Origin of the sequence: Cytobacillus sp. SAFR-174, assembly GCF_051964675.1 — a bacterium.
In the GTDB taxonomy this organism is placed as follows: domain Bacteria; phylum Bacillota; class Bacilli; order Bacillales; family Cytobacillaceae; genus Cytobacillus.
Window position 1 is genome coordinate 95401 of sequence record NZ_JBQCMZ010000012.1, and the last position, 45346, is coordinate 140746.

Below are 45346 nucleotides of genomic sequence, written 5' to 3' on the forward strand. Positions count from 1 at the left end.
AAAAAATACGAGGGCTAAAATTATTCTCTGACCATTCAAATTATCAAGACCTCTTTCTTCCTGATTATTTATATAACTTGAAACGGAGCTATGTATACCGCACGCAGGCGATAAAAATTATACCATGAATAATTATATCCTATCATCATAGCGAAAAGCTTTATTGAAGGACTATTGGCTGAAAAAGTGAGGGGCGGAATTTTTTCTGAGGAAATTATCTGAATTGGACAGACAAAAACAACTCCATCCATACATAGGAATTAGTTATAGGCATTTTTGAACGCATTATAAGCGGGGGTGGAACGATGTCCGGTATTTTAACTGCACTCGGGTTTTTGGTTAAGGAGATAGTGTTTCTTGTATCTTATGTAAAAAATAATGCATTTCCTCAACCGCTGTCTCCTGCAGATGAAAAGAAATACCTGCGTTTGATGGCTGCAGGCGATTCGCATGCCCGTAATATGCTTATTGAACATAATCTAAGGCTCGTTGCCCATATTGTAAAGAAATTCGAAAATACAGGGGAGGATTCTGAGGATCTGATTTCAATAGGGACAATTGGACTGATAAAGGCCATCGAGAGCTATTCGGAAGGGAAAGGCACAAAGCTTGCCACCTATGCAGCCCGCTGTATTGAGAATGAGATACTGATGCACTTACGGGCACTGAAGAAGACTAAAAAAGATGTATCCCTTCATGATCCTATTGGGCAGGACAAAGAAGGCAATGAAATATCTCTTATTGATGTTCTTAAGTCGGAATCTGAGGATGTTATTAATACGATTCAGCTAAATATGGAGCTGGAAAAAGTGAAGGAGTATATTGATGTTTTAGATGACAGAGAAAAAGAAGTCATTGTCGGCAGGTTCGGACTTGACCTGCAAAAAGAAAAAACACAAAGAGAAATTGCCAAAGAGCTTGGCATTTCAAGAAGTTATGTCTCCAGAATTGAAAAGAGAGCATTAATGAAAATGTTTCATGAATTTTATCGGGCGGAAAAAGAAAAAAGGAAAAGTAACAGCTAAAGGGACAGTTTGACTGTCCCTTTAGTTATTTAATTCTGCCGTTTTTCAATAGGAGCTTCCAGTTCTCCCCGCTGTCTGCAGATTCATATACATCTTTTAAATAAGTTGAAACAGCAAGCTTTCCGTCAGATTTATGTTCGGCAGCAATGTATGTAATAGGGTTGTCATAGCTGAGAAAAGGGATACTAACCTGTGAGTTTTCCATCGTTTTAAGATCGATTTTGCTCATTTGGACCTTTTCCTGATCTGCATAGGCATAATACAAGCTGTTTTCCGTAAATGCGAGGGCTGTAGCCATAATTGGCTCAGATACTAACTTTACAGTTTCCCCTTTATCCTGTGAGTAAAAGATGCCGCTTCTTGTTGACATGGCCATGATTTCAGGATTAGTTGGATGTGCTGCAATCATACCAAGTGTGTCGGCCTCAAGTCCTTTTAAGCTGACTGGATCCCATGTTTTTCCTGCGTCCTGAGAGCGGTATACACCTGCCTTGAGTTCATCGTTATTTTCCTGATTGATCATATAGATTAGATTGGTATCATAGCCTGCAGCTAGAAAAGGAAAGGAACTTGTTCCGCTAAAAGCCAGTTTCTTGAAAGAGGCTCCTTTATCTGTACTTTTCACAATTCCAAGAGGGTTTTTTATAACGGAATTCTTATCAGGATGGCCGCTGACGATAAATCCATCTTTGACAGCCTGAAATCCCATATAGTCATGGTTAAGAGAAGTCGTCTCATGCCAAATGCCATCTTTGAAAAATTTTAAGCCTTCGCTGGATGAAAGGTAAAGTCCGGCATCATTTCCGGGATATCCAATTCCTTGAATATGCTCGATTTGCTGGGCTGAGGCCTCAATAATAGTATAATCAGTTGCTTCTGAAGTTTTATTTGAAGGTTCATCAGCAGTTTTCTTACTTTGCTCATCCTCCACAGAACAGCCGGCAGTGAGCAATAAAAGGAGAACCGCCAAAATCGTTCTGCCATGTTTCATTTGTTTCACTCCAATCCATAACTTTCAATGGTTATAATTATCGATGTCATTATATAGTATTTCAGCAAAAAATAAAAAACCCTTGCCTGTGGAAGGGTTCAAATTAATGGCTACCTGTTATGAATGAAGAAAAAACTTATTTCTCTCCTGATACATGATATCGGAAAGGTGTTTTGTCATTTTGCCAGACCCCTTACAGGCAGGGCAGGTTTTCTTTATGAATTTACATGCTGTTATGCTGCCTGTGCCTTTGCATTTTTTGCAGATTGAGATAATCTTCATTTAACACTCCTCCCATAAAATTCCTTCTAGTATATTCTATGAATTATTCTAATAGAGGTGCTAAGAAAACATCAGTTTTAAACCGCGATTTAGTACAAAAGCCTAAGCGATTGTCCATTTAATACATATCTTAGTAATAGAAGGCGAAGGGAGGTAATTGGTTATGCCTTATGGTTATGGCGGGTATCCTGTTCCCCCTCCTTATCCATGCGGTTATTATGGCGGAGGCGGGTTCTGGCTGGCCCTCGCAGTTGTCCTGCTGATCCTGCTGCTTGTTTTTGGGGGATTTGTTTATTATGGCGGCTATTTCAGGTAGCGATAACCAGCAATTGGCTCATATCTTAGGATATGGGCTCTTTTATGTGTTATTTTATAGAAATTTCGGAAAAATCAAGGTATAATATTTCTGCAGCCGAAACTTTTTAAGGGGGGATTATATGACTGCAACAGCATATTCGTCCGTGTGGGATTTAGATGTTTTTTTTAAGGGTGGAAGCGACTCAGCTGAATTTAAACAGCATTTACAGGAAACAAGAAAACATATTGATTCATTTTCTAATCTAATACATAATTGGGAGCCTTCTAACTCAGCTGAAGATGCCGATGAAATAAGTAAAATTATTGAGCTGTTTCAGCAGACGGCAAGAAAAGTGCGCCAGGCCGGAGCCTTTGTCAGCTGTCTTCAGGCACAAAATACCGAAGACAAAAAAGCGAAAGACCTTAGAGGCGCAACTACGGAATTGAGTGCAGGTTTTCAAAACGCTTTAACTGTATTTGATCAGAAGCTGGCAAGTTTAGATCACGGTGCATGGGAGCAAATAATAGGTGATCAAAATTTAAATGAACTCTCATTTGTATTAAGCGAGCGCCGCGAAAAAGCCTCAGAAAAGCTTTCGCAGGAGGAAGAGACTGTCATTAATGCTCTTGCTGTTGATGGTTACCATGGATGGGGCCAGATGTATGACGTAATAGTAGGAAACATAAAGATTCCATGCACTGAAAATGGTGAGATAAAACAGCTGTCAGTTGGGCAGGCTTCCAATAAGTTTTCAAGCCCTGACCGAAAGTTGCGCAAAGAAGTTTTTGATAATTGGGAAAAGTCATGGAACAGCCAGTCTGACTATCTATCCAAGACTCTAAATCACTTAGCCGGTTTTAGATTAAATGTATATAAATTAAGAGGCTGGGATGACTTTCTTAAGGAACCGCTGGATTTAAACAGGATGAAAAAAGAAACCTTGGAGACAATGTGGGGGGTAATTTCCCGAAATAAAGCACCTCTTGTTAAATATTTGGAGAGAAAGGCAAAGCTTTTAGGTTTAGAGAAATTAAGCTGGTATGACCTGGATGCGCCGCTCTCCGAGTCAGAAACGAAATTATCCTATCAGGAGGGCGCAGAATTTATCCTTGAGCAGTTTGCCCAATTCGGAGAAGAGATGACCTTATTCTCTAAAAAAGCCTTTGAAGAAAAGTGGATTGAAGCAGAGGATCGTCCAGGAAAGGCGCCAGGCGGTTTTCATACTTACTTTCCTGAAGACAGCCAATCAAGAATTTTTATGACATACTCAGGGACACCATCCAATGTTTCTACCCTTGCACATGAACTCGGGCATGGTTTTCATACATATGCAATGAGAGATCTTCATTTGCTGAATCGAAATTATGCCATGAATGTTGCAGAGACAGCTTCTACTTTTGCAGAAATGATTGTCTCTGATGCCGCAGTGAAAAAAGCAGGGTCAGAAGAAGAGAAGCTGGCACTATTAGAAGATAAAGTACAAAGATCGGTTGCACTGCTAATGAATATCCATGCACGATTCCTGTTTGAAACCAGATTCTATGAAGAAAGAAAACAGGGAAATGTGAGTGCCGAACGCCTGAATGACATCATGGCGGCAGCCCAAAAAGAGGCTTATGGCGACGCGCTTGATGAGTATCATCCGTCCTTCTGGGCTTCAAAACTGCATTTCTTTATTACTGGCGTGCCATTCTATAATTTCCCATATACTTTTGGGTATTTATTCTCGCTCGGAATCTATGCACAGGCACTAAAAGAAGGGAAAGGATATGAAGAAAAATATATAGCATTATTAAAGGATACTGCATCGATGACAGTTGAAGACTTAGCGATGAAGCATTTAAATGCTGATTTAACCAAGCCTGAGTTCTGGGAAAGTGCCGTGCAATTATGCATGGATGATGTGGAAGAGTTCCTTGCATTAACAGGTGATAAATAAAATATAGAAGCCGCGCTCTTATTTTGAGCACGGCTTTTTTACATTTTTTTCAGCCTGAAAGGGCTTATCATTAAAATTGAAAGTATCAGCATTATGAAAAGGAATATAGGTGAAGGCCAATAAGGGACAGCCAGAAAACATAAAGTGGCGAGGCATCCGGAAGCTGTTATTGGCAGGCCGGTAAAATAGCCGTTATTCTCACTAATGTTAAACCGGGCGAGCCGCAAAGCTCCACATCCTATATATAGAGCAGTCAGGAAGGCGCCGGGTGCCCCGAATGCATAAAGTACTCCCATGTAAAGGAGCAGTGCAGGTGCAACTCCAAACGAAATAATGTCACTCATCGAATCCAGCTGCTTTCCTAATTCCGATTCAATATTCATTTTCCTTGCTGCCATCCCATCAAATCGGTCAGCAAGAGCTGCGATAAAGATCAGCAGCACACTCAATTTCAAATTGTCATTAATAGAAAATAGTATAGCAAAGCACCCTAAGAATAAGTTAGACAGTGTTAAGATATTGGCAGTCTGAGCCTTTAGCTTCTTAATGGTTAAATCAAGAACATCCTGAGAAAACATATCGAACACTCCTTGCAGCGGGGAATCACAGCTTGCAGACTTTAGGAAGTTTTCTAACAGCTATGTGTAAATGTCTTTTGGCAAATGGGAACTATCGGGAAGGGCAGAAAAAGAAGTAATCTGCAAATTTACTGAAGCTAATAATAAAAAAAGCGCCAAATCTGAGGAAGTCTATGGCAAACTTAGTTTTATATGTTATATAATAATATTTTATTCTATGCTTTTTATGCCTGTTCGTAAAGAACATATTTAGTTAGGGGGCATTTCCTTTGTTAAAACCTGTATATCGACTGCTGATTGAATTGACAAATGGAAGATGGACATCCGGTATCCTTCAGAAATTTGCACAATCAAGTTTAAGCAGGAGGGTCATTCCTTCATTTTCAAGAATTTATAATATTAATGAGAGTGAAATGGAAAAAAAACTGCATGAATATCCAACACTTCATGAGTTTTTCATTAGAAAGCTGAAGGAAGGGGCACGAGTAACCGATGAGAGCCCTGATTCAGCAGTAAGTCCTGTAGATGCTGTAATCGAAGATATTGGGGATATCCGGGAGGATCGTATAATTACAGTAAAAGGGAAGAACTATTCCATCTCTGAGATGCTTGGTGCAAATAAAGCAGGGAAATATGCAGGCGGCACTTACATGATCTTTTATTTAAGTCCGAGCCACTACCACAGGATACACAGCCCGGTCACTGGAAAAGTAGCAGATCAATGGATTCTGGGGTTAAAATCTTTTCCGGTTAACAAATGGGGTTTAAAATATGGAAGAGAAACGCTTTCTAAGAATTTCCGGAGCATAACGGAAGTAAAGCATGGTGATTCAGCAATCGCAATTGTGAAGGTGGGTGCTATGTTTGTAAATTCCATCGAACTTACCCATGAAGGGGACCAGCTTGAAAAAGGAAAGGAAATGGCCTATTTTACATTTGGCTCTACCGTCATTCTCTTATTTGAGAAGGGGAAATTCCAGCTTGAAAAGTCAATTAAGACTCCTGCCCATATTAAAGTAGGAGAGCGGATTGGAACCCTATTGTGATTGTGCAGGCCAATTGTTGCGGTCTTAAATATGGAGAATAAAAAAAGCCCTATTCAGGGCTTGTCCATTTTTAGGATGTCACTTTTATTCTGTTTGATAGTGAACGACGGTGGATTTCTGTTTCAATTAAACGGATGAAGTCTTTGCTTAGCTGCAGTTCCTTTGCTTTGTAATAGGATTCGATTAATAATTCATCTGACAGTTTACGCATTCCTGTCCCACCTCCAGGTCCTTGATATTTCAGTTCTAAAAGAATTATTTTATACATATAATGTAAGATTTTATGTTGTACCACTACTCTAGCAAATTAAAACGATTAGAACAACTGTTCTCTTATCCACAGGAAACCGTGGATAACCTGTGATTATTTTGTTTATAAAAAGGGGAAAAGTATTAAAATCATATTGGATTATGTGCATAAAGTTATCCACAGGTGTATGGAGCAGTTGATTTTTGTCGAAAAATTTTTATTTTAAGGGTGAATAACAACTATTCCGTGGAAATTTACTGAGTTTTGAGTGTCTTTCCCCATTTTGTGGAACCGTATAAAATAGAACTCCCTGATTGTATCCGTCATTCTTTATTTTGAAAGAGCGGATGAAATTGGGTATGATGAAATCGGTGTTTTATCCAGTGAAAGGCTGCAGACCCTAATTGTCATTAAAGACGGGGAACTAGTTGAGGGCAGTAGAAACATTTTTGCCGGACAATATGAATAAATGATTGAGGTGTAAATATAGTGTTAAAGCAATTTTTGCCTAATCAGCATGTTAAAAGTATTTTTGAAATAACTCCACACAGTTTACAGGAAAAAGGAGTTAAAGGGATAATCACGGACCTGGATAACACTCTAGTCGAATGGGACAGGCCGAATGCAACACCGAAGCTGATTAGCTGGTTTGAAGAAATGAAGCAAAGCAACATCAAGGTTACCATTGTGTCTAATAATAATGAAAATCGTGTAAAGGCTTTTTCCGATCCCCTCGATATTCCGTTTATTTATCAGGCTAGAAAGCCAATGGGCAGGGCCTTCCGGAGAGCTCTATCCGAAATGGGGCTGAGAAAAGAAGAAACAGTAGTGATTGGAGACCAATTGCTGACTGACGTGCTGGGAGGAAACAGAAGCGGTTTCCATACTATTTTGGTCGTACCTGTAGCTCAAACTGACGGATTTGTTACGAAATTTAACCGTCTGGTGGAGAGACGGATTTTAAATTGGTTCAGAAAAAAAGGAATGATTCAGTGGGAGGATTAAAAAGTGAGTGAAGAACAATTTGTTTGCGTAGGCTGTGGAGTAAAAGTTCAGGCAGATAACCCTGATGAGTTGGGTTATGCTCCTCAATCAGCTCTGCAGAAGGAAACAATTATTTGCCAGCGCTGTTTCAGGCTGAAGCATTATAATGAAGTTCAGGATGTAAGCTTGACTGATGATGATTTTCTGAAAATCCTGAATGAAATTGGACAAAGTGATGCACTTATTGTGAAGATTGTGGACATTTTTGATTTTAACGGCAGCTGGCTTCCAGGTCTTCACCGTTTTGTGGGCAGCAATAAAATCCTTCTGGTTGGGAACAAAGTTGACCTGCTTCCAAAGTCCGTGAAGACAAACAAGCTGATTAACTGGATGAAGCAGGAATCAAAACAGCTGGGGCTGAAACCGGAAGAGGTTTATCTGGCTAGTGCTGCAAAAGGGTACTCCATTAACGAAATTGCAGCAGCCATCGATCATTACCGGGAAGGAAAAGACGTTTATGTAGTAGGATGTACTAATGTAGGTAAATCGACTTTCATCAATCGTATATTAAAAGAAGTAACAGGTGAGGGAGATGTCATCACTACTTCCCACTTCCCAGGGACGACTCTTGATATTATCGAGATACCTCTATCTGACGGAAAGGCTTTAGTGGATACACCAGGTATAATTAACCATCATCAGATGGCCCATTATGTAGATAAAAGGGATTTAAAGGTGATAACACCTAAAAAGGAGATTAAGCCTAAGGTTTACCAGCTGAATGAAGAGCAGACCCTGTTTTTTGGCGGACTGGCCAGGTTTGATTACATTGCTGGCGGCCGGCGGTCATTTGTTTGCCATTTCTCCAATGAATTAACTATTCACCGCACCAAAACAGAAAAGGCGGATGAGCTATATGAGAATCATGCGGGAGAAATGCTAACGCCGCCAAGAATAGAGCAGATGGAAACCTTCCCGGAGCTTGTGAAACATGAATTCACAATAAAAGACCCGAAAACGGATATAGTATTTTCAGGACTTGGCTGGATAACGGTAAATGAGGGTGGGGCCAAAGTAGCTGCATATGTTCCCAAAGGTGTCCATGCCATGATAAGGAAGTCTTTAATTTAGGCTGTGTTTTGCATTTGCTTACGCTTTTCAAAAGGGGTGAGGATTTTTGAAAAAGCTGTTTGGAGTGATTGGGGATCCAATTTCCCATTCAATGTCCCCTGCTATGCACAATGAATTATTTAAGATTTACAATATTGATGCACATTATCAGCCATTTCATGTATCCAGGGGAAATCTGAATGACGCTATTAAAGGGTTCAGGGCAATCGGCATTGCGGGATTTAATGTTACAGTACCCCATAAGGAGGCTATCATTCCTCTTTTAGATGAACTGGATCCTCTTGCTGAGGCAATTGGGGCAGTTAATACAGTGGTCAATCAGGAAGGTAAGCTAATAGGCTGCAATACGGATGGAAGCGGATTTGTAAAAGGCCTGCTGAATCAAAACCAATCAATTAATGACAAAAAGGTTCTGATAGTGGGGGCAGGCGGGGCTGCAAGAGCCATTTATTTTACAATTGCTAAAGAAGCCCCGGCGCTTTTGGACATTTGCAATCGGACTCCTGAAAGGGCAGGACAGATTTTGAATGATTGCCCTTTTGAGGTTCCTGCTCGTGTGCTGAACCGGCAGAAAGCAGAGGAAAGTCTGGAAACATACGATTTAATTGTTCAGACTACATCAATTGGAATGCATCCGGAAATTGGCCAAAGCCCGCTTTCGGTACATAATCTTAAGCCTGGAGCCTTTGTCAGTGATATCATCTATAATCCGCTGCAAACCAGGCTTTTAAAGGAAGCTGCCGTAAAGGGCGCCGGAGTTCAGAATGGTATTGATATGTTCGTGTATCAGGGAGCCCTTGCTTTTGAAATGTGGACTGGCATTGGGCCCGACATTGAAAGAATGAGACAAAAGGTTTTAAATCAGCTGGGAGGATTATTATGCTAACAGGAAAGCAAAAGCGTTTATTGCGATCAAAAGCGCACCATTTAAACCCTATTTTCCAAGTGGGAAAGGGCGGGGTTAATGAAAACATGATTAAGCAAGTAGGAGAAGCACTGGAAGCCCGTGAGTTATTAAAGGTTTCAGTCCTTCAAAACTGTGAAGAAGACAGAGATACGGTAGCACATCAGCTGTCAGAAGGCGCGAAGGCTGATGTTGTCCAAATCATCGGAAATATAATTGTTTTATACAAAGAATCAAAAGAAAATAAACAAATCAACTTGCCGTAAGTTTCGGGGAAATTAAACTGAATGTATGGAGGAGTGCAAATGGAAAAGGTAGGCATACTTGGAGGGACCTTTAATCCGCCTCATTTAGGCCATCTTATTATTGCAAATGAGGTAATGTCTTCCCATGGTTTGGATGAAGTATGGTTTATGCCGAACCATGAGCCTCCCCATAAAAAGAGGTCAGATAATGTCAGCAGCAGTGATCGAATAGAAATGCTGAAACTCGCATTGCAGAATCATCCTGGCTTTAAATTGGAGTTGATTGAGCTGGAGCGGGAAGGTCCTTCATTTACCTACGATACGATCAGGATTTTGAAGGAACACTATCCTCAAAAGCAATTTTATTTTATTATTGGAGCTGACATGGTTGAATATTTGTCCAAGTGGCATAACATTGACAAACTTCTTGAATTGATTACCTTTATAGGAGTAAGGCGGCCATCTTACAATTTGCAGACTCCGTATCCGATTCTTTATGCTGACGTTCCTGAAATGGGGATCTCCTCCAGTATGATCAGAAGCCGTGTAAAGGAAGGCGGTACTATACGATATCTGGTACCGGATTCTATAAGGAGTTTTATAAAGGAGAATCATTTATATGAATCGTGAAACAGCTCTGGCTATTGTAAAGGAGCAGCTGACTGAACATCGCTATCTTCATACAGTCGGAGTGATGGAAACAGCCATTAAACTTGCAGAGAAATATGGCGCTGATAGTAAGAAAGCTGAATTGGCAGCCATTTTTCATGATTATGCTAAGTTCCGCCCTAAGGAAGAAATGAGGGAAATTATCAGTAAGGAAGGTATGCCAGCCGAGCTTTTGGATTACAATAGTGAACTTTGGCATGCTCCTGTCGGTGCTTTTTTGGCTGAGAAAGAAGCGGGAATCCATGATAAAGAGGTTCTGGATGCAATAAGATATCATACTTCAGGGAGGCCGGGAATGGCACTTCTTGAAAAGATCATTTATCTTGCAGATTATATTGAACCTGGAAGACATTTTCCGGGTGTTGACGAAGTGCGTGATTTAGCACAGACGAACTTGAACAAGGCTTTAATAAAATCTGTTCAAAATACCATCATGTTTTTAATGAAAAAAGGGCAGCCTGTTTTTCCGGCTTCCTTCGAAACGTATAATGACCTTGTAATGAATAAGGAGGATTGATTAAATGAAAGAAAATACTATGCTGATGACGGCAGTAAAAGCAGCGGATGATAAACGTGCAGAAGATATAACGGTTCTTAATATGAAGGGGATTTCCCTGATTTCGGACTACTTTGTTATTTGTCACGGAAATTCTGATAAACAAGTGCAGGCCATTGCTCGGGAAATGAAAGAAAAATCTGAAGAACACGGGTTTACGGTTAAGCGAATGGAAGGCTTTGATGAAGCAAGGTGGATTCTGGTTGATATGGGCGATATTATTGCACATATTTTCCATAAGGATGAAAGAAGCTACTATAATCTCGAAAGACTTTGGGGAGATGCCCCGGTCGAAAACGTTCAGGGCATTCTTAACCAATGAGCTACGGAAAGTTCGCTTATCTCTATGACAGGCTGATGGAAGATGTTCCTTATGACAGCTGGATTAAATTGGTCAATGAAAAGCATGTGGAATTTAATGTTTCAGGCAAACAATTGCTGGATCTTGCATGCGGCACAGGACAGCTTACAATAAGGTTAAGTGAACATGGCTATGATGTAACCGGTGTGGATTTATCAGAGGATATGCTGGCTGTAGCCCAATCAAAGGCGGAGCAGAAAGGTCTTCAAATCCCCTTTTACCAGCAGAACATGGCAGAGCTTGAAGGGTTTAGTGAATTTGATATTATTGGCATCTTTTGTGATTCGCTGAATTATTTGGAGACAGAATCAGATGTGAAGAACACCTTCCGGCGGGTCCATAGCTATTTAAAAAACGATGGTCTATTTATTTTTGATGTTCATTCCATTTATAAAATTATGCAGATATTTATGAACCAGACCTTTGCTGAAAATGACGAGGAAATTTCATATATCTGGCACAGCTTTCAGGGCGAACACCCCAATTCTGTAGAGCATGATCTTTCATTTTTTGTTCAGGACGAAAAAACAGGTAAGTATGACCGCTATGACGAACTTCATTTTCAGCGCACTTATCCTATTGATCAATATAAAAGCTGGCTTGAGGAATGCGGTTTTGACCTTGTTGACGTTTCAGGAGATTTTAAAGAAGGACCGCCAGACAGCCAGGCTGAACGAATCATTTTTATTGCAAAGAAAAGACACTAATAAAAAAACAGCCGGGTTTTCGGCTGTTTTTTTTAAAAATAGTGAAGGATTATTTCCATTAACATCGAATAGCTAATAGAGAGAATACTGCTTTTTTACTTCGACAAGATCTTCGTCAAACTTGGAATGTGTCGCCTGGAATAAGTGTTCAAATACACTGCCGAGCTCGCTTTCAAGAATTTTAATTCCCTCTCCTGTAATTCCTCCTTTGACACACACCTTCTCCTGCAATGTAGGCAATGTATAACATCCTTTTTTCAGTAATTCCCCAAGCCCGATCAGCATTTCTCCTGCAAGCTTTGTAGCTGTTTCATTATCAATCTCCGTTTCCGTAACTGCTGCATTGATGAAGCGCTGTGTCAAGTAGCTGAAAAAGGCAGGTCCGCAGCTGACAATATCCGAAGAAACCCTGGTAATCGCTTCTTCTATAAAGACAGGTGTGGAGATGCTTTCAAAAAGCTTGTTAAGTTCCCCTTTCCATTGTTCGCTGCACTGTTCACCGAATGATAATAATGACACTCCTGATAAGGCCCGGTTAGTAATGCTTGGAATCGCCCTCGCTGCTGAGCAAGGCACAATTGATTCAAGCTGTTTTACACTAATAGGGCTGGTTATGGACACTACACATTTATCTTCTGACAGGAACGGCAAAATATCCTGAACGACATTATATACATCATGAGGCTTTACACAAATAAAGATCAGCGAAGAACGATTGGCGGCCTCTCTTGCGTTATTTACAACGGTAATTTCCTGATGCGTTTCTTTTATTTTATTCGCTTTTGCCACTGTCCGATTGGTTATCGTCATGGAGGCAGGGGAAACGGCTCCTCCATCCAGGAAGGCCTCGGTCAAAATTCTCCCCATATTACCTGTGCCAATGATTCCGATTTTCAATGCAACATCCCTCCTTTAAAAGCAGGCTTTCTCATATAACGATATGTATCAAAAAAACATTTATTCCAAAAAGAAAGGATGGATCGATAGTGCCCGAATGGATAAAAGCCTATAAATTTTACTTTGCAGGAGGTGCGATCGCATTGGCTGCACTCCTCTATTATTTTTTAATGCCAGTTCAGGAGACTGAAGTATTTCCAGAGATTGAGCAGTCAATTTCTTTGAACGAAGAAGAAGGTAAAGAAACAGCAGGTGATATGCAGGCTGAACAGGTGCCGCAGGCAATGAAAGCAGATATTAAAGGAGCAGTAAAAAAACCGGGAGTGTACGAAGCAAAAGAGGGTGAAAGGGTGATAGACCTGCTGGAAAAAGCAGGCGGACTAACGGAAAAAGCGGATAGCACTAAAATTAATTTTGCCCTGAAAATTACAGATGAAATGGTGATATATGTTCCGGAAGAGGGTGAAATTATTGAAGAGACCCGGGCGGGAGCCGGAAATGTCGAGGTTAAAGGACAGCAGGATAGCGGAAAGGTAAATTTAAACAGGGCGGATGAAACAGAATTGCAGACATTGCCGGGGGTTGGACCCTCTAAAGCTGCAGCGATAATTGAACACCGCGATACAAATGGACCCTTTAAGGATATTGAGGATTTGAAATTAATATCAGGGATAGGGGATAAAACCTTTGAAAAACTGAAAGAGCATATTAGTGTAAACTAATTTCCTCCCATTGACCTGCACAAACTTGAGGCTTACACTTATTGAGAGAAAAAGCTATATTTTAATTCAGGGCATACATGCCTGTGTAAAGGGGAGAGACAGATGGACCGGATTTCCTGGAACCAATATTTTATGGCACAAAGCCATTTGCTTGCTTTGAGGAGCACATGTACAAGACTAGCGGTCGGAGCAACCATTGTAAGGGATAAGAGAATCATTGCAGGCGGCTATAATGGATCTATTGCCGGCGGTGAACATTGTGTTGATGATGGCTGCTATGTTATTGATAACCATTGTGTCAGGACCATTCATGCGGAAATGAATGCGATTTTACAGTGTGCAAAATTTGGGGTGCCGACAAGTGATGCAGAAATATATGTAACTCATTTTCCGTGCCTTCAATGCTGCAAAGCAATTATACAGGCGGGAATTAAAACAGTTTACTACGCACAGGACTATAAAAATCACCCTTATGGAATTGAACTCTTTGAGAAGGCTGGTGTGAAAACTGTCCATGTGGCGGCTGATAAAGTATCCTTCGATGGCAGCATACAGGAAAAACGTGATTTTATAGAGGACTTAATTAATGAGCTTGAAAAAAGCGGTAAAAATCAGGACATTATGAAAAGCTATAAAGAAAAAAAGGACAAGCTTTTTCAAAATTAATCCATAGAAACAGCAGCACCTTCAATGAAAGGTGCTGCTCCCTTCAAAATAACTAAAGGAGCAAATGATATGAAAGGCAGATGGATCTACGCAGCTGCTGCCTCACTCCTGGGAAATTTAACATCATTACTTCATCCGGCAATTGCTGTCATTTTTTCTCTTCTTGCCCTTTTCCTTTTAAAAAGAAATATCTTGACTAAAAAGACTATGACTGTCCTGATTATGATTTACCTTGCTTTAATCATAAGGAGTGAATTAGCGGCAGAATATAACAGGACAAGCCTTACAGGAAATGAGAGTGATTTTGAAATTACCCTGTCAGAGTCAGTAAAGATAGATGGGGACCTTCTCACAGTCCTAATTGAATTGACCGATAAAAAGGAAAAGCTGGCTGCCAGGTATAAGATCAAATCCGAAGCAGAACAAAAAATCCTATCAGACCATCTGAGGATAGGAATGACATGCCGGGTTAATGGCACCTTACAGACTCCTCCAACATCTACAAATCCTAATTCCTTCAGCTACAAGGATTACTTAAGCCACAATAGAATCTTTTGGATCCTCGAATTGGAACAGTTAAACCTCTCTGATTGCATATACAATAAAAGCCGCATCACATTACCTATTTTAAAAATGAGGGAGATGGGCACAAAACATATTTTAGAGCATTTCCCTGAACAGGCAGCTCCGCTTTCAATCGCACTTGTCTTCGGCGATCGGAATTTTATTGATGAGGATATTATCGCTTCTTATCAGAAAATCGGAATTATCCATTTGCTTGCAATATCCGGACTTCATGTAGGAATGCTTGCTGGTATGTTTTTTCTTGCCGGAGTACGTGCAGGGATCACCACAGAAAAAATGACCAGCATCCTAATAATGGTTTTGCCGGTATATGCAATACTTACAGGGGCTGCACCGTCTGTACTGCGGGCTGTGTTTATGATGCTTCTGGTTTTACTGGCAAAGAAGCTGAAGGCCACTATTCAATTAGCTGATGTTATCTCCATTGTGTTTGCCGGCTATCTTTTTATCTCCCCTTTTATTATCTATAATGCGGGGTTTCAGCTGTCTTTTGCTGTGGCCTTATCGCTTATTCTCTCAGCTCCTGCCATATTCAAAAAATTTACTCATCCTCTCGCTGCCCTCCTGTCTGTTTCTCTTATTTGCCAGATAGCGGCCATTCCGATCCTCCTTTGGCATTTTTATGAGGTATCGATTATTTCCATAATTGCCAATCTGATCTTTGTACCTTTGTATTCTTCCATAGTCCTGCCTGTGGTATTAATTTTATTTATTTTTGATTTATTAACAGGAGGAAGGGCAGATTTCTTACTTCATGTATTGGAAAAAATGATCGTTTTTCTTAATTGGATTGCTGAAATGCTTTCCGCCATTCCTAATTCGACCCTTATTCTTGGCAGGCCATCCCCTTTAATGCTGATCATATATCTTTTCTCATTCCCGCATTCTTTGCCGGCTGGGAAAGGTCAAAAAACAAAAAAGCTATTATTAAGAACGGTGTGCTTCCTATTCTTGCGATAATAATTCATTATTTGTCAAATGTGATTACACCAGCCGGTGAAATTACATTTATTGATGTTGGGCAGGGGGACAGCATCCTGATAAAGCTTCCGTATGGGAGAGGGAATTATTTGATAGATGCAGGAGGTGCGCCTATGTTTGAGTCTGAGGACTGGAAGATGCGAAGCGATCCATATGAAACAGGAATGGACACAGTAGTGCCTTTTCTGAAAAGCAAAGGGATCAGTGAAATAGATAAATTTTTTCTCACTCATGGGGATATGGACCACATTGGCGGAGCATCAGCTGTTCTGAAGGAAATGAAGGTAAAGTCTATTGTGTTTTCGCAGGGATCAGAGTTCTCGGAGGCTGAAAAGGATTTGGCTGTACAGGCTAAAAATAGCAAAAGTGAAATTTTTTTCACTAAAGCCGGAGATAGCTGGCTCATAGGAGATTCTGTATTTCAAGTTTTGTCCCCGTTTGGCGGCGAGATGGGGGACGGTGTGGGGGAAAATGATGGATCTATTGTCCTTTTTGCCAAAGTGGGAGGGTTAAACTGGCTGTTTACCGGAGATTTGGAGGAACAGGGGGAAGGTCAGCTCATAAAGTCTTATCCCAAGTTGAAAGCTGATGTAGTGAAAATTGCACATCATGGAAGCAAAACCTCATCAACAGATTTATTTCTCGCTGGAGTGAAGCCGCGGATTGGAGTTATTTCTGCAGGCAGGAACAACAGGTATGGGCATCCTCATAATGATGTAATGAGCAGGCTGAATGACTATAAGGTCAAAGTATTGCGAACCGATAAGCAAGGGGCAATTACCTATTTTTTTAAAGGGGATTCAGGAACCTTTTCAGTGCAGCTTCCATAGTATATGTTAGAAAGCATCAACTTCAAGACTTAATAAAGCTTAATCGAAATTCCGCCAAAAAAAAGAGGCTGCTAAGGCAGCCTCAATGTGTCAGCGGTATTGTGACACATAACTGTATGTAGCCATTAAGCTCCTAAAAATTTAATGACTGTTGCAATAATAAATAACGTTGCGAAGAAACCGAATGATACGATGAATCCTACACCAGAGTCGATTGCATCATTACGTTTGCTTTGGACGTTCTTTTCAAATTCGTTCACAGTCTACCCCTCCTATTTCCTATATAGTATAAGTCATTCAAATGAAAAAATCTAGAGTTCGCCTGCCCTTTTCCTGCATTAGCAGGAGTTGTCACAAATATGACGAAACATCATGGGGAAAATAACAAACAAAGGTGCACCGCAGCTTCCTGAGTTACCCGGGCCTCAGGGATGCAGCGTTCTATATAGATTGGAAATTGGCGTTCATTTGGGCGCCAATTTCTTATGTCTTGTCAAATTGCCATCGCTTCTTTAGGATATATAGTGAATATATTGTTTGGCGAACGGAGAGAAGAAATTGGTTTTTGATATTTGGAACAGAATTAAAGCGAAAAGTTTTGCTCCTATTTACTTATTATACGGAACAGAACCTTATCTTATAAACGAAACGAAGCAGCTTCTGATCAGCAATGTGCTAAGTGAAGAAGAAGCTGATTTTAATTTATCCTCTTATGACCTTGAGGAAACCCCCATTGATACAGCGCTTGAAGATGCTGAGACATTTCCTTTTATGGGTGAAAGAAGACTGATCTTTTTACATAACCCGGTTTTTTTAACGTCAGAGAAATCGAAAGCTAAACAGGAGCATAACCTGGCTAAGCTTGAAGCCTATATTAAAGAGCCTGCCCCATATTCAGTGGTGGTATTTTCCTCATCGGCAGAAAAACTCGATGATCGTAAAAAAATAACCAAACAATTGAAAAAAACGGCTGCAGTACTTGAAGCCAAGAAATTAAATGAAGGGGAATTGAAAGCCTGGATCAGGGAACGTGCAGCATTGAACGGTGTGCAGATTGATGAATCGGCTGTTGAGCTGATTTTAACATTGGCAGGCGCCAACCTGTTTATTCTGACCAACGAGATCGATAAATTAGCCCTATATGCGAATGACACAAAGCGGATAGATGAACAGATGGCAGAAAAAATGGTATCACGGTCTTTAGAGCAAAACATTTTTTCCCTTGTGGATAAGGTGGTTCACCGCAAAATAGAAGAGGCCCTGAGAATTTATTATGATTTATTAAAGCAAAATGAAGAGCCCATTAAGATTTTATCTGTTATTACAGGGCAGTTCAGATTGATTTATCAGGTGAAGGAGCTTGCCAGGAGAGGCTACGGCCAGCAGCAGATTGCCGGCTATTTAAAGATTCATCCTTTCCGGGTAAAGCTGGCGGCCGGACAGGCCCAGCTGTTTGCAGACGAAGAACTGGCAGCGATCATAAGCTTGCTTGCTGATGCAGATTACCAAATGAAAACAGGAGGCATGAATAAAACCATGCTGATTGAAATGTTCCTGTTTCGTCTGCAAAGTCAGGCACTCAGAAAATAGAAAAGCGGAAGCGCCTTGCCCGCGAAGGAACGTAGACTAAGAACGCCACGTCCTCCCAAAAGCTGCCGCTTTCGGTCGTGCGATGTATCGCTGCCGTAGCTTTCCTTGTCCTGTGGCAACGTCTGCATGACCCGCGTCCTCCCAAAAGCTGTCGCTTTTGGTTGTGCGATGTTTATGCTGACGAAGCCTTCCTTGTCCTGCGGGCCTCAAGCACAAGACGAGCCTCACGGAAAGGCGTTCTTTGCCTTTTTGGGGGGATTGCCCGAAATGTGGAGGCGACTGCTCAGGGACGACAAGCATAAGACGAGCCCTGCAAGAAGGTGTTCTTTCATTCTGGAAGGGATTGGCTTATATCTCGAGTCCCTAGGAGCCGAAACAAGCCAAGCTTGTGACCTTGAGGGGGTAGGCTGCTTGCGCTAGACAGTTCTCGAAGTACAAAGTTATAAATTCTGATTACATAAAAAAAAGCGGTCCGCAATTTGGACCGCTTTTTTATGTAAAATAAAAGGCTATCCCTTAAGATAGCCGATATCTTTAAACATTACGCATTTAAAGAGTTCATTTTTTTCATTAAACGAGACTTTTTACGGGCAGCAGCATTTTTGTGGATAAGACCTTTTGCAGCAGCTTTGTCCAGTTTACGAGCAGCATCAGCGAAAGATGCAGTTGCAGCAGTAGAATCGTTGTTTACGATTGCAGCATCAACCTTTTTAACAGCTGTACGCATTGCTGATTTAACAGTAGCGTTTTGAGCGTTGCGAGCTTCGCTAGTTTTAACACGCTTGATAGCAGATTTAATGTTTGGCATTCCATTCACCTCCTGAAAAAGCATCGAGATTCTATAACTCGACATTCACGTTCATTAACAAATTCAGAACAAGTGATATTTTATCAAATACGGGGGCATAATGCAATACTCTGTACTTAAAATTACTGAAGGATAATTCGGGAAGTTCATTCTTTTTCTGCATGTTTTTAAATTTTAAAGGCAAAGATAGTATATATCTGAATTTTAGTAATTTGTCTGTTATTTTCCAACCTAATAAGCTGAGATTGTGAGGGATACATGTGAAGGAATCAATAGATTTAAGCCAGTACTCAGTTCGAACGGATCTTGCCATTGAAGCCAGGGAAATGGTGATTTCCGGCAGGCAGAAAGACAATGACAATGTTCAAGGGCAGGAGAATCTTTCCCAAATTGAAGGTGTCATAATTAAAGAAAAAGAAGAAAACGATATTAAAATTTCCTTTGTTGAAGTAACAAAGGAAGGAGCAGAAGCATTAGGGAAAAAAGAGGGCAAATACCTGACCCTCGAAGTGACGGGCATACGCCAGCAGGATACGGAGCTTCAGCACAAAGTGGAGACTGTATTTGCAAGTGAATTCTCCCAATTTATAAAGCAGCTGGGCATTAATGAAGATGCATCCTGTTTAATTGTCGGACTGGGCAATTGGAATGTCACTCCCGATGCATTGGGACCGCAAGTCTGCGAAAATCTGCTTATTACAAGACATCTCTATCAGCTCCAGCCTGAAAGCGTAGAAGAAGGCTACAGGCCGGTAAGTGCTATTTCTCCAGGGGTGATGGGCCTGACAGGAATTGAAACAAGTGACATTATTCATGGCATTGTTGAAAAAACAAAGCCCGACTTTGTCATTGCGATCGACGCTCTTGCTTCCCGATCAATTGAAAGAGTCAATTCTACCATTCAAATTTCGGATACAGGGATTCACCCTGGTTCTGGTGTGGGGAATAAACGAAAAGAAATCAGTAAGGAAACTTTAGGAATACCTGTCATAGCGATTGGCATCCCAACAGTTGTCGATGCCGTATCCATAACAAGCGATACAATTGATTACATCCTGAAGCATTTCGGCAAGGAAATGAAAGAAGGCGGCCGTCCATCGCGTGCTTTGGCTCCTGCAGGAATGACTTTTGGAGAGAAGAAAAAGCTGACAGATGAGGACCTCCCGGAAGAGCATCATAGAAAAACCTTTCTTGGCATGATCGGAACCTTGCCTGAAGAGGAGAAGCGAAAGCTTATTTATGAAGTTCTGTCTCCTTTGGGACACAACCTTATGGTGACACCAAAGGAAGTGGATGTATTTATTGAAGATATGTCCAACTTAATTGCCAACGGCTTGAACGCAGCGCTCCACCAGAAAGTGAATCAGGATAATGCCGGATTTTATACAAGATAGAAAATATCCTGTTCTATCTTCTCTAGCAAAGTCATAACATTTACTAGACTAGCAAGGAGAGGTGGAACAATGAAACCTTTTAAAACGAACGGACTTGTAGTAACTATCCAAGGGACAAGCCTGCTTAAGGCTATTGGCGGATTTCTGCTTTTTCTATTTATGATATTTTCCATAAGCGGAGCATTGACTTCTTTAAAGCCTGAATACCGAATCAGTTCTACTTCAGTAAACTCTGCCGCGAACAGCCTGACAGGAGAAATGCTTTATCGTTTTCTCGGATGGGAGAATCACTCATTTCTCCAGGGAGTTTCTGAAAGCACTTCTCCCCCGGGCTTTGCCAATTTAATTTTTAAGCTATCCACAAATGTCAATTTGGATGATCCCAGAAGTCTTCTGGGAAGGGAGCTTCCTTTTTTCTCGATTTATGACAGTAAAATCCTGGTTGCAGGTGAAGGAACAGATTATACAAACATGCCTGTAGAATCTTCTCCGCCTTTAGAAGTTCTTATGGCCGAACAGGAGGCAGCCCTGCAAAACACCGAAGGTCTTGAGCAGTCTGGAGATAAAAAACAATCAAATGCCCCGCCGGTGTCAACAGGAGATAAAAAACCTGTCTATGTATACTTTTCGCATAATACTGAATCCTATCTTCCGTATCTGAAGGGTGTCACCAACCCTGATGCGGCCTACCATTCAAAAATTAATATTACTAAAATCGGTGATAAGCTTAAGGAAGAGATGGAGAGTAAAGGGATCGGGACCTTTGTGGATAAAACGGATATTCAGGGGAATTTAAACAAAAAGGGCTTAACATATGGTCGCTCCTATCAGGAATCCAGAGAGGTAGTCCAGGCAGCAATCACTTCCAATCGGGATCTGGCTTATTTAATCGATATTCACCGTGATTCAAAAAGAAAAAAAGATACTACAAAAGAAATTAACGGAGAGTCTTATGCCAAGCTGGCTTTTATTATTGGAGGAAATAATCCGAATTACGAAAAGAACTTAAAATTTGCAAAAGAACTGCATGATAGACTGAGCGTCAAGTACAAAGGATTAAGCAGAGGAATAATGAAAAAAGAAGGCGCAGGGACAAATGGCAACTTCAATCAGGATTTATCAGGCAATGCAATACTCATTGAGTTTGGGGGAGTCGATAATACGTTTGAGGAGTTAAACCGATCGGCCGAAGCACTCGCGGAAGTGTTCAGTGAATATTATTGGCAGGCCGAGGAAGTGAATTCACCGGCTGGCGGTGAGTCAGAAAAGAAATAGTAATAGGATGATGCGGAATGAAAATGTTTATGCTTAAAGCTCTTTTTCTGGCAGCGCTTATGTTTGTCTCAGTGCTATTCGGAATGCAGCAGGCAAATGAAGGAATTCACAGAATGAAGGGATTCCATGACGGGGATTTCAAAAGTGCCCTGACCATAAATGAAACCAACGAAGGCGAAGTTCAGGCTTCTGTCCTTGGGAATGATGTGTCAAGCCATGATCTTCAGAAGAAAAGGGAAAAGCTTGAAGAAATGAAAGCATATAACTTCTTTTCATCCTTAGGAAAAAGCATATCCAATGGCATATCAGAGCTGACAGAAAAATCGGTCGCAATCATCACAGACTTAATAAAAGGGAAATAGGCTGCTCAGGTGGGCAGCCTTATTTTTTTGAAAATCAGCGGCTTAAAGCTTAGCATTGAATCTTCACAAACCTACTGATATAATCAAAAATAGTGTATAAACTAAAAGGACTATTTTAAAATTGACCACACTTAGCTCCAGGCGCCTGTTACTAGGCGCTTGCGCTTTTCTATAGTAGGAGTTGAAATAATAAACAATGAACAGAGAAGAGAAACTGAAAAGGCAAGAGAAAATAAGGAATTTTTCGATCATCGCCCATATTGACCATGGTAAATCGACTTTGGCCGATAGAATTCTTGAAAAAACCAATGCGCTGACTTCACGCGAAATGAAGGACCAGCTCCTAGATTCCATGGATCTTGAAAGGGAGCGCGGCATTACGATCAAGCTGAATTCCGTTCAGTTAAAATATAAAGCGAAAGATGGTGAAATATACACTTTCCACTTAATAGATACGCCGGGACACGTCGATTTTACATATGAAGTATCCCGAAGCCTTGCAGCATGTGAAGGAGCCATTCTGGTTGTGGATGCAGCTCAGGGTATTGAAGCGCAAACCCTTGCCAATGTTTATCTGGCCCTGGATAACGATCTTGAGATTCTTCCAATTATTAATAAGATCGACCTGCCAAGTGCGGATCCGGAAAGGGTTCGAAATGAGATCGAAGAAGTTATCGGCCTGGATGCATCTGAAGCAGTACTGGCTTCAGCAAAGGCTGGAATTGGAATAGAAGAAATTCTTGAACAGGTCGTTGAAAAAGTTCCTGCTCCAGTAGGGGATCCGGAAGCCCCATTAAAGGCTCTTATATTTGATTCCCTTTATGATGCCTACCGCGGTGTAGTAGCCTATATACGTGTGGTTGAGGGTACGGTAAAAGTAGGGGATAAAATTAAAATGATGGCAACCGGCAAAGAGTTTGAAGTCACTGAGGTTGGTGTGTTTACCCCAAAATCAACGCCCTTGCCTGAATTGTCCGTTGGAGACGTAGGGTTTTTGACTGCTGCAATCAAAAATGTTGGTGATACACGTGTGGGTGATACCATTACAAGCGCGAAAAACAGTGCTTCAGAAGCTCTTCCTGGATACAGAAAGATGAACCCGATGGTTTATTGCGGACTTTATCCAATTGATAGCGCCAAGTTCAATGACCTGCGTGAAGCGCTTGAAAAGCTGGAGCTGAATGATTCCGCCCTTCAGTTTGAACCGGAAACTTCACAGGCACTCGGATTTGGATTCCGCTGCGGTTTCCTTGGATTGCTTCACATGGAAATTATCCAGGAGCGCATTGAGCGCGAATTCAAAATAGATTTGATTACAACAGCACCTAGTGTTATCTATGATGTTATCCTGACAGATGGCACTGAGGTTAAAGTAGATAACCCATCCAATATGCCTGATCCTCAAAAAATTGACCGTGTTGAAGAACCTTATGTAAAAGCTACAATGATGGCCCCAAATGATTATGTGGGAGCCATTATGGAACTTTGCCAGCAAAAACGCGGCATCTTTATTGATATGCAATACATGGATGAAACCAGAGTAAATATTATATATGAGATTCCTTTATCGGAAATTGTTTATGATTTCTTTGATCAGCTGAAATCCAATACAAAAGGATATGCTTCTTTTGATTATGAATTAATTGGATATAAGCCATCAAAACTTGTTAAGATGGATATTCTGTTAAATGCAGAAAAGGTAGACGCATTGAGCTTCATCGTTCATAAGGATTTTGCTTATGAAAGAGGAAAAGTAATCGTTGAGAAGTTAAAAGAGCTAATTCCCCGTCAGCAGTTTGAGGTTCCTATTCAAGCTGCGATCGGCCAGAAAATTGTAGCCCGCTCAACCATTAAAGCCATCCGCAAAAATGTATTGGCTAAATGTTACGGCGGAGACATTTCCCGTAAGCGTAAATTATTGGAGAAGCAGAAAGAAGGTAAAAAGCGGATGAAGCAGGTTGGTTCTGTTGAAGTTCCGCAGGAAGCTTTCATGGCCGTTTTGAAGATGGACGATAACACCCCTAAAAAGTAAAATATTTGATTTGTTTTAAGAGGTTAGATATGCTGTCATAATAATAACAGCACTAGCCTCTTTTTATTTAGGAAACTCTGTATATTGATTGAATGATGAAAGTAGTGAAATAAATGATTAAAGCAGCTTATATACACATCCCCTTTTGTGAACATATCTGCCATTACTGTGATTTTAATAAAGTATATTTGAAGAACCAGCCGGTTAGAGAATACCTTGACTCTCTTGATAAAGAGATGGATCTTGCTTTGAAAGAAACACCAGCATCGCGCCTGGACTCTATCTTTGTAGGAGGCGGGACACCCACTGCGCTGAATGGGAAACAGCTTGAACAGCTTTGCAGCACAATTAATCGTCAGCTGCCCTACGACTCTTCCACAGAATATACATTTGAAGCTAATCCGGGAGATCTCTCTAAGGAAAAGCTTCAAATATTGCATGATGCCGGAGTCAACAGGCTCAGCTTTGGTGTCCAGACCTTCAACGATGAACTCTTAAAAAAAATTGGAAGGTCACACCGGGCAAAAGATGTTTTTCAGTCAATTGAAGCTGCAAAACAAGTAGGTTTCGATAACATCAGCATCGATCTGATATACAGTCTTCCCGGTCAGACACTTCAGGACTTTAAAGATACACTTGAAACATCATTTACATTGGATATTGTTCATTATTCGGGCTATTCTCTGATCATTGAGCCCAAGACGGTATTCTATAATCTGATGAGAAGAGGGAAACTGCCGACACCAGGAGAAGATGTGGAAGCTGAAATGTATGACTTATTGATGGAGCAAATGGACAAACATGGATTTGCCCAATATGAAATCAGCAATTTTGCCAAGCCTGGCTATGAGAGCCGGCATAACATCACTTATTGGGATAACGAATGGTACTTCGGCTTTGGAGCAGGTGCGCATGGCTATGTTAATGGGCTTCGCCGTTCAAACCACGGACCCCTGAAAAAATATATGGAGCCAATTGAAAAGGGCCAGCTCCCGATCCTCGAAGAACATAAGGTGCCCCTTGAAGAACAGATGGAAGAGGAAATGTTTCTTGGGCTGAGAAAAACTGAAGGTGTCTCAATTAGTCGTTTTAAAGAGAAATTTGGCAAAAACCCGCTGGAGCATTTTGAAGTTCAGATTAAACAGCACTCCGAAAAAAAATTAATTATTGCCGGGGAAGAGCATATTAAATTGACAAGGCGAGGACGATTCCTTGGAAATGAAGTATTTCAGTCCTTTATAGGGTAATCTGTCTGAGGATTGCTTCAGGAAAAAAAGAATCCAAATTATTGACACTGCACGTATGATTTGATAATTTATTAGTAGAATTAGCACTCGGGGACAAAGAGTGCTAACAGAGGTGATAACTGTGTTAACAGATCGTCAATTATTAATTTTCCAAGTAATTGTTGATGATTTTATTCAAACTGCACAGCCTGTAGGGTCGAGAACTCTGTCGAAAAAAGAAGAAATTTCTTTTAGTTCCGCAACGATCAGAAATGAGATGGCTGATTTAGAGGAACTTGGGTTTATTGAGAAAACACACACCTCATCGGGGAGGATTCCATCTGAAAAAGGTTACCGCTACTACGTGGATCACCTTTTATCCCCGCAAAAATTAAATCAGCATGATATCCACAAAGTACAATCGATCTTTGCGGAAAGAATTTATGAGCTGGAGAAAATTGTTCAAAAATCGGCAAAAATTCTATCTGAGCTGACTAATTATACATCCATAGTCCTCGGGCCTGCGGTAAGGGAAAACAAGCTGAAGAGAATTCAGATTGTTCCTTTGAATAAAGAAACAGCGATAGCAATTATTATCACAGATACAGGCCATGTGGAAAACAGAATGTTCCACTTGCCGGAAAACATTGATGCAGGTGATTTGGAAAAGGTAGTGAATATCCTTAATGACCGTCTTGCCGGTGCGCCATTGGAAAGTCTGAACAATAAGTTATATAAAGAGGTTGCCGTGCTTTTAAGGCATCATATCAATAATTATGATCTAATGCTGAATTCAATTGCCGATACAATAAAGATACCGGCCTATGATAAGCTTTTCTTTGGCGGTAAAACAAATATGCTGAGCCAGCCGGAGTTTCATGATATTGAAAAGGTTAAAAACCTCATGAATATGATTGAGCAGGAAAAAGGCATATATGATTTACTCAGTAAAAACAAGTCAGGGATCAATATTAAAATCGGCCGGGAAAATAATAATTCAGCAATGGAAAACTGCAGTCTGATAACAGCAAGCTATTCAATCGGCACCGAACAGCTCGGCACAATTGCCATTCTGGGCCCTACCAGAATGGAGTATTCAAGAGTCATCAGCTTATTGAACTATATCAGTGCAGACTTATCATCTGTTTTATCCAAGTTGTATCAAAACAGATGATGGTGGAGATATTGATTAAGGGTGGAAAAACCTTTCCACTCCTTTCCTTATGTTTTTTTATTTTATAATCCAGCCATTCTTTAAGGGAGGTGAACATGTTGGCAGAAGAGAAAGAGACATTGAGCAATGAATTAAATGAACAAACCAACGAACCTGAAGGAACTGAAAATGAGGCTCCTATTGAAGAGGTATTTGCAGAGGCTGATGAAGCAGGTCCTGTTGAGGGAACTGATACAGACCTTACAGCAGCAAATGCAAAAATAGCTGAATTGGAAGGTAAGCTGGAAGAAGCTGAAAATCGCATCTACCGTCTTCAGGCTGATTTTGAAAATTCCCGGCGCCGTGCAAGGCTGGACCTTGAAGCGTCTGAAAAATATAGAGCACAAAGCTTAATCTCTGATTTGCTGCCTGCGCTTGACAATTTTGAAAGAGCACTTCAAATGGAAGCTGAAAATGAACAGGCTAAATCTATTCTTCAAGGAATGGAAATGGTTTATCGAAGCTTGGTGGAGGCTATAAAAAAAGAAGGCGCAGAACAGATTGAGGCAGTTGGGAAAGAATTCGACCCTCATATGCACCAGGCTGTAATGCAGGTAGAAGATGAGAATTTTGATTCCAATATCGTGGTCGAGGAGTTCCAAAAAGGCTACAAGCTAAAGGATCGGGTCATTCGTCCATCAATGGTTAAAGTAAATCAATAACTACATATTTGGGGAGGTAAAGAACATGAGCAAAATTATCGGAATCGATTTAGGTACAACAAACTCATGTGTCGCTGTACTTGAAGGCGGCGAACCGAAAGTAATTCCAAATCCGGAAGGCAACCGTACAACGCCATCAGTTGTGGCGTTTAAGAACGGCGAGCGTCAGGTTGGTGAGGTGGCGAAGCGCCAGTCTATTACAAACCCGAACACCATCATGTCCGTTAAACGCCATATGGGTACAGATCATAAAACAGAGGCTGAAGGAAAGGAATACTCTCCGCAAGAGGTTTCTGCTATTATTCTTCAATATTTGAAATCTTATGCAGAAGACTATCTTGGCGAGAAGGTTACTAAAGCGGTAATCACTGTTCCAGCATATTTCAACGATGCTGAGCGTCAGGCTACAAAGGATGCAGGCCGAATTGCCGGCTTGGAAGTTGAACGAATCATCAACGAACCGACTGCTGCAGCGTTGGCATATGGACTTGATAAAATGGATGAAGACCAGACTATCCTTGTTTATGACCTTGGCGGCGGTACATTTGACGTATCTATCCTTGAGCTGGGCGATGGTGTATTTGAAGTAAAATCCACTGCCGGGGATAACCGTCTTGGCGGAGATGATTTTGACCAGGTAATTATTGATTACCTCGTTGATCAATTTAAAAAAGAGAACGGCATTGATCTTTCTAAAGATAAAATGGCTCTGCAGCGTTTAAAAGATGCTGCTGAAAAAGCGAAAAAGGATCTTTCCGGTGTAACTTCAACACAAATTTCACTTCCGTTTATTACTGCCGGGGAAGCTGGACCTTTACACCTTGAAGTAACACTTTCTAGAGCTAAATTTGAAGAGCTGTCAGCAGATCTTGTTGAACGTACAATGGGACCTACACGCCAGGCATTAAAGGATGCTGGTTTGACTCCTTCAGAAATCGATAAAGTTATCCTTGTCGGCGGTTCAACACGCATTCCGGCTGTACAGGAAGCAATCAAAAAAGAAACAGGAAAAGAACCGCACAGAGGAGTTAACCCTGATGAGGTTGTAGCTATGGGTGCAGCTATTCAGGGCGGTGTCATCACTGGTGATGTTAAGGATGTTGTCCTTCTGGACGTAACACCTTTGTCTCTTGGAATTGAAACAATGGGCGGAGTGTTCACTAAGCTGATTGAACGCAATACAACTATTCCAACATCAAAATCCCAGGTGTTCTCAACTGCTGCTGATAATCAGTCTGCTGTTGATATCCATGTTCTTCAAGGGGAACGCCCAATGGCAGCGGATAACAAAACACTTGGCCGTTTCCAGCTAGGGGATATTCCTCCAGCTCCGCGCGGTGTGCCTCAGATCGAAGTGTCTTTTGATATCGATAAAAATGGTATCGTAAACGTACGCGCTAAAGACCTTGGCACAAACAAAGAGCAAGCCATTACGATCAAGTCATCAACAGGATTATCTGATGAAGAAATTGAAAAAATGGTAAGAGAAGCTGAAGAAAATGCTGAAGCTGATAAGAAGCGAAAAGAAGAAGTAGAACTCCGCAATGAAGCGGACCAGCTGGTATTCACTACTGAAAAGACTCTAAAAGATCTTGAAGGCAAAGTGGATGAAGCAGAAGTGAACAAAGCAAATGAAGCTAAAGATGCACTAAAAGCTGCAATTGAAAAGAACGATCTGGATGAAATCCGTGCTAAGAAAGATGCTTTACAGGAAGTTGTCCAGGCGTTAACAATGAAGCTTTATGAGCAGGCGCAGGCTGCTCAGGGAGCCCAGGGCGCAGAAGGTGCTGAAAGCAAAAATGATGACGATAACGTTGTAGATGCTGAGTTCGAAGAAGTTAAAGACGATAAATAATTTCTGAATCTTTTAAGTCAAAGTCAGGTCTTTCTTGGCTTTGGCTTTTATTTTTGATACAATAATCTTTATGTGAAATGAATCGGGGAGTGGTAATCATGAGTAAAAGGGATTACTATGAGGTTCTCGGGATCAGCAAGGGTGCATCCAAGGATGAAATTAAGAAGGCATATCGAAAGCTTTCAAAGAAATACCATCCTGATATTAACAAAGAGCCTGATGCTGACGAGAAGTTCAAGGAAGTTAAAGAAGCATATGAAGTCTTAAGCGACGACCAGAAAAAGGCCCACTATGATCAATTTGGCCATACGGACCCTAATCAAGGCTTTGGCGGAGCCGGTTTTGAAGGTTTCGGAGGATTTGAAGACATTTTCAGCACCTTCTTCGGAGGGGGCTCCCGCAGGCGTGATCCTAACGCCCCAAGACAGGGTGCTGATTTACAGTACACCATGTCCCTAACTTTTGAGGAAGCAGTATTTGGCAAAGAGACCGATATTGAAATTCCGCGCGAAGAGACGTGCGAGACCTGCAGCGGGTCAGGCGCTAAACCGGGAACTAAGCCGGAAACATGCCGTCATTGTCATGGATCAGGTCAGTTGAATGTTGAACAAAATACGCCATTTGGCAAGATCGTAAATAGAAGAGTTTGCCACTACTGTAATGGTACCGGCAAAGAAATCAAAGAAAAGTGCACAACCTGCCGTGGAGCCGGTAAAGTGCAAAAACGCAGAAAGATACACGTGAAAATTCCTGCAGGCATTGATGATGGCCAGCAGCTTCGCGTAGCAGGCCAGGGGGAACCAGGTGTTAACGGAGGACCTCCAGGCGACCTTTATGTTGTATTCCATGTGCGGTCTCATGAGTTCTTTGAGCGTGATGGCGACGATGTTTATTGTGAAATGCCGATAACATTTGTGCAGGCTGCCCTCGGAGATGAAATCGAAGTGCCGACACTGCATGGGAAAGTAAAACTTAAAGTCCCTTCAGGCACACAAACAGGAACCAAATTCCGTCTGAAGGGAAAAGGTGTGCCAAATGTAAGAGGATACGGAACAGGAGATCAGCACATTATTGTCCGTGTTATCACTCCGACAAAGCTGACAGAAAAACAGAAGCAGCTTTTAAGCGAGTTTGCTGAAGTCAGCGGAACAGTTCCGCAGGGAGAACAGGAAGAAAGCTTTTTTTCTAAAGTAAAACGAGCCTTTAAAGGTGAATAATGGAATGGGAGTTGGTAGTAGTGAAATGGTCAGAAATCAGTATTCATACTGCAAATGAAGCTGTTGAACCGATTTCGAATATTTTGCATGAAGCCGGAGCAAGCGGAGTTGTAATAGAGGATCCTTTAGAACTTGTAAAAGAAAGAAAGGATCAATTCGGTGAAATCTACCAGCTCAATCCGCAGGACTATCCTGAAGAAGGCGTAATTGTAAAAGCATATTTGCCAGTAAACAGTTTCCTTGGGGAAACAGTTGATGAAATAAAAGAAGCAATCAATAACCTCATTTTATTTAACATCGATATTGGCGCAAATAAAGTCAGCATTAGTGAGGTAAATGAAGAAGAATGGGCTACTGCCTGGAAAAAATATTATAACCCTGTAAAAATCTCAGAACGCTTTACCATTGTCCCAACCTGGGAGGATTACACACCTGTCAGCAGTGATGAACTTATCATAGAGCTTGACCCGGGCATGGCCTTTGGAACTGGGACACACCCCACAACGGTTATGTGTATCCAGGCTCTTGAAAGAACTGTAAAACAGGGAGATAATGTTGTAGATGTAGGAACAGGATCGGGTGTTTTAAGCATTGCTGCAGCTATGCTGGGTGCAGGGAAGGTAAAAGCCCTTGATCTTGATGAAGTGGCAGTAAATTCAGCTAAATTAAATATTAAACTGAATAAAGTTCAGAATATAGTGGATGTATCACAAGGGAATCTGCTCGATGGTGTCAGCCAGGGAGCGGATGTGGTCGTTGCCAACATCCTTGCAGAAGTAATTCTCCGCTTTACAGATGATGTTGCGTCAGTCGTAAGGGAAGGCGGATACTTTATCGCTTCAGGCATTATCCAGCAGAAGAAACAGGAAGTAAGAGATGCTATTTCCGCTGCAGGGTTTGAAATAGAAGAGACCATACAAATGGAAGATTGGGTTGCCATTGTCGCAAGGAGAAAGTAATTAGAAAAACTTCGGCCCCTCGGGATGGGAGGGGCCGGAGCTGGATATACCGTAAAAAGGGGGTAATAAACTTACCCTCCTTTTTACAGTTGAAGGATCTTGAACAGGTAAGAAAGAGGGTGCCGATTGTGCAGCGGTATTTTACAGAAAATGCAGTTAAAGATAAGTACTTTCATATTACAGGAGAAGACCGTCATCATATAGTGAAGGTAATGCGCATGAAAGAAGGCGACAAAATTATCTGTGTCGATCCATCCCAAAATAGTGGACTTTGCTCAATTGCAGAAATTACCGATGAACATGTGGCTGCAGAAGTTGTACAATGGATTGAAGGATCTTCTGAGCTTCCTGCAGATATTACTATTGTGAGCGGACTGCCTAAAGGGGATAAGCTGGAGTGGATCATTCAAAAGGGCACTGAGCTGGGAGCGCGCCGTTTTATCCCTTTTACTTCAGCTCGTTCAGTAGTAAAATGGGATGCGAAGAAATCAGTGAAAAAAGCAGAGAGATGGCAGAAGATTGCTAAAGAAGCTGCTGAACAGTCACATAGGAGCATAGTGCCTGAAGTTCTTGCACCGCTTGATTTAAAGTCATTGCTGAAAATATCAGCTGATTATCCATATAAATTGATCGCCTTTGAGGAAGAAGCGAAACAGGGAGAGGACTCTGTGCTCTATGAAACACTTTCTTCCATGAATAAAGGAGAATCGCTTTTAGTTGTATTCGGACCTGAAGGCGGTCTTGCAGATAATGAAGTTTCATTGCTGCTCGAAGCAGGCTTTCTTGCCTGCGGTTTGGGACCGCGTATTTTAAGGACAGAGACAGCGCCTCTCTATTTGCTGTCAGCTGTTTCCTATCATTTTGAATTAATGGGGTGAATATTGATGCCTGCAGTTGCATTTCATACACTTGGCTGCAAAGTCAATCATTACGAAACAGAAGCCATTTGGCAGCTGTTCAAAGAAGCTGGCTATGAACGGACAGACTTCGAATCCGTTTCAGATGTTTATGTGATTAATACATGTACGGTTACAAATACCGGTGATAAGAAAAGCCGTCAGGTAATCAGAAGGGCAATCAGAAAAAACCCTGATGCCGTTATCTGTGTAACAGGCTGTTATGCACAAACCTCACCTGCCGAAATTATGGCAATCCCTGGAGTTGATATCGTTGTAGGGACTCAGGATCGGTTGAAAATGCTTGAATATATCGAGCAATATAAACAAGAACGGCAGCCGATCAATGGCGTCGGAAACATCATGAAGAACCGTGTCTACGAAGAGCTTGATGTGCCGGCATTTACTGATCGGACACGTGCTTCCCTTAAAATTCAGGAGGGCTGCAATAACTTCTGCACATTCTGTATTATTCCCTGGGCGCGCGGCTTAATGAGATCAAGAGACCCGAAAGAAGTAATCCGGCAGGCTCAGCAGCTTGTTGATGCCGGATATAAAGAAATCGTCCTAACTGGAATCCATACAGGCGGATATGGCGAAGACATGAAGGATTACAATCTGGCTATGCTTCTTACGGATCTGGAAGCTCAGGTAAAAGGTCTCAAACGTTTAAGAATCTCTTCAATTGAAGCCAGCCAAATTACCGATGAAGTCATTGAAGTTATGGATAAGTCCAAGGTCGTGGTAAGGCACTTGCACATTCCTCTGCAATCAGGCTCAAATACAGTTCTTAAAAGAATGCGCCGCAAGTATACCATGGAATTCTTTGCTGAGCGTCTTGAGCGCTTGAAGGAAGCTCTGCCAGGTTTGGCTGTTACATCTGATGTAATCGTAGGCTTCCCGGGGGAAACAGAAGAAGAATTTATGGAAACCTACAACTTTATTAAAGAGCATAAATTCTCCGAGCTTCATGTATTCCCGTATTCAAAGCGTACAGGAACGCCTGCGGCAAGAATGGACGACCAGATCGATGAAGAAGTCAAAAACGAGCGTGTTCATCGCTTGATTGCCCTGTCAGATCAGCTTGCAAAAGAATATGCATCTCAGTACGAAGGTGAAGTTCTTGAAGTGATCCCGGAGGAAAGCTTTAAGGAAAGCAGTGACAGCAATTTATTTGTCGGATACACGGACAATTATTTGAAAATCGTCTTCCCGGCAACAGAAGAAATGGTAGGCCAGATTGTAAAAGTGAAAATTACAAAAGCCGGCTACCCATACAATGAAGGTCAATTTGTAAGAGTTCTAGATGAATTGAACGAAGCAGAAGAGGCGGCAGTTTAAAGGAATTACCTTAGGGTGGTTCCTTTTTTTGATAAGCGGTAATTGTTTAGTTTATTGCTTATTTGTAACTTAGTTTAGAATCACTGAGTTGATTGGAGCGAAGGGCAATTGACTCCTGCGGGAGGAGAGGGAGCGGGAGACCCCGCAGGCGAAGCCGAGGAGGCTCCCGTTCCTCCCCGCGGAAAGCAAGTGTCCGCAGCGGAAATCAACGGGCTGAATTCACAAGCATCGACATCTTCTATGAGAAACGTGACTTTGATAAATTTATTAATATCTTTTGGGAAAACTACTTTCGAAAACGATTACAAAAAATATAAATAGTGCTCGATATTTTTTTATCTAAGTGATATTATGAAAGAGGTACGTACAACTGTTTTTAAAAGGAGTAGTTAAAATGACAAATAACGTAGCAAAAATGATCGATCATACATTACTTAAAGCCGATGCAGCAAAAGACCAAATAGAAAAAATCTGTGCGGAAGCTAAAGAATACAATTTCGCGTCTGTTTGTGTTAATCCGACATGGGTTAAACTTTCAAGCGACCTGCTTAACGGAACCGAAGTGAAGGTCTGCACAGTAATCGGATTCCCGCTCGGAGCTTCCACACCTGAAACAAAAGCATTTGAAACAAAGAATGCCATTGAAAACGGTGCAACAGAAGTAGATATGGTAATTAATATTGGCGCTTTAAAAGGCGGAGACAATGACCTGGTTGAACGGGACATACGTGCGGTTGTTGATGCTGCAAAAGGAAAAGCATTAACCAAGGTTATTATCGAAACTTGCCTTTTGACTGAAGAAGAAAAAATTAGAGCATGTGAGCTTTCTGTAAAAGCTGGTGCTGACTTTGTTAAAACATCTACAGGATTCTCAACTGGCGGCGCAACTGCTGAAGATATTGCCCTTATGAGAAAAACTGTCGGACCCGATCTTGGCGTAAAAGCTTCGGGCGGAGTAAGAAGTGCAGAAGATGCACAAAAGATGATTGAAGCAGGTGCGACGAGAATTGGAGCAAGCTCCGGCGCTGCTATTGTCAACGGTTTAACAAGCGATTCGGATTACTAAGAAAATGCCGGGATTTCCCGGCATTTTTTATTTTTTACCGGCCGTGCAGTCTTATGACAAACCTTCCAAACTGATTTGCAAATGGGAGAACAAGCAAGGAAGATAGTACATTAAATAAAACACTGATATGTGCAAGCTGCACATCCGGAGAACTGGCTGCACTCTCTCCTAAGACAGCAAGGACATGAATAAAAGGATAAAAGGCCGCCACACCCAAACAGTTCAGCCAAATATGGGCAAAGGCAGTCAGTTTTGCTTCTTTTCCTGAACCGATGGATGCTAAATATGCGTCTACGCATGTACCTATATTAGATCCAAGCATTATGGCAATGCCGGTATCCAAATCCATTGCGCCAGCAGTTAAAAACCCCATTATAATGCCAGTTGTTGCTGTGCTTGATTGGATGATAGCCGTAAGGACAATTCCGGCAGCAACAGCGAACAAATAATTCCCATCCAAAGTAAGCAGCCAGTGGTTGACCATATCATTATCTTTAACAGAACCAGCAAGATATTCAAACCCGCGCATTGCTGCAAAAACCGCAGATAATCCAAGCACTGCCAGACCGGAGCTTCGCAGGCTCTTATTCTTCATTACAGCCAGGATGCTCCCGGCAGCAGCAAGTGGAACAATATATGATTCAATATTAAAAGTGATTAACTCTGTCGTAAATGTTGTACCTATGTTGGTTCCTAATATAATGCCAATCGTCTGGGGAAAAGTAAGCATCCGTGCAGAAACCATTCCAATTGTTATAATCATTACCGCTGAACTGCTTTGCAGGACAGCCGTCACGATTGTGCCCATCACAGTGCCTTTCCAAGGTGAATTAGTCACAGCTGCCAGCCAATTCTTTAACGAACCTGCAGATAAATTAAAAAGACCCGACCGTAAGAGTGTCATACCATAAATAAATAACGCGATTAGCAGAAAAAATAATAACAGCTGGACCAAGCAGCATTCACCCCCTTCATTTAATACTATGGAACACCCTGCCGGGACATGCTTATGAACAAAAAATTGTTTAGCTTGTCAGGAATGGGGTACTAAATAATCACAAACCAAAAAAATCAATCCCGCAGCAGGCTAATTACTGTTGACCTTGATAAGCTGTTATATTATAATTGCAAGGTACATGGAATAAACCATGTTGTTGATGTAAGTGTGTTGTGCTCGGAGGGAGGGAAAGAGAATGTCTAAAACCGTCGTTCGTAAAAACGAATCGCTTGAAGATGCTCTTCGTCGCTTCAAACGTTCAGTATCAAAAACTGGTACTTTGCAGGAAGCAAGAAAGCGCGAATTCTACGAAAAACCTAGTATTAAACGTAAGAAAAAGTCTGAGGCTGCTAGAAAGCGTAAGTGGTAAGAGAGGGTGTATGTAATGAGTCTTCTCGAGCGTTTAAATGAAGATATGAAACAAGCGATGAGGAATAAAGAAAAAGAAAAGCTTACTGTAATTCGTATGATTAAAGCTTCGCTTCAAAATGAAGCAATCAAGCTTGGTGAAGATCTTAACGAAGAACAGGAGCTAACTGTCCTTTCTCGCGAAGTTAAACAACGCAAGGATTCCCTCCATGAATTTGAAAAAGCAGGTCGTGAAGATCTTGTTGAAAAAATTCGTACTGAACTTCAGTATGTCGAATTATATATGCCAAAACAGCTCTCCGAAGATGAAGTTTCAAAAATTGTTGCTGAAACAGTTGCAGAAACAGGTGCTTCTTCAAAAGCTGATATGGGAAAAGTGATGGCTGCTATCATGCCTAAAGTAAAAGGTAAAGCAGATGGTTCACTTATAAATAAACTTGTACAACAACAACTTTCATAAAACTATGCATTAAAAGACCGAAAGCCAATGGCTGACGGTCTTTTTTACTTTTCTGCCTAGCTATGTGCTGATGGAATGAATCACATTCGTTTCTAGGTTATACTAAAGTTGAGCAGAGTTTGAAAGTAGGAACTATCAAAAGAAATAATCAAAAGAAATAAAAAGGAAACTTTTTAATGATTCAATCGTAAATACATATAGAAGTCATTTTGCGGTTAAAGGGGGGAAAGTTTTGATTGCCAGAAGAGCAATAACCGCCTTTTCATTGTTTTTTGCTCTGCTGCTGCTGGTAAGCCCTTTTCAAGGAAACGCCGATAATGAAAAAGTGCTGATTGTTCCAATTGAAGAAACTGTGGAAAAAGGACTTTATGCATTTTTAAGCAGAGCGGTGCAAACAGCTGAAGAAGAAAATGCATCAGCCATAATATTTGAAATAAATACACCCGGAGGGGCAGTCGATGCAGCCGGGCAAATTGGAAAGCTGTTAACCTCAACAAATGTAAAAACAATATCTTTTATCAACAAGCAGGCTTTATCTGCAGGTGCCTATATAGCTTTGAATACGGATGAAATATATATGGTACCTGGTTCAACAATGGGTTCAGCCGCAATTATTGACCAGCAGGGAAATACAGCTGGCAAGAAAGCAGAATCATACTGGTTTGCGGCAATGCAGAGTGCGGCCTCACAAACGGACAGAGATCCTGTTTATGCCCTTGCTATGGCAGATGAATCGGTGGATCTGCCTGAATTGGGGGCACCGAAAGGAAAGCTGCTTACCCTCACAGCTGAACAGGCTGAACAGGTAGGCTATTCAGAAGGCACAGTAGATTCAAGGGAAGAGTTACTGAATGTGCTCGGACTTAATGAAGCTAATATACAGACAATTGATGAAAGCTTTGCAGAAAAGCTTGCCCGTTTTATTACCCACCCTGTCGTTATACCAATTCTATTATCTATTGGAAGCCTTGGGCTGGTTCTGGAGCTGTATTCACCGGGTTTCGGCATCCCTGGATTAATGGGATTGTCGTCCCTGCTTCTGTTCTTTTATGGCCATATGGTCGCCGGGCTGACAGGATATGAGACCTTAATTCTGTTTGTAATAGGCATTGGCTTAATAATTGCCGAGTTTTTCCTTCCTGGAGGAATTGCCGGTATAGCCGGAATAGCAGCAATACTGGGGAGTCTGTTTCTGGCTTCTGACAATGTGGCCCATATGGGAATGTCTATTTTAATTGCTATGGGAGTTTCAATATTGGCATCTATATTAATGATAAAGGTGTTTGGTAAAAAGATGAAATTCTTTAAAAAAATTATATTAACCGATAGCACAAATACCGAAAAAGGTTATATCTCAAATAAGAGCAGGCTTGAACTGATTGGTCTTGAGGGTTATGCACTTACTGCTCTAAGGCCTTCAGGTACTGTAGTTATAGGCGATGAGAGAATTGATGTTGTCAGTGAGGGAGCCTTTATCCTTAAAGGGGCAAAAGTAAAAGTTGTTAAAGCGGAAGGTTCGCGTATTGTTGTCAGAGAAATATCTAAGCTTGATTTAGATAAATAAAATCATCAGGAGGTAAAAATATGTTAGAAGCAGGAACAGTAGCAATATTGGTTGCCGTTGTACTCGGTGTTATATTGCTGGGGATATTATTCACCTTTGTACCGGTTATGCTGTGGATATCAGCATTGGCAGCGGGAGTCAGAGTCAGTATCTTTACATTAATCGGGATGAGGCTTCGCCGGGTTATACCAAGCCGTGTCATTAACCCGTTAATCAAAGCGCACAAGGCAGGACTTGAAGTAACAACAAATCAGCTGGAGAGCCATTACCTGGCAGGAGGAAATGTTGATAGAGTTGTCAATGCATTAATAGCAGCACACCGTGCCAATATTGATTTAAGCTTTGAACGCAGTGCAGCCATTGACCTGGCAGGGCGTGACGTTTTGGAAGCGGTTCAGATGAGTGTTAATCCAAAAGTAATTGAAACACCTTTTATTGCCGGTGTTGCGATGGATGGCATCGAAGTAAAGGCAAAAGCGAGAATTACAGTCCGTGCCAATATTGACCGTCTGGTCGGGGGTGCCGGTGAGGAAACAATCGTGGCGCGTGTTGGTGAGGGAATTGTCTCTACGATCGGTTCGCAGACGGATCACAAGAAAGTACTTGAAAATCCGGATATGATTTCTCAGACTGTTCTTTCAAAAGGTCTGGATGCAGGCACTGCTTTTGAAATTCTCTCGATAGATATAGCAGACGTGGATATCGGCAAAAATATTGGTGCAGAACTTCAGACTGAACAGGCTGAGGCAGACAAGAAGATTGCCCAGGCTAAAGCTGAAGAAAGACGTGCTATGGCCGTAGCTCAGGAACAGGAAATGAAAGCACGTGTTGAAGAAATGAGAGCGAAGGTTGTGGAAGCAGAGGCACAGGTGCCGCTTGCCATGTCAGAAGCACTCCGATCCGGAAATATTGGGGTAATGGACTATATGAATATCCAAAACATCTCGGCTGATACCGAAATGAGGGATTCAATCGGCAATATGAGTGACGACGGCAAAAATGGCCGGAAAAATGACTAAATGATCCCTTAATGGGAGAAGGGAGGAAACTCTCTTGGAATTTTTATTGGAGAATCCTTTTATTCTAATTGCTGTCATAGCTTTCATTTCCTCTTTTTTCAAAAAAAAGAAGGAGGAGAAGCCCGTTAAACAGGCTCCCCGTTCAGTACAGCAAGAGAACCGGACACAGGCCGAAAGAACATCTGCAGATAATGCTTTGGCCGAAGTGCTGGAAGAGGAAAAAAAGAAGCTGACCGAGAAATCCAGAAGAATAGAGGAAGATTACAGACAGCGTAAACAGCAGGCAGAACAAAGCATGAAGGCTCTCCAGAGTCAGCAGAGAGCTGCTGAAAGAAAAGCAAGCGCAATATCGAGAACAACAGCAAATACAAAAACAGGATCCCCGGTGGAAGCCGCAGGAGCCGGAAAGTTTGAGCCGCAGAAACAGACGCTTGTTGACGGGATTATCTGGTCCGAGATTCTAGGACCTCCAAGATCTAAAAATCCTCACAGGTCCCTCAACAGAAAGCGGTAAAAAATAAGTGCTAGAACCTTCGTTCATTTCATAAATATGAGATGAAAGGGGGTTCTTTTTTTATGGAAAAAAAGTGGGGACAATTCGTCCGCGGCTGGATGACTAAAAATATGGAGCTTCCTCAAGATGTCATGATGGATCTGCCCCGCATTACAATGATTGGGCAAATCCATATCTATATAGAAAACCACAGGGGATTACTGGCTTTTTCAGATAAGGAATTAAGACTGCTATTAAAGCAGGGGCAGCTTTTAATAAGAGGGAAAGCCTTCGTCATAAAAACGATACTGCCGGAAGAAATACTGCTCGAGGGAAAAATTGATTCAGTAACTTATATTACAGACACTGATTAAGAATTCAGGGGGAAGGAAATGAAGAACCAGTGGATCGAATTTTACAGGGGCCTTGTAACTGTTAAAGCAAGCGGGAAAGGAATAGAAAGATTTATTAATGCACTTACCCGGAGCGGAATCAATATCTGGAATGTAAAGAACCATGGAACGCAATCAGTCACCTTCAAAATGAAATTGGAAGATGCAAAAAAAATAAGAAGCCACGCCAGGAACAGCGATTGCAGAATCGAGTTCCTGCAGCGGGCAGGAGCACCATTCCTTATGAAAAGGCTGCTGAAAAACAGCGGATTTGCAGCTGGTGCCCTCGCGTTTTTTGCTGTTATTCTCCTTTTATCCAATATGGTCTGGGGCATAGAGATTAAGGGGGCAAATCCTGCAACTGAATATCAGATCATCAAAGAGTTGGACAAGATGGGGGTTAAAAAAGGAAAGCTGCAGTTTTTTGTAGATAATGTGGAGTCTATTCAGCGGACCCTATCCAACAATATTGAGGCAATCACCTGGGTTGGCGTGGAGTTAAAAGGGACAACCTACCATCTGCAGGTAGTTGAGAAAAATGAACCTGAGAAACCCGAGTATTTAAGCCCGCGTCATCTGGTAGCCAAGAAGAAAGCCGTCATTGTAGAAATGTTTGTTGAAGAAGGACGTCCGGTCGTCGATATTCACGATCATGTTCAGCCAGGACAGCTTTTAGTCTCCGGGATCATCGGGAAAGAGGGCCAAACGGAGACTGTTCCTTCAAAAGGGGAGGTTTTCGGGGAGACATGGTATAAATCTGAAGTCATTCTTCCGCTTAAGAGCACATTCAAAGTCTTCAGCGGCACTGAAAAAGTTAAGCATAGCATCACAATCGGAAATCTTGAAATTCCCATTTGGGGATTTGGGAAACCGGAATTTGAAGAGTATGAATTAGAGGAAAATGAGAAAGTAGTAAAGTTCCTGAAATGGGAGCTGCCTGTTTCATATGTAAATAAGACATTCCGTGAAAGAGAGCAAGTCACCAGAATATATTCCAATAAAGAGGCTTTTGAAGCTGCGAAAGATTTGGCAAGAAAAAAAATAAAAAGCAGCCTAGATGAAAATGCTAAAGTTAAGGGAGAAAAAGTTTTGCACCAATCAATTGACAATGGTAAAGTAACTATAGCAATACATTTCCAAATTATTGAGAATATTGCAGAAGGACAACCAATTATTCAAGGAGATTCGGAATGACAGAAGACTTGAAAACAATGAACCTGCAGCTTGAAGATCCTAATGAAGCCATTGCATTATTAGGCAACTCAGATGCAAACCTAAAAATTATTGAGCAAGAACTGAATGTTTCCATTGTAACCAGGGGAGAATCCGTTTATGTGTCTGGCGAAATGGAGAAGGTAGAACTGGCTGGAAAGGTTCTGGATAAACTGCTTTATGTAATCCGGAAAGGAATAAATATAAGCCAGAGAGATGTTATGTATGCTCTTCAAATGGCAAACAAGGGAACACTAGAGTATTTCAGTGATTTATACGAAGAAGAAATCACCAAAAATGCAAAAGGAAAGTCTATACGTGTTAAGACATTGGGACAGCGTCAATACATTCATGCAATCCGCCAAAATGACCTGGTTTTTGGCATAGGGCCAGCAGGCACAGGAAAAACGTATTTGGCAGTTGTTATGGCTGTCAATGCATTGAAAAATGGGAATGTGAAAAGAATCATTCTTACCCGCCCTGCTGTCGAAGCAGGCGAAAGCCTGGGCTTTCTGCCGGGGGACCTGAAGGAAAAAGTCGATCCTTACTTAAGGCCATTATACGATGCTTTGCATGATATATTAGGTGCAGAGCATACACAAAGAATGATTGAAAGAGGCACGATTGAAATTGCACCGCTGGCTTATATGCGCGGAAGAACATTAGATGATGCCTTTGTCATTCTGGATGAAGCACAAAATACAACTCAGGCTCAAATGAAGATGTTTTTGACCAGGCTGGGCTTTGGTTCAAAAATGATTATTACCGGAGACAGAACACAGGTTGACCTTCCAAAGGGTGTAAAATCAGGCCTGATTGCAGCAGAAGACATACTCAAGGGTGTAAGCGGACTATCATTCGTTCATTTAGAACAAAGTGATGTTGTGCGGCATCCGCTTGTGGCCAGGATTATTCAGGCATACCAAAAAGAAGATAACCTTTAAGCCGCCGATTTTGGCGGTTTTTTCTTTATCTGATAAAATCGGCAGATAATTACTATGGAATTATTTGCTATTAATGAAATGATTAGGTAACCTGTTAATAGATAGGCCATTTTTCATTAGTGAAAACCAACAGAAAAACTGTTATGATTTTACATAATTAATAATTAAACATTTAGGAATATTGGAAGTTTTTTTACCCAGGACAGGAGGGGTAAATGTGCCAAATCTTCAGCAGAGTTTGATTACAATCAGAAATTTACTTAATATGACCTTTTTTCGTGTTCTCTTATTTGTTCTTTTGGGAGTTGCTATGTATTTTTCCATGTATAGCAATGTGAAGCCTGAAAAGCTGGATTTAAGTCTGTTCTCTGTCGCTGAACAGACAATTAGGTCACCCATAACAATAGAGGATAAAGCAAGCACAGAAAGAAAAAGAAAAGAAGCAGAAAATAATGTTAAGGATATTTACGTTGTAAAAAAAGAGATTGCCCAAAACAGAGTTGACCTGGTTACCTCCATTTTCGGATCCGTTTCGGAAGTGAATGAAGAAGTAAAAGAAGGGATGGAAGAGAAAAAGAAGGCTGCTGCAAATGAGTCAGACAAAGATGTAGAGGCACCGGACCCTTCCGCCCCTGGTCCTGAAGAGAAATTGTCTATGGTTAAAGAAAAACTCACTGATGACGTAACACGTGAAGTATCTGATGGCGTCTTCCTTGCTTTGCTGCAGGCAAAGGAGGGGGAACTGATCATTGCGAAAGACCTTACTGTCACAGCCATCAATAAAATCATGAATAATGAAATTCCGGCTGAACAGGTGGAGAACGCGAAGAAGCGTGTTGAAGAAGAACTGAAGTTCACCAGCTTAAATTCAGATTTAAAAAAAGCAGCAATAGAGCTGGGGCGCTATGCAATATATCAAAATCAATTTTATGATCCTGCTGCTACGGAAGAATTGCGGCAGCAGACCATTGAGAGTGTGGAGCCAGTAAAAATCCTTCAGGGACAGATCATTGTTGAAGAAAATCAGCTTATCAGCAGAGACATATACCGACAGCTTGAACTTGTAGGGCTTCTGGAAAGTGTTAATTCAATTCAGCCTTTTATCGGCTTATCTCTGATCATTGTCATTGTTTTATCAGCCCTGTATTATTATTTCCACGAACTGAATGTACAGAGGGAATTAAAGCAAAGCTATTTATTGCTGTTCAGCCTTGTCTTTATCTTATCGATATTGCTTATGAAGGTCATAAGCCTTTTCCAATACGCTGATTACTCAGAGATCGGGTATATCTATCCTGCAGCTATGGGAGCTATGCTGATCAAAATACTGATTGATGAAAAGCTTGCAATGTACTACACAATTATTATGGCTATCAGCGGAAGCATCATTTTTAATGAAGGTGTTACAGGAACATTCCAGCTGACATCAGCCATTTATATCCTTTGCAGCGGATTGGCGGCCATATTGTTTTTAAGTAAGCAGAATCGCCGCTCCAAAATATTGCAGGCTGGTTTATTTGTATCTGCAGTTAACATATTTGTTATCTTTTCAATGCTTTTCTTAAGGAATGGCCACTATGATACGATTGAATATGGATTTTACTTTGTAATCGCTCTGATTTCAGGAATCTCGTCAGCAGTCCTGGCGATTGGCCTGCTGCCATATTTTGAGGCAGGATTCGGAATCTTGTCTACTATGAGGCTGATTGAACTTTCCAACCCTAATCATCCGCTTCTGAGAAAGATACTGACCGAATCTCCCGGAACCTACCATCATAGTGTAATGGTTGCAAATCTTTCCGAGTCAGCATGTGAAGCTATTGGGGCAAATGGTCTTTTGGCGAGGGTAGGCTGTTATTATCACGATATCGGCAAAACGAAACGGCCGCAATTTTTTATTGAAAATCAGGTGAATATTGAAAATCCGCATGATCGGCTTCCTCCCCAGACCAGTAAGAATATTATTATCGCTCATGCCGCAGATGGTGCTGAAATGCTGAGAAAGCATAAGATGCCTAAGGAGATAGTGGATATTGCCGAACAGCATCATGGGACAACATTGCTGAAATATTTTTACTATAAAGCAAAACAAAATGGTCTTGAGGTAAAGGAAGAGGACTACCGCTATCCGGGACCTAAACCGCAATCAAAAGAGTCGGCAGTCATCGGCATTGCGGATAGTGTAGAAGCTGCAGTCCGTTCAATGGCACATCCTACAACAGAGCAAATAGAGGATTTAGTCAAAAAAATAATCGCAGACAGGCTTCAGGATGGACAGCTGAATGAATGTGATTTAACCTTAAAAGAGCTGGAAACCGTTTCACACTCGTTCTGCGAAACGTTAAACGGAATTTTCCATTCACGGATTGAGTATCCTGAAATGACAAAACAGAAGGTGAAACAAGCATGAATTTAAATATTGATTTTTTAGACGAAACGAACGAGCTTCAGGAAATTGACATAGCCAAAATTGAAGAGTTAATTAACTTTGCGGCATCAAAAGAATCTGTAGAGCCTGAAAGCGAGGTATCCATTACTTTTGTGACCAATGAGCGGATCCGCGAAATTAACAGGGAGTACCGGGATAAAGATCGGCCGACAGATGTTATTTCTTTCGCGATGGAAGAGCTGGGTGAAGGTGAAGTTGAGCTGATTGGTGCTGATATGCCGCGAATCCTGGGGGATATCATCATCTCCACTGCTAAGGCGAAGGAGCAGGCGGAGGAGTATGGACATTCTTTTATTAGGGAGCTTGGCTTTTTGGCGGTCCATGGCTTCCTGCATCTTCTTGGATATGATCATGAAAATCCGGAAGATGAGAAAAAAATGTTTTCCCGCCAGAAGGATATACTTGATGAATTCGGGCTCACGAGATAAAAAGGTCCGAAAACACAATGTCCTCAAATCCTTTGTGTTTGCTTTTTCCGGAATTAGAACAGCGTTATTGAATGAAAGGAATCTGCAGATACATTTGGCAGTATCCCTGGCTGTCATGTTCTTTGGGGTATATTTTGGCATTTCCCGGCTTGAATGGATGATCATTCTGCTGGCCATCGGGGGCATGCTCTCACTCGAATTGCTGAATACAGCCATTGAAAGGACTGTGGATCTGGCAACCGGAGATTATCATCCCCTTGCCAAGCAGGCGAAGGATATAGCAGCTGGAGCGGTGCTGGTGTATGCCATTGTAAGTGTAATAATAGGCGGAGTAATATTCCTGCCTAAAATTCTGAAATTTTTGCAGTGATGTGAAGCTGTCCGAATGGGCAGCTTTTCTTTTGTGTGCCAGGCATGTTCATTAACTTGGCGGTGAAAGTCCGCTATGGGCGTTGGGATATGCGAACCATTAGCTG

General features: G+C 41.4%; 48 protein-coding genes. 41 read left to right on the plus strand and 7 right to left on the minus strand.

What is annotated here, in order from left to right; all coding sequences use genetic code 11:
- Positions 1–305: 305 nt before the first annotated feature.
- On the plus strand, positions 306–1025 hold the full coding sequence (gene sigK, locus ACTHRG_RS13870) for an RNA polymerase sporulation sigma factor SigK (protein ID WP_048010323.1): 720 nt from the start codon (positions 306–308) through the stop codon (positions 1023–1025).
- A gap of 25 nt (positions 1026–1050) precedes the next feature.
- On the opposite strand, the gene ACTHRG_RS13875 is transcribed toward sigK, so the two are convergent.
- Complete coding sequence (locus tag ACTHRG_RS13875) at positions 1051–2016, minus strand: F510_1955 family glycosylhydrolase (RefSeq protein ID WP_440231378.1); 966 nt, start codon at positions 2014–2016, stop codon at positions 1051–1053.
- Positions 2017–2461: 445 nt separating this feature from the next.
- Here ACTHRG_RS13875 and ACTHRG_RS13880 point away from each other — a divergent pair, with 445 nt between their 5' ends.
- Together ACTHRG_RS13880 and ACTHRG_RS13885 are read left to right on the plus strand one after the other, a co-directional pair.
- Positions 2462–2614, plus strand: coding sequence for a hypothetical protein (locus ACTHRG_RS13880; RefSeq protein ID WP_252219457.1), 153 nt, complete (start codon positions 2462–2464; stop codon positions 2612–2614).
- A 121-nt stretch (positions 2615–2735) separates the two neighbouring features.
- Positions 2736–4535 carry a M3 family oligoendopeptidase gene (locus ACTHRG_RS13885; protein WP_440231379.1) on the plus strand — a complete coding sequence of 600 codons (1800 nt, stop codon included), beginning with the start codon at positions 2736–2738 and terminating at the stop codon, positions 4533–4535.
- 38 nt (positions 4536–4573) lie between these two features.
- Here the strand turns inward: ACTHRG_RS13885 and pssA are convergent, their stop codons facing one another.
- Positions 4574–5113 (minus strand): CDP-diacylglycerol--serine O-phosphatidyltransferase, encoded by a 540-nt coding sequence (gene pssA / locus ACTHRG_RS13890; protein ID WP_222497715.1) that lies wholly within the window; start codon positions 5111–5113, stop codon positions 4574–4576.
- A gap of 269 nt (positions 5114–5382) precedes the next feature.
- Between pssA and ACTHRG_RS13895 the strand changes: the two genes are divergently transcribed.
- Complete coding sequence (locus ACTHRG_RS13895; RefSeq protein WP_048010319.1) at positions 5383–6159, plus strand: phosphatidylserine decarboxylase; 777 nt, start codon at positions 5383–5385, stop codon at positions 6157–6159.
- Between the two features lie 70 nt (positions 6160–6229).
- Here ACTHRG_RS13895 and ACTHRG_RS13900 read toward each other — a convergent pair whose 3' ends face one another.
- On the minus strand, positions 6230–6370 hold the full coding sequence (locus ACTHRG_RS13900) for a sporulation histidine kinase inhibitor Sda (RefSeq protein WP_035331211.1): 141 nt from the start codon (positions 6368–6370) through the stop codon (positions 6230–6232).
- A gap of 528 nt (positions 6371–6898) precedes the next feature.
- Here ACTHRG_RS13900 and ACTHRG_RS13905 point away from each other — a divergent pair.
- From ACTHRG_RS13905 to ACTHRG_RS13940, 8 genes are read left to right on the plus strand one after another with little or no spacing between them, the layout of a single operon-like run.
- Positions 6899–7414, plus strand: coding sequence for a YqeG family HAD IIIA-type phosphatase (locus tag ACTHRG_RS13905; protein WP_061791112.1), 516 nt, complete (start codon positions 6899–6901; stop codon positions 7412–7414).
- 3 nt (positions 7415–7417) lie between these two features.
- Positions 7418–8524: a ribosome biogenesis GTPase YqeH gene (gene yqeH, locus ACTHRG_RS13910; protein ID WP_197213360.1), complete on the plus strand. Its 1107-nt coding sequence runs from the start codon at positions 7418–7420 to the stop codon at positions 8522–8524.
- Between the two features lie 46 nt (positions 8525–8570).
- Positions 8571–9410: a shikimate dehydrogenase gene (gene aroE, locus ACTHRG_RS13915; protein ID WP_440231380.1), complete on the plus strand. Its 840-nt coding sequence runs from the start codon at positions 8571–8573 to the stop codon at positions 9408–9410.
- Positions 9404–9694, plus strand: coding sequence for a ribosome assembly RNA-binding protein YhbY (gene yhbY / locus ACTHRG_RS13920; protein ID WP_248348356.1), 291 nt, complete (start codon positions 9404–9406; stop codon positions 9692–9694). Before aroE ends, yhbY begins: the two co-directional genes overlap by 7 nt.
- A gap of 39 nt (positions 9695–9733) precedes the next feature.
- Positions 9734–10303: a nicotinate-nucleotide adenylyltransferase gene (locus ACTHRG_RS13925; RefSeq protein ID WP_076257427.1), complete on the plus strand. Its 570-nt coding sequence runs from the start codon at positions 9734–9736 to the stop codon at positions 10301–10303.
- Entirely contained in the window at positions 10293–10859 is a 567-nt protein-coding gene (yqeK, locus tag ACTHRG_RS13930; protein WP_440231382.1) for a bis(5'-nucleosyl)-tetraphosphatase (symmetrical) YqeK, read from the plus strand. The genes ACTHRG_RS13925 and yqeK overlap by 11 nt, the downstream gene beginning before the upstream one ends.
- Before the next feature lie 4 nt (positions 10860–10863).
- Positions 10864–11220 (plus strand): ribosome silencing factor, encoded by a 357-nt coding sequence (gene rsfS / locus ACTHRG_RS13935; RefSeq protein ID WP_076257429.1) that lies wholly within the window; start codon positions 10864–10866, stop codon positions 11218–11220.
- Positions 11217–11966, plus strand: a complete 750-nt coding sequence (locus ACTHRG_RS13940) for a class I SAM-dependent DNA methyltransferase (protein WP_440231383.1) — start codon at positions 11217–11219, stop codon at positions 11964–11966. The genes rsfS and ACTHRG_RS13940 overlap by 4 nt, the downstream gene beginning before the upstream one ends.
- A 72-nt stretch (positions 11967–12038) precedes the next feature.
- Here ACTHRG_RS13940 and comER read toward each other — a convergent pair whose 3' ends face one another.
- Entirely contained in the window at positions 12039–12863 is an 825-nt protein-coding gene (comER, locus tag ACTHRG_RS13945; protein WP_440231384.1) for a late competence protein ComER, read from the minus strand.
- Between the two features lie 89 nt (positions 12864–12952).
- On the opposite strand from comER, the gene ACTHRG_RS13950 reads away from it, so the two are divergent.
- The 4 genes from ACTHRG_RS13950 (at position 12953) to ACTHRG_RS13965 (ending at position 16647) form a co-directional block, all read left to right on the plus strand.
- The gene (locus tag ACTHRG_RS13950) at positions 12953–13585 is read left to right on the plus strand and encodes a helix-hairpin-helix domain-containing protein (protein ID WP_076257432.1); all 633 of its coding nucleotides are present in this window, start codon (positions 12953–12955) and stop codon (positions 13583–13585) included.
- Between the two features lie 102 nt (positions 13586–13687).
- On the plus strand, positions 13688–14251 hold the full coding sequence (locus ACTHRG_RS13955; protein WP_440231385.1) for a ComE operon protein 2: 564 nt from the start codon (positions 13688–13690) through the stop codon (positions 14249–14251).
- A gap of 69 nt (positions 14252–14320) precedes the next feature.
- Positions 14321–15796 (plus strand): ComEC/Rec2 family competence protein, encoded by a 1476-nt coding sequence (locus tag ACTHRG_RS13960; RefSeq protein ID WP_440231386.1) that lies wholly within the window; start codon positions 14321–14323, stop codon positions 15794–15796.
- Positions 15797–15816: 20 nt separating this feature from the next.
- Positions 15817–16647, plus strand: a complete 831-nt coding sequence (locus ACTHRG_RS13965; RefSeq protein WP_440231392.1) for a DNA internalization-related competence protein ComEC/Rec2 — start codon at positions 15817–15819, stop codon at positions 16645–16647.
- Positions 16648–16772: 125 nt separating this feature from the next.
- On the opposite strand, the gene ACTHRG_RS13970 is transcribed toward ACTHRG_RS13965, so the two are convergent.
- Positions 16773–16907: a YqzM family protein gene (locus ACTHRG_RS13970; RefSeq protein ID WP_035331183.1), complete on the minus strand. Its 135-nt coding sequence runs from the start codon at positions 16905–16907 to the stop codon at positions 16773–16775.
- A gap of 298 nt (positions 16908–17205) precedes the next feature.
- On the opposite strand from ACTHRG_RS13970, the gene holA reads away from it, so the two are divergent.
- Positions 17206–18237: a DNA polymerase III subunit delta gene (gene holA / locus ACTHRG_RS13975; protein ID WP_048010306.1), complete on the plus strand. Its 1032-nt coding sequence runs from the start codon at positions 17206–17208 to the stop codon at positions 18235–18237.
- Positions 18238–18778: 541 nt separating this feature from the next.
- Here holA and rpsT read toward each other — a convergent pair.
- Complete coding sequence (gene rpsT, locus ACTHRG_RS13980) at positions 18779–19045, minus strand: 30S ribosomal protein S20 (protein WP_061791100.1); 267 nt, start codon at positions 19043–19045, stop codon at positions 18779–18781.
- A 260-nt stretch (positions 19046–19305) separates the two neighbouring features.
- On the opposite strand from rpsT, the gene gpr reads away from it, so the two are divergent.
- The 13 genes from gpr to deoC all read left to right on the plus strand — a co-directional run bounded on the left by gpr (position 19306) and on the right by deoC (position 34543).
- Complete coding sequence (gpr, locus tag ACTHRG_RS13985) at positions 19306–20439, plus strand: GPR endopeptidase (RefSeq protein WP_076257434.1); 1134 nt, start codon at positions 19306–19308, stop codon at positions 20437–20439.
- Between the two features lie 69 nt (positions 20440–20508).
- Positions 20509–21714 (plus strand): stage II sporulation protein P, encoded by a 1206-nt coding sequence (spoIIP, locus tag ACTHRG_RS13990; protein ID WP_440231387.1) that lies wholly within the window; start codon positions 20509–20511, stop codon positions 21712–21714.
- A gap of 17 nt (positions 21715–21731) precedes the next feature.
- A complete protein-coding gene (locus ACTHRG_RS13995; protein WP_076257436.1) occupies positions 21732–22076 on the plus strand; it encodes a YqxA family protein in 345 nt (114 codons plus the stop codon).
- 196 nt (positions 22077–22272) lie between these two features.
- Positions 22273–24108, plus strand: a complete 1836-nt coding sequence (gene lepA, locus ACTHRG_RS14000; protein ID WP_076257437.1) for a translation elongation factor 4 — start codon at positions 22273–22275, stop codon at positions 24106–24108.
- Between the two features lie 113 nt (positions 24109–24221).
- Positions 24222–25355 carry a radical SAM family heme chaperone HemW gene (gene hemW / locus ACTHRG_RS14005; RefSeq protein WP_076257438.1) on the plus strand — a complete coding sequence of 378 codons (1134 nt, stop codon included), beginning with the start codon at positions 24222–24224 and terminating at the stop codon, positions 25353–25355.
- A gap of 121 nt (positions 25356–25476) precedes the next feature.
- A complete protein-coding gene (gene hrcA / locus ACTHRG_RS14010) occupies positions 25477–26508 on the plus strand; it encodes a heat-inducible transcriptional repressor HrcA (RefSeq protein ID WP_440231388.1) in 1032 nt (343 codons plus the stop codon).
- A gap of 95 nt (positions 26509–26603) precedes the next feature.
- Positions 26604–27209 carry a nucleotide exchange factor GrpE gene (gene grpE / locus ACTHRG_RS14015; protein WP_076257440.1) on the plus strand — a complete coding sequence of 202 codons (606 nt, stop codon included), beginning with the start codon at positions 26604–26606 and terminating at the stop codon, positions 27207–27209.
- A 25-nt stretch (positions 27210–27234) separates the two neighbouring features.
- Positions 27235–29064: a molecular chaperone DnaK gene (gene dnaK / locus ACTHRG_RS14020; protein ID WP_076257441.1), complete on the plus strand. Its 1830-nt coding sequence runs from the start codon at positions 27235–27237 to the stop codon at positions 29062–29064.
- 98 nt (positions 29065–29162) lie between these two features.
- A complete protein-coding gene (gene dnaJ, locus ACTHRG_RS14025) occupies positions 29163–30281 on the plus strand; it encodes a molecular chaperone DnaJ (protein WP_076257442.1) in 1119 nt (372 codons plus the stop codon).
- A gap of 20 nt (positions 30282–30301) precedes the next feature.
- On the plus strand, positions 30302–31240 hold the full coding sequence (gene prmA / locus ACTHRG_RS14030; protein WP_076257470.1) for a 50S ribosomal protein L11 methyltransferase: 939 nt from the start codon (positions 30302–30304) through the stop codon (positions 31238–31240).
- Between the two features lie 128 nt (positions 31241–31368).
- Complete coding sequence (locus ACTHRG_RS14035; protein ID WP_076257471.1) at positions 31369–32118, plus strand: 16S rRNA (uracil(1498)-N(3))-methyltransferase; 750 nt, start codon at positions 31369–31371, stop codon at positions 32116–32118.
- Positions 32119–32124: 6 nt separating this feature from the next.
- On the plus strand, positions 32125–33477 hold the full coding sequence (mtaB, locus tag ACTHRG_RS14040; protein WP_076257443.1) for a tRNA (N(6)-L-threonylcarbamoyladenosine(37)-C(2))-methylthiotransferase MtaB: 1353 nt from the start codon (positions 32125–32127) through the stop codon (positions 33475–33477).
- Positions 33478–33871: 394 nt separating this feature from the next.
- Positions 33872–34543, plus strand: a complete 672-nt coding sequence (gene deoC, locus ACTHRG_RS14045) for a deoxyribose-phosphate aldolase (protein WP_076257445.1) — start codon at positions 33872–33874, stop codon at positions 34541–34543.
- A 34-nt stretch (positions 34544–34577) separates the two neighbouring features.
- Here the strand turns inward: deoC and ACTHRG_RS14050 are convergent, their stop codons facing one another.
- Complete coding sequence (locus ACTHRG_RS14050; protein WP_076257446.1) at positions 34578–35498, minus strand: Na/Pi symporter; 921 nt, start codon at positions 35496–35498, stop codon at positions 34578–34580.
- A 238-nt stretch (positions 35499–35736) separates the two neighbouring features.
- Here ACTHRG_RS14050 and rpsU point away from each other — a divergent pair, with 238 nt between their 5' ends.
- The 11 genes from rpsU to ACTHRG_RS14105 all read left to right on the plus strand — a co-directional run bounded on the left by rpsU (position 35737) and on the right by ACTHRG_RS14105 (position 45240).
- Entirely contained in the window at positions 35737–35910 is a 174-nt protein-coding gene (gene rpsU, locus ACTHRG_RS14055) for a 30S ribosomal protein S21 (RefSeq protein WP_009333009.1), read from the plus strand.
- Positions 35911–35925: 15 nt separating this feature from the next.
- Positions 35926–36369: a GatB/YqeY domain-containing protein gene (locus ACTHRG_RS14060; protein ID WP_076257447.1), complete on the plus strand. Its 444-nt coding sequence runs from the start codon at positions 35926–35928 to the stop codon at positions 36367–36369.
- A gap of 232 nt (positions 36370–36601) precedes the next feature.
- Entirely contained in the window at positions 36602–37933 is a 1332-nt protein-coding gene (locus tag ACTHRG_RS14065; RefSeq protein WP_076257448.1) for an NfeD family protein, read from the plus strand.
- 20 nt (positions 37934–37953) lie between these two features.
- Complete coding sequence (gene floA, locus ACTHRG_RS14070; RefSeq protein WP_076257449.1) at positions 37954–38952, plus strand: flotillin-like protein FloA; 999 nt, start codon at positions 37954–37956, stop codon at positions 38950–38952.
- Between the two features lie 34 nt (positions 38953–38986).
- Positions 38987–39466 carry a hypothetical protein gene (locus tag ACTHRG_RS14075; RefSeq protein WP_076257450.1) on the plus strand — a complete coding sequence of 160 codons (480 nt, stop codon included), beginning with the start codon at positions 38987–38989 and terminating at the stop codon, positions 39464–39466.
- 62 nt (positions 39467–39528) lie between these two features.
- Positions 39529–39819, plus strand: coding sequence for a sporulation protein YqfC (gene yqfC, locus ACTHRG_RS14080; protein WP_076257451.1), 291 nt, complete (start codon positions 39529–39531; stop codon positions 39817–39819).
- An 18-nt stretch (positions 39820–39837) separates the two neighbouring features.
- Positions 39838–41031 carry a sporulation protein YqfD gene (yqfD, locus tag ACTHRG_RS14085; RefSeq protein WP_076257452.1) on the plus strand — a complete coding sequence of 398 codons (1194 nt, stop codon included), beginning with the start codon at positions 39838–39840 and terminating at the stop codon, positions 41029–41031.
- Positions 41028–41993, plus strand: coding sequence for a PhoH family protein (locus ACTHRG_RS14090; RefSeq protein ID WP_076257453.1), 966 nt, complete (start codon positions 41028–41030; stop codon positions 41991–41993). The genes yqfD and ACTHRG_RS14090 overlap by 4 nt, the downstream gene beginning before the upstream one ends.
- Before the next feature lie 217 nt (positions 41994–42210).
- Positions 42211–44403: an HD family phosphohydrolase gene (locus ACTHRG_RS14095; RefSeq protein ID WP_139325601.1), complete on the plus strand. Its 2193-nt coding sequence runs from the start codon at positions 42211–42213 to the stop codon at positions 44401–44403.
- Positions 44400–44870 carry an rRNA maturation RNase YbeY gene (gene ybeY, locus ACTHRG_RS14100; protein WP_076257454.1) on the plus strand — a complete coding sequence of 157 codons (471 nt, stop codon included), beginning with the start codon at positions 44400–44402 and terminating at the stop codon, positions 44868–44870. The genes ACTHRG_RS14095 and ybeY overlap by 4 nt, the downstream gene beginning before the upstream one ends.
- Positions 44848–45240, plus strand: a complete 393-nt coding sequence (locus ACTHRG_RS14105; RefSeq protein WP_076257455.1) for a diacylglycerol kinase family protein — start codon at positions 44848–44850, stop codon at positions 45238–45240. Before ybeY ends, ACTHRG_RS14105 begins: the two co-directional genes overlap by 23 nt.
- Positions 45241–45346 lie beyond the last annotated feature (106 nt).

What these genes read in the sequence shown, in the direction of transcription:
- sigK (WP_048010323.1), top strand. Translation starts at nt 306, where the DNA reads ATGTCCGGTATTTTAACTGCACTCGGGTTTTTGGTTAAGGAGATAGTG.
- yhbY (WP_248348356.1), top strand. Translation starts at nt 9,404, where the DNA reads ATGCTAACAGGAAAGCAAAAGCGTTTATTGCGATCAAAAGCGCACCAT.
- pssA (WP_222497715.1), bottom strand. Translation starts at nt 5,113, where the DNA reads ATGTTTTCTCAGGATGTTCTTGATTTAACCATTAAGAAGCTAAAGGCT.
- ACTHRG_RS13925 (WP_076257427.1), top strand. Translation starts at nt 9,734, where the DNA reads ATGGAAAAGGTAGGCATACTTGGAGGGACCTTTAATCCGCCTCATTTA.
- ACTHRG_RS13885 (WP_440231379.1), top strand. Translation starts at nt 2,736, where the DNA reads ATGACTGCAACAGCATATTCGTCCGTGTGGGATTTAGATGTTTTTTTT.
- deoC (WP_076257445.1), top strand. Translation starts at nt 33,872, where the DNA reads ATGACAAATAACGTAGCAAAAATGATCGATCATACATTACTTAAAGCC.
- rsfS (WP_076257429.1), top strand. Translation starts at nt 10,864, where the DNA reads ATGAAAGAAAATACTATGCTGATGACGGCAGTAAAAGCAGCGGATGAT.
- floA (WP_076257449.1), top strand. Translation starts at nt 37,954, where the DNA reads ATGTTAGAAGCAGGAACAGTAGCAATATTGGTTGCCGTTGTACTCGGT.
- ACTHRG_RS14060 (WP_076257447.1), top strand. Translation starts at nt 35,926, where the DNA reads ATGAGTCTTCTCGAGCGTTTAAATGAAGATATGAAACAAGCGATGAGG.
- yqfD (WP_076257452.1), top strand. Translation starts at nt 39,838, where the DNA reads ATGAAGAACCAGTGGATCGAATTTTACAGGGGCCTTGTAACTGTTAAA.
- ACTHRG_RS13900 (WP_035331211.1), bottom strand. Translation starts at nt 6,370, where the DNA reads ATGCGTAAACTGTCAGATGAATTATTAATCGAATCCTATTACAAAGCA.
- dnaJ (WP_076257442.1), top strand. Translation starts at nt 29,163, where the DNA reads ATGAGTAAAAGGGATTACTATGAGGTTCTCGGGATCAGCAAGGGTGCA.
- grpE (WP_076257440.1), top strand. Translation starts at nt 26,604, where the DNA reads ATGTTGGCAGAAGAGAAAGAGACATTGAGCAATGAATTAAATGAACAA.
- hemW (WP_076257438.1), top strand. Translation starts at nt 24,222, where the DNA reads ATGATTAAAGCAGCTTATATACACATCCCCTTTTGTGAACATATCTGC.
- rpsU (WP_009333009.1), top strand. Translation starts at nt 35,737, where the DNA reads ATGTCTAAAACCGTCGTTCGTAAAAACGAATCGCTTGAAGATGCTCTT.
- ybeY (WP_076257454.1), top strand. Translation starts at nt 44,400, where the DNA reads ATGAATTTAAATATTGATTTTTTAGACGAAACGAACGAGCTTCAGGAA.
- spoIIP (WP_440231387.1), top strand. Translation starts at nt 20,509, where the DNA reads ATGAAACCTTTTAAAACGAACGGACTTGTAGTAACTATCCAAGGGACA.
- ACTHRG_RS13875 (WP_440231378.1), bottom strand. Translation starts at nt 2,016, where the DNA reads ATGAAACATGGCAGAACGATTTTGGCGGTTCTCCTTTTATTGCTCACT.
- yqfC (WP_076257451.1), top strand. Translation starts at nt 39,529, where the DNA reads ATGGAAAAAAAGTGGGGACAATTCGTCCGCGGCTGGATGACTAAAAAT.
- ACTHRG_RS13955 (WP_440231385.1), top strand. Translation starts at nt 13,688, where the DNA reads ATGGACCGGATTTCCTGGAACCAATATTTTATGGCACAAAGCCATTTG.
- ACTHRG_RS14105 (WP_076257455.1), top strand. Translation starts at nt 44,848, where the DNA reads ATGAATTCGGGCTCACGAGATAAAAAGGTCCGAAAACACAATGTCCTC.
- lepA (WP_076257437.1), top strand. Translation starts at nt 22,273, where the DNA reads ATGAACAGAGAAGAGAAACTGAAAAGGCAAGAGAAAATAAGGAATTTT.
- dnaK (WP_076257441.1), top strand. Translation starts at nt 27,235, where the DNA reads ATGAGCAAAATTATCGGAATCGATTTAGGTACAACAAACTCATGTGTC.
- yqeK (WP_440231382.1), top strand. Translation starts at nt 10,293, where the DNA reads ATGAATCGTGAAACAGCTCTGGCTATTGTAAAGGAGCAGCTGACTGAA.
- ACTHRG_RS13960 (WP_440231386.1), top strand. Translation starts at nt 14,321, where the DNA reads ATGAAAGGCAGATGGATCTACGCAGCTGCTGCCTCACTCCTGGGAAAT.
- rpsT (WP_061791100.1), bottom strand. Translation starts at nt 19,045, where the DNA reads ATGCCAAACATTAAATCTGCTATCAAGCGTGTTAAAACTAGCGAAGCT.
- ACTHRG_RS13880 (WP_252219457.1), top strand. Translation starts at nt 2,462, where the DNA reads ATGCCTTATGGTTATGGCGGGTATCCTGTTCCCCCTCCTTATCCATGC.
- ACTHRG_RS13940 (WP_440231383.1), top strand. Translation starts at nt 11,217, where the DNA reads ATGAGCTACGGAAAGTTCGCTTATCTCTATGACAGGCTGATGGAAGAT.
- ACTHRG_RS13995 (WP_076257436.1), top strand. Translation starts at nt 21,732, where the DNA reads ATGAAAATGTTTATGCTTAAAGCTCTTTTTCTGGCAGCGCTTATGTTT.
- mtaB (WP_076257443.1), top strand. Translation starts at nt 32,125, where the DNA reads ATGCCTGCAGTTGCATTTCATACACTTGGCTGCAAAGTCAATCATTAC.
- ACTHRG_RS14090 (WP_076257453.1), top strand. Translation starts at nt 41,028, where the DNA reads ATGACAGAAGACTTGAAAACAATGAACCTGCAGCTTGAAGATCCTAAT.